52 protein-coding genes and 1 other RNA gene are annotated in these 55,862 nt (G+C 60.4%); 29 read left to right on the top strand and 24 right to left on the bottom strand.

The window, feature by feature from the left end; translation table 11 throughout:
- The first annotated feature begins 188 nt into the window (after positions 1 to 188).
- Both HX790_RS24745 and HX790_RS24740 read left to right on the top strand, forming a co-directional pair.
- Positions 189 to 2,084 (top strand): FTR1 family protein, encoded by a 1,896-nt coding sequence (locus HX790_RS24745; protein WP_017135237.1) that lies wholly within the window; start codon positions 189 to 191, stop codon positions 2,082 to 2,084.
- A 2-nt stretch (positions 2,085 to 2,086) separates the two neighbouring features.
- On the top strand, positions 2,087 to 2,542 hold the full coding sequence (locus tag HX790_RS24740) for a YaiI/YqxD family protein (protein WP_017135238.1): 456 nt from the start codon (positions 2,087 to 2,089) through the stop codon (positions 2,540 to 2,542).
- Positions 2,543 to 2,729: 187 nt separating this feature from the next.
- On the opposite strand, the gene elbB is transcribed toward HX790_RS24740, so the two are convergent.
- Positions 2,730 to 3,395 carry an isoprenoid biosynthesis glyoxalase ElbB gene (gene elbB / locus HX790_RS24735; RefSeq protein ID WP_017135239.1) on the bottom strand — a complete coding sequence of 222 codons (666 nt, stop codon included), beginning with the start codon at positions 3,393 to 3,395 and terminating at the stop codon, positions 2,730 to 2,732.
- Positions 3,396 to 3,511: 116 nt separating this feature from the next.
- On the opposite strand from elbB, the gene HX790_RS24730 reads away from it, so the two are divergent.
- Positions 3,512 to 4,747: a sterol desaturase family protein gene (locus HX790_RS24730; protein WP_017135240.1), complete on the top strand. Its 1,236-nt coding sequence runs from the start codon at positions 3,512 to 3,514 to the stop codon at positions 4,745 to 4,747.
- Here HX790_RS24730 and HX790_RS24725 read toward each other — a convergent pair.
- A complete protein-coding gene (locus HX790_RS24725; protein ID WP_026013544.1) occupies positions 4,728 to 5,363 on the bottom strand; it encodes a DedA family protein in 636 nt (211 codons plus the stop codon). The genes HX790_RS24730 and HX790_RS24725 overlap by 20 nt on opposite strands.
- A 208-nt stretch (positions 5,364 to 5,571) precedes the next feature.
- Here HX790_RS24725 and hemB point away from each other — a divergent pair, with 208 nt between their 5' ends.
- Both hemB and ppk1 read left to right on the top strand, forming a co-directional pair.
- Positions 5,572 to 6,585 carry a porphobilinogen synthase gene (hemB, locus tag HX790_RS24720; protein ID WP_099550285.1) on the top strand — a complete coding sequence of 338 codons (1,014 nt, stop codon included), beginning with the start codon at positions 5,572 to 5,574 and terminating at the stop codon, positions 6,583 to 6,585.
- Positions 6,586 to 6,603: 18 nt separating this feature from the next.
- Complete coding sequence (ppk1, locus tag HX790_RS24715) at positions 6,604 to 8,826, top strand: polyphosphate kinase 1 (protein ID WP_017135242.1); 2,223 nt, start codon at positions 6,604 to 6,606, stop codon at positions 8,824 to 8,826.
- Between the two features lie 174 nt (positions 8,827 to 9,000).
- Here the strand turns inward: ppk1 and ppx are convergent, their stop codons facing one another.
- Entirely contained in the window at positions 9,001 to 10,503 is a 1,503-nt protein-coding gene (gene ppx, locus HX790_RS24710; protein ID WP_017135243.1) for an exopolyphosphatase, read from the bottom strand.
- Between the two features lie 477 nt (positions 10,504 to 10,980).
- Here ppx and HX790_RS24705 point away from each other — a divergent pair, with 477 nt between their 5' ends.
- The 4 genes from HX790_RS24705 (at position 10,981) to HX790_RS24690 (ending at position 15,519) form a co-directional block, all read left to right on the top strand.
- A complete protein-coding gene (locus HX790_RS24705; RefSeq protein WP_017135244.1) occupies positions 10,981 to 11,637 on the top strand; it encodes a DUF1120 domain-containing protein in 657 nt (218 codons plus the stop codon).
- A 169-nt stretch (positions 11,638 to 11,806) separates the two neighbouring features.
- A complete protein-coding gene (locus HX790_RS24700) occupies positions 11,807 to 12,475 on the top strand; it encodes a fimbria/pilus chaperone family protein (RefSeq protein ID WP_017135245.1) in 669 nt (222 codons plus the stop codon).
- A gap of 43 nt (positions 12,476 to 12,518) precedes the next feature.
- Positions 12,519 to 14,957 carry a fimbria/pilus outer membrane usher protein gene (locus HX790_RS24695; protein WP_256349231.1) on the top strand — a complete coding sequence of 813 codons (2,439 nt, stop codon included), beginning with the start codon at positions 12,519 to 12,521 and terminating at the stop codon, positions 14,955 to 14,957.
- Entirely contained in the window at positions 14,923 to 15,519 is a 597-nt protein-coding gene (locus HX790_RS24690; RefSeq protein WP_169988009.1) for a hypothetical protein, read from the top strand. Before HX790_RS24695 ends, HX790_RS24690 begins: the two co-directional genes overlap by 35 nt.
- Positions 15,520 to 15,523: 4 nt before the next feature.
- Here the strand turns inward: HX790_RS24690 and HX790_RS24685 are convergent, their stop codons facing one another.
- From HX790_RS24685 to HX790_RS24670, 4 genes are read right to left on the bottom strand one after another with little or no spacing between them, the layout of a single operon-like run.
- Complete coding sequence (locus HX790_RS24685) at positions 15,524 to 16,261, bottom strand: amino acid ABC transporter ATP-binding protein (RefSeq protein ID WP_017135248.1); 738 nt, start codon at positions 16,259 to 16,261, stop codon at positions 15,524 to 15,526.
- A complete protein-coding gene (locus HX790_RS24680) occupies positions 16,248 to 16,898 on the bottom strand; it encodes an amino acid ABC transporter permease (RefSeq protein ID WP_017135249.1) in 651 nt (216 codons plus the stop codon). Before HX790_RS24680 ends, HX790_RS24685 begins: the two co-directional genes overlap by 14 nt.
- Positions 16,895 to 17,563, bottom strand: coding sequence for an amino acid ABC transporter permease (locus HX790_RS24675; protein ID WP_017135250.1), 669 nt, complete (start codon positions 17,561 to 17,563; stop codon positions 16,895 to 16,897). The genes HX790_RS24680 and HX790_RS24675 overlap by 4 nt, the downstream gene beginning before the upstream one ends.
- A gap of 14 nt (positions 17,564 to 17,577) precedes the next feature.
- Complete coding sequence (locus HX790_RS24670; protein ID WP_017135251.1) at positions 17,578 to 18,363, bottom strand: transporter substrate-binding domain-containing protein; 786 nt, start codon at positions 18,361 to 18,363, stop codon at positions 17,578 to 17,580.
- Positions 18,364 to 18,619: 256 nt separating this feature from the next.
- Between HX790_RS24670 and HX790_RS24665 the strand changes: the two genes are divergently transcribed.
- The 6 genes from HX790_RS24665 to HX790_RS24640 all read left to right on the top strand — a co-directional run bounded on the left by HX790_RS24665 (position 18,620) and on the right by HX790_RS24640 (position 25,913).
- A complete protein-coding gene (locus HX790_RS24665) occupies positions 18,620 to 19,315 on the top strand; it encodes a FadR/GntR family transcriptional regulator (RefSeq protein ID WP_017135252.1) in 696 nt (231 codons plus the stop codon).
- A 120-nt stretch (positions 19,316 to 19,435) separates the two neighbouring features.
- A complete protein-coding gene (trxA, locus tag HX790_RS24660; RefSeq protein ID WP_003213989.1) occupies positions 19,436 to 19,765 on the top strand; it encodes a thioredoxin TrxA in 330 nt (109 codons plus the stop codon).
- A gap of 235 nt (positions 19,766 to 20,000) precedes the next feature.
- The gene (gene rho, locus HX790_RS24655) at positions 20,001 to 21,260 is read left to right on the top strand and encodes a transcription termination factor Rho (protein ID WP_003176825.1); all 1,260 of its coding nucleotides are present in this window, start codon (positions 20,001 to 20,003) and stop codon (positions 21,258 to 21,260) included.
- A 155-nt stretch (positions 21,261 to 21,415) separates the two neighbouring features.
- Positions 21,416 to 23,419, top strand: coding sequence for an acyltransferase family protein (locus HX790_RS24650; RefSeq protein ID WP_017135253.1), 2,004 nt, complete (start codon positions 21,416 to 21,418; stop codon positions 23,417 to 23,419).
- Between the two features lie 59 nt (positions 23,420 to 23,478).
- Positions 23,479 to 24,945 carry a 4-hydroxy-3-polyprenylbenzoate decarboxylase gene (gene ubiD / locus HX790_RS24645; RefSeq protein WP_176992324.1) on the top strand — a complete coding sequence of 489 codons (1,467 nt, stop codon included), beginning with the start codon at positions 23,479 to 23,481 and terminating at the stop codon, positions 24,943 to 24,945.
- On the top strand, positions 24,945 to 25,913 hold the full coding sequence (locus HX790_RS24640; protein ID WP_056860765.1) for a CDP-6-deoxy-delta-3,4-glucoseen reductase: 969 nt from the start codon (positions 24,945 to 24,947) through the stop codon (positions 25,911 to 25,913). The genes ubiD and HX790_RS24640 overlap by 1 nt, the downstream gene beginning before the upstream one ends.
- Positions 25,914 to 25,975: 62 nt before the next feature.
- Here the strand turns inward: HX790_RS24640 and HX790_RS24635 are convergent, their stop codons facing one another.
- Positions 25,976 to 26,452, bottom strand: coding sequence for a hypothetical protein (locus HX790_RS24635; protein ID WP_017135256.1), 477 nt, complete (start codon positions 26,450 to 26,452; stop codon positions 25,976 to 25,978).
- Positions 26,453 to 26,753: 301 nt separating this feature from the next.
- Here HX790_RS24635 and HX790_RS24630 point away from each other — a divergent pair, with 301 nt between their 5' ends.
- Together HX790_RS24630 and HX790_RS24625 are read left to right on the top strand one after the other, a co-directional pair.
- Positions 26,754 to 29,135: a TonB-dependent siderophore receptor gene (locus HX790_RS24630; RefSeq protein ID WP_176992323.1), complete on the top strand. Its 2,382-nt coding sequence runs from the start codon at positions 26,754 to 26,756 to the stop codon at positions 29,133 to 29,135.
- Positions 29,136 to 29,161: 26 nt separating this feature from the next.
- Positions 29,162 to 29,815, top strand: coding sequence for a gamma-glutamylcyclotransferase (locus tag HX790_RS24625; RefSeq protein WP_017135258.1), 654 nt, complete (start codon positions 29,162 to 29,164; stop codon positions 29,813 to 29,815).
- On the opposite strand, the gene glpT is transcribed toward HX790_RS24625, so the two are convergent.
- Positions 29,812 to 31,149 (bottom strand): glycerol-3-phosphate transporter, encoded by a 1,338-nt coding sequence (gene glpT / locus HX790_RS24620; RefSeq protein WP_017135259.1) that lies wholly within the window; start codon positions 31,147 to 31,149, stop codon positions 29,812 to 29,814. The genes HX790_RS24625 and glpT overlap by 4 nt on opposite strands.
- Before the next feature lie 281 nt (positions 31,150 to 31,430).
- The gene (locus HX790_RS24615) at positions 31,431 to 32,408 is read right to left on the bottom strand and encodes an NADPH:quinone oxidoreductase family protein (protein ID WP_017135260.1); all 978 of its coding nucleotides are present in this window, start codon (positions 32,406 to 32,408) and stop codon (positions 31,431 to 31,433) included.
- A 150-nt stretch (positions 32,409 to 32,558) separates the two neighbouring features.
- Between HX790_RS24615 and HX790_RS24610 the strand changes: the two genes are divergently transcribed.
- A complete protein-coding gene (locus tag HX790_RS24610; RefSeq protein WP_017135261.1) occupies positions 32,559 to 32,966 on the top strand; it encodes a flagellar basal body-associated protein FliL in 408 nt (135 codons plus the stop codon).
- Between the two features lie 97 nt (positions 32,967 to 33,063).
- Here HX790_RS24610 and HX790_RS24605 read toward each other — a convergent pair whose 3' ends face one another.
- The 4 genes from HX790_RS24605 to HX790_RS24590 all read right to left on the bottom strand — a co-directional run bounded on the left by HX790_RS24605 (position 33,064) and on the right by HX790_RS24590 (position 38,451).
- Positions 33,064 to 34,182 (bottom strand): ABC transporter permease, encoded by a 1,119-nt coding sequence (locus HX790_RS24605; protein ID WP_017135262.1) that lies wholly within the window; start codon positions 34,180 to 34,182, stop codon positions 33,064 to 33,066.
- The gene (gene rbbA, locus HX790_RS24600; protein WP_176992322.1) at positions 34,182 to 36,899 is read right to left on the bottom strand and encodes a ribosome-associated ATPase/putative transporter RbbA; all 2,718 of its coding nucleotides are present in this window, start codon (positions 36,897 to 36,899) and stop codon (positions 34,182 to 34,184) included. The genes HX790_RS24605 and rbbA overlap by 1 nt, the downstream gene beginning before the upstream one ends.
- The gene (locus HX790_RS24595) at positions 36,896 to 37,861 is read right to left on the bottom strand and encodes an HlyD family secretion protein (protein WP_099550436.1); all 966 of its coding nucleotides are present in this window, start codon (positions 37,859 to 37,861) and stop codon (positions 36,896 to 36,898) included. Before HX790_RS24595 ends, rbbA begins: the two co-directional genes overlap by 4 nt.
- A 140-nt stretch (positions 37,862 to 38,001) precedes the next feature.
- Positions 38,002 to 38,451: an EVE domain-containing protein gene (locus HX790_RS24590; protein ID WP_099550293.1), complete on the bottom strand. Its 450-nt coding sequence runs from the start codon at positions 38,449 to 38,451 to the stop codon at positions 38,002 to 38,004.
- Between the two features lie 194 nt (positions 38,452 to 38,645).
- Between HX790_RS24590 and HX790_RS24585 the strand changes: the two genes are divergently transcribed.
- Positions 38,646 to 38,795, top strand: coding sequence for a hypothetical protein (locus HX790_RS24585; protein ID WP_010207387.1), 150 nt, complete (start codon positions 38,646 to 38,648; stop codon positions 38,793 to 38,795).
- Between the two features lie 9 nt (positions 38,796 to 38,804).
- Here the strand turns inward: HX790_RS24585 and HX790_RS24580 are convergent, their stop codons facing one another.
- From HX790_RS24580 to HX790_RS24565, 4 genes are all read right to left on the bottom strand, one after another.
- Positions 38,805 to 39,434 carry a 5-formyltetrahydrofolate cyclo-ligase gene (locus HX790_RS24580; protein WP_099550294.1) on the bottom strand — a complete coding sequence of 210 codons (630 nt, stop codon included), beginning with the start codon at positions 39,432 to 39,434 and terminating at the stop codon, positions 38,805 to 38,807.
- A 58-nt stretch (positions 39,435 to 39,492) separates the two neighbouring features.
- Positions 39,493 to 39,671, bottom strand: a non-coding RNA gene (ssrS, locus tag HX790_RS24575) — 6S RNA.
- Between the two features lie 30 nt (positions 39,672 to 39,701).
- Positions 39,702 to 40,019 (bottom strand): cell division protein ZapA, encoded by a 318-nt coding sequence (locus HX790_RS24570; RefSeq protein WP_017135267.1) that lies wholly within the window; start codon positions 40,017 to 40,019, stop codon positions 39,702 to 39,704.
- Positions 40,016 to 40,225, bottom strand: a complete 210-nt coding sequence (locus HX790_RS24565) for a TIGR02449 family protein (RefSeq protein WP_003177365.1) — start codon at positions 40,223 to 40,225, stop codon at positions 40,016 to 40,018. Before HX790_RS24565 ends, HX790_RS24570 begins: the two co-directional genes overlap by 4 nt.
- 138 nt (positions 40,226 to 40,363) lie before the next feature.
- Between HX790_RS24565 and HX790_RS24560 the strand changes: the two genes are divergently transcribed.
- The 9 genes from HX790_RS24560 (at position 40,364) to gcvH (ending at position 49,790) form a co-directional block, all read left to right on the top strand.
- On the top strand, positions 40,364 to 40,921 hold the full coding sequence (locus HX790_RS24560) for a YecA family protein (RefSeq protein WP_017135268.1): 558 nt from the start codon (positions 40,364 to 40,366) through the stop codon (positions 40,919 to 40,921).
- Between the two features lie 20 nt (positions 40,922 to 40,941).
- Entirely contained in the window at positions 40,942 to 42,264 is a 1,323-nt protein-coding gene (pepP, locus tag HX790_RS24555; RefSeq protein WP_017135269.1) for a Xaa-Pro aminopeptidase, read from the top strand.
- Positions 42,261 to 43,448 carry a 2-octaprenyl-6-methoxyphenyl hydroxylase gene (gene ubiH, locus HX790_RS24550; protein ID WP_099550295.1) on the top strand — a complete coding sequence of 396 codons (1,188 nt, stop codon included), beginning with the start codon at positions 42,261 to 42,263 and terminating at the stop codon, positions 43,446 to 43,448. The genes pepP and ubiH overlap by 4 nt, the downstream gene beginning before the upstream one ends.
- Positions 43,441 to 43,926, top strand: a complete 486-nt coding sequence (locus HX790_RS24545) for a DUF4442 domain-containing protein (protein WP_017135271.1) — start codon at positions 43,441 to 43,443, stop codon at positions 43,924 to 43,926. The genes ubiH and HX790_RS24545 overlap by 8 nt, the downstream gene beginning before the upstream one ends.
- Before the next feature lie 9 nt (positions 43,927 to 43,935).
- A complete protein-coding gene (locus tag HX790_RS24540; protein ID WP_171045819.1) occupies positions 43,936 to 45,153 on the top strand; it encodes a 2-octaprenyl-3-methyl-6-methoxy-1,4-benzoquinol hydroxylase in 1,218 nt (405 codons plus the stop codon).
- Positions 45,154 to 45,313: 160 nt separating this feature from the next.
- Positions 45,314 to 46,318, top strand: coding sequence for an extracellular solute-binding protein (locus HX790_RS24535; RefSeq protein WP_017135273.1), 1,005 nt, complete (start codon positions 45,314 to 45,316; stop codon positions 46,316 to 46,318).
- Positions 46,319 to 46,498: 180 nt separating this feature from the next.
- Entirely contained in the window at positions 46,499 to 48,115 is a 1,617-nt protein-coding gene (locus HX790_RS24530; RefSeq protein ID WP_176992321.1) for an iron ABC transporter permease, read from the top strand.
- 156 nt (positions 48,116 to 48,271) lie between these two features.
- Positions 48,272 to 49,354: a glycine cleavage system aminomethyltransferase GcvT gene (gene gcvT, locus HX790_RS24525; RefSeq protein WP_017135275.1), complete on the top strand. Its 1,083-nt coding sequence runs from the start codon at positions 48,272 to 48,274 to the stop codon at positions 49,352 to 49,354.
- Positions 49,355 to 49,406: 52 nt separating this feature from the next.
- Complete coding sequence (gcvH, locus tag HX790_RS24520; protein ID WP_017135276.1) at positions 49,407 to 49,790, top strand: glycine cleavage system protein GcvH; 384 nt, start codon at positions 49,407 to 49,409, stop codon at positions 49,788 to 49,790.
- Positions 49,791 to 49,934: 144 nt separating this feature from the next.
- On the opposite strand, the gene HX790_RS24515 is transcribed toward gcvH, so the two are convergent.
- The 6 genes from HX790_RS24515 to HX790_RS24490 form a co-directional block, all read right to left on the bottom strand.
- Positions 49,935 to 51,077, bottom strand: a complete 1,143-nt coding sequence (locus HX790_RS24515; protein WP_056860748.1) for a DegT/DnrJ/EryC1/StrS aminotransferase family protein — start codon at positions 51,075 to 51,077, stop codon at positions 49,935 to 49,937.
- A gap of 161 nt (positions 51,078 to 51,238) precedes the next feature.
- A complete protein-coding gene (locus HX790_RS24510) occupies positions 51,239 to 51,553 on the bottom strand; it encodes a DUF2388 domain-containing protein (RefSeq protein WP_017135278.1) in 315 nt (104 codons plus the stop codon).
- Positions 51,554 to 51,622: 69 nt separating this feature from the next.
- A complete protein-coding gene (locus HX790_RS24505) occupies positions 51,623 to 52,069 on the bottom strand; it encodes an NfeD family protein (protein ID WP_017135279.1) in 447 nt (148 codons plus the stop codon).
- Between the two features lie 10 nt (positions 52,070 to 52,079).
- The gene (locus tag HX790_RS24500) at positions 52,080 to 53,000 is read right to left on the bottom strand and encodes an SPFH domain-containing protein (RefSeq protein ID WP_017135280.1); all 921 of its coding nucleotides are present in this window, start codon (positions 52,998 to 53,000) and stop codon (positions 52,080 to 52,082) included.
- Positions 53,001 to 53,077: 77 nt separating this feature from the next.
- On the bottom strand, positions 53,078 to 54,772 hold the full coding sequence (locus HX790_RS24495) for a GspE/PulE family protein (RefSeq protein ID WP_176992320.1): 1,695 nt from the start codon (positions 54,770 to 54,772) through the stop codon (positions 53,078 to 53,080).
- 82 nt (positions 54,773 to 54,854) lie between these two features.
- Positions 54,855 to 55,193 carry a hypothetical protein gene (locus HX790_RS24490; protein ID WP_017135282.1) on the bottom strand — a complete coding sequence of 113 codons (339 nt, stop codon included), beginning with the start codon at positions 55,191 to 55,193 and terminating at the stop codon, positions 54,855 to 54,857.
- A gap of 127 nt (positions 55,194 to 55,320) precedes the next feature.
- Here HX790_RS24490 and HX790_RS24485 point away from each other — a divergent pair, with 127 nt between their 5' ends.
- Complete coding sequence (locus tag HX790_RS24485) at positions 55,321 to 55,791, top strand: Lrp/AsnC family transcriptional regulator (protein WP_138451844.1); 471 nt, start codon at positions 55,321 to 55,323, stop codon at positions 55,789 to 55,791.
- Positions 55,792 to 55,862: the final 71 nt, after the last annotated feature.

The raw sequence follows: 55,862 nt of genomic DNA, 5'->3' as shown, positions 1-55,862 counted from the left end.
CAGGGCGCGGCATTATAGGCGTCATTGCTGGCAAAACAATGGCTTTTTGCCGCTGCAAGTGGCGCTGAGATGCCATTGCTTGTCTCTTGATTGCACGGGGCTCACAGGCGCCAAATCACGAACGCCTTGAGTCAAACGCTTTAAAATTCAACAATGTGTTACTTCGTATTTCCCTTTGAGATTCATTCATGATTGCCCCCATCCGTTTTCTCGCCTGGTTGCTGCTGCCAGCCTTGATGTCATGCAGCTTCAACCTGCTGGCCGCGACTGCCGAGGGCGCCCCACAAGCCCTGCATTTGTTGGACTACATTGGCGCTGACTACCCTCCGACGGTGGAGGCGGGCAAGGTTATCGATGAATCCGAATATCGCGAACAAGTAGAGTTTCTCGGGGTGTTGCAGGGGCTGGTGGCCGAGCTGCCGCAAAGGCCGGAGCGCGCCGAGTTGGTCAAGGGCGTCGACGAATTGTTAGCGGCTGTATCCGCTCACCAGGACGGCGCGACCGTCGCCCGCCAAGCCCGTCAGCTGGGCGCCAAGTTGGCGGTGGCCTATGAAGTCAGCCAGGCACCGGCTATCACGCCAGACCCTGCGCGGGGTGCGCCGCTGTACGCCCAGCACTGCTCGGTGTGCCACGGTACTGCCGGTGCGGGTGATGGCCCGGCGTCCACGGGCATGACGCCGCCGCCAGCGAACCTGCGCGATGCGGTACGTCTGGACCGCCTGAGTCTCTACGCGATTTACAACACGTTGGGCCTGGGTGTTGAAGGCACCGACATGCCGTCCTTCGCCGACCAACTGGATGACCGTCAGCGCTGGGACCTGGCCACCTACATTGCAGGCTTCACCGCCGACCCGGCTGCCGCCAAAAGCGAACAGCCTTTCAACCTTGCCGACCTCGCTCGCCAAACCCCCAACGAGGTGCTGGCAGCCAGTGGCCCAGCCGCTGCCGCGACGTTCCGCGCCCAGCGTGCGCAGCCGCCACAGGTTAAGCGTGGCCCGGCGCAGTTGCTCGACTACACCGCGACCACGTTGGACAAGAGCCTCGCCGCGTTCCGCAACGGCGATCACGAACAGGCCTATGACCTTTCGGTCGCAGCGTACCTGGAAGGCTTTGAGCTGGTAGAAAGCTCCCTGGATAACGTCGACGCCAACGTGCGTAAAGACACCGAGAAAGCCTTGATGGCCTACCGGCAGTCGTTGCAGGACGGCCTGCCGGTCGAGCAGGTGCAACAGCGCCTGGACGTGGCCAAAGGCAAACTCACCGAATCCGCCGGATTGTTGGGCAGTGATGGCCTGAGCTGGTCGCTGAGCTACATCTCTGGTTTGCTGATTCTGCTGCGCGAAGGCCTTGAGGCGATCCTGGTACTGGCGGCGATCCTGGCGTTCCTGCGTAACACCGGCCAGCAATCGGCGGTGCGCAGTGTCAACGTCGGCTGGGGTTTGGCGCTGCTGGCTGGCTTGGCGACCTGGGCACTGGCGGCATATGTGATCGACGTGAGCGGCGCCCAGCGCGAATTGCTCGAAGGCTGCACGGCGTTGTTCGCCAGTGTGATGGTGTTGTGGCTGGGCGTATGGATGCATGACCGACGCCACGCGGCGGCCTGGCAGGATTACATCAAGAGCAGCCTGGTCGGCGGAGGGGGGCGTTTCGGTTTTGCGATGCTGGCGTTTTTCTCGGTCTATCGCGAGCTGTTCGAGGTGATCCTGTTCTACGAAACCCTGTGGCTGCAAGCGGGCCCTGCCGGGCACAACGCGGTACTGGCGGGCGGCGCCACGGCGCTGGTGCTACTGGTAGGGTTGGCGTGGGTGATCCTGCGCGGCTCGGCGAAACTGCCGCTGGCGTTGTTCTTCGGTATCAACGCGGCGCTGCTGTGCGCGCTGTCGGTGGTGTTCGCCGGGCACGGCGTCAAGGCCTTGCAGGAAGCGGGCATCTTCGGCACACGGCCGGTGGCGTTCTTTGATTTCGACTGGCTGGGCATTCACGCCGATGCGTACTCGTTGAGTGCGCAGGCTGTGGCGATCCTGGCGATTGTGGTGCTGTACGGCCGCAGTCGCCTGGCCGAGAAGCGTCGAGTGGTGGCATAAGCATGCGGGTGTGGATCGATGCAGACGCCTGCCCGCGAGCAGCCAAGGACCAAGTGGTGAAGTTCGCGCTCAAGCGCCAGTTCGAAGTGGTGCTGGTGGCGGGTCAGAGCCAGATCAAGCCGAGCTTTGCCTGTGTGAAGCTGATCGTGGTGCCCAGCGGCCCGGACGCGGCGGATGACTATCTGGTGGAGCACGCCGTGCCCGGTGAGTTGGTGATCTGCAGCGACGTGCCGTTGGCCGACCGCCTGGTGAAGAAGGGCGTCACAGCCCTCGACCCCCGCGGCAAGGAGTTCAGCCCGGCGAACATGAGTGAACGGCTGGCGGTGCGCAACCTGTTCACCGACCTGCGTGAGCAGGGCCAGATGGGCGGCGGCCCACCGCCCCATGGTGAAAAGGACAAGCAGGCGTTTGCCAATGCGCTGGACCGTATCCTCACCCGATTAATGCGCCAGGCCTGACCTTGCAGTGAATGGGTTTGTTGTAGCAGTTGGGCTTGTTGTGGCGAGCAGGCTTGCCCTGCGTTGGGCTGCGCAGCAGCCCAAGACCCCACAACCTCGCACAGCCTGACACACCGCGCTGCCTGAATTGGGGCGGCTTCGCCACCCAGCGCAGGGCAAGCCTGCTCGCCACCCCATTTATCGCGGGTTAATCATTCTCGTGGGTCAGTTCCAGCACGCGATCCACCAACTTGTTGATGCCTGACGCCACCTCGCTGATGCGCTTGCCGAGCATGTAGGCCGGCGTGGTCACCAGCTTGCGGGCCTTGTCCTCGACGATATCCTCGACAGCGCACTCCTGATGAGTGGCGCCCATCTTGTCCAGGGCCGCCGCCGTGTCGGGGCAGTTGCCGATGGTGCAGGTCACGCCGGGGCCGTAGATTTTTGCGGCCAGGGCTGGCGAGATGCAGATCAGTCCCACAGGCTTGCCGGCTTCGGCAAAGGCTTCGGCCAGCTCCAGCACTTGCGGGTTGACGCTGCAACCGGCGCCCTCCACGGCAAAGTTCGAGAGATTCTTCGCTGCGCCAAACCCGCCAGGCACGATCAGTGCGTCGAACTCGTCGGCGTTGGCTTCACGAATGTCTTTCACCTCACCTCGAGCGATGCGCGCCGACTCCACCAGCACATTGCGCGACTCGGGCATCTCTTCACCGGTAAGGTGGTTGATCACGTGCAGCTGCGCAATGTCTGGCGCAAAACATTGGACCTGAGCGCCGCGCTGATCCAGGCGCAGCAGCGTGATCACACTTTCATGAATCTCTGCGCCGTCGTACACGCCGCAGCCGGAAAGGATCACTGCAATCTTTTTGCTCATGGGCATCTCTCCTGTTTTTGTGGCGTTAAATGTCTACTAATTTGTCACCTGTTGCCAATGGGATCTCCTGCGGCTACACCTAATCTTGATGTAACAAAAATACATCGGACTAGCCCATGGACTTCGTGCCTTACGCGGTACCGTTTTTTATTGCCTTGATCGTGGTCGAGCTGCTGGCCGATCGCTGGCGCGGTGAACGCAATTATCGGGTGGCGGACGCTATCAACAGCCTCAGCACTGGTGTGCTGTCCACCACCACCGGGTTGTTGACCAAAGGTGTGGGCCTGCTGACCTACGCGTTTGCCCTCAAGCACCTGGCGCTGATTGAGCTGCCTGCCCAAAGCGTGTGGACCTGGGTGTTCGCCTTTGTGTTTTACGACTTCTGTTACTACTGGCTGCACCGCTGCGGCCATGAGCGCAACATCCTCTGGGCTGCGCACTCGGTGCATCACCAGAGCGAGGACTACAACCTCACCACCGCGTTGCGCCAGACCAGTACCGGCTTCCTGCTGAGCTGGATCTTCTACTTGCCCCTGGCCGTCGTGGGCGTGCCGCTGGTGGTGTTTATCAGCGTGGCCTCGCTCAATCTCCTGTATCAATTCTGGGTACACACCCGTCACGTGCCCAAGCTCGGCTGGTTCGAGTGGTTTTTCGTCACGCCGTCCAATCATCGTGCCCACCATGCGCAAAACGCTCTCTACATGGATCGCAACTACGGCGGGGTGTTCATTATTTGGGACCGCCTGTTCGGCAGCTTCCAGGAAGAAGACGATAACGAGCCGGTGATCTTCGGCGTGACCACGCCGTTGGCCAGTTGGAACCCGCTATGGGCCAACCTGCAGTTTTATGCACAGTTGTGGAGTGATGCGCGGCGCACTGAGAGCTGGTGGGACAAGCTGCGTATCTGGTTCATGCGCACCGGCTGGCGCCCGGCGGACGTGAAAGCCAAGTACCCGATGGCCAAGCCCGATTTGAGCCAGTTCCGCAAATTCGAGGTGCCGCTGGACGCGCGCCAGCAGGTTTATATCGCCCTGCAATTTGCAGCGTATGTAGGGTTTGGCAGTTACCTGATGAATTTCGGCGAGGGGCTGCCCACGGCGGCGCTGGTGCTGGGCTGGAGTGCGATGGCGCTGGGGCTGTTCACCTTGGGCGTGGCCCTGGAGAATCGGCCGTGGGCGCTGAAAGCCGAGCTGGTGCGCCTGGGACTGAATGTGCCGTTGGTGTGGCTGGCGCCGCTGGTCGGCTTGTGGCCGGCCAGCAGCCTGGGCTGGCTGGGCCTGGTGAGTTACAGCTTGCTCAGTGCGATCGGCCTCTACTGTTGCAGAAGCCGGCTTACTCGACTGGCGTCTTAGGCGGTTGCTCCGGCGCCTGCTCGGCAGCCAGCCGGGCCTTGGCCTCAGCACAGGCTTCGCGGGCGATACGCGCGTTCTTGAAGCGCCGGCGCAGCCACAGGCCAAAGCCCAGCAATAGCAACGCGCCCAGCACCCACAGCTCGTATTTCTTGACGCTGCCGAGCATGCCTTCCAGCACCGCGCCGAAGTGGTAGGCCGCCGCGCCCAATGCCGCGGCCCAGATGGCGGCGCCGATGCCGTTGAGGATCAAGTAGCGGGCCGGCGGGTAGCCCGACAGGCCAATCGCCACCGGCATCACGGTGCGCAACCCATAAACGAAGCGGAAGCTCAGCACCCAGATATCCGGGTGCTTGCGGATATGTTCCAGGGCCTTGTCACCCATCAATTGCCAACGCGGCTTGCGCGCCAGCAGCTTGCGCCCGTGTTTGCGCCCCAGGAAATACCACAGCTGGTCGCCGGCATAGCTGCCAAAAAAGGCAACGACCACCACCAGGTTGATATCCATGTAGCCACGGAACGCCAGGAAGCCTGCGAGAACCAAAATGGTTTCGCCTTCAAAGAAGGTGCCCAGGAAGAGCGCAAAGTAGCCGAAGTCATGCAGAAATTGTTGAAGCATGGTCTGGGGTGCTGGCGAAATGAACGCGCAGCCTACGCCTTCGTGAACATTCATGAAAGTATCGAGATGTGTCACGAAGTGAACAATTCCTACATAAACGACGAATGCGACTACAGGTCGCATCGATAAGCACAACTGTCATTCCTTCGTCATAATGGCCGCTTATAACTGCAACGCTCGCCCGTAAACGCGGGCTCAGGAGTCTGTCGTGAGCTTTACCCCTGCCAATCGCCTGTTCCCCGCCACCCGTCTGCGACGCAATCGCCGTGATGATTTTTCTCGCCGCCTTGTACGTGAAAATGTACTGACGCCGAATGATCTGATCCTGCCGGTGTTTGTGCTGGACGGCGAAAATCGTCGGGAGGCTGTGGCGTCGATGCCGGGCGTGGAGCGCTTGACCATTGATTTGCTGCTTGAAGAGGCAGCCGGTTGGGTTGAACTGGGGATTCCGGCATTGGCGCTGTTCCCGGTGACACCGGCCGAGCTCAAGTCCCTCGACGCCGCCGAAGCCTGGAACCCGGAAGGCATCGCCCAGCGCGCCACCCGGGCTTTGCGTGAGCGTTTCCCGGAACTGGGTGTAATCACCGACGTGGCGCTGGACCCGTTCACCACCCACGGCCAGGATGGCATTCTCGACGAAGACGGCTATGTTCAGAACGACATCACCGTTGATGCGCTGGTCAAGCAGGCCTTGTCCCATGCAGCAGCAGGCGCCCAGGTGGTGGCACCGTCGGACATGATGGACGGCCGCATCCAGGCGATCCGCGAAGCCCTGGAACTGGCCGGCCACGTCAATGTGCGCATCATGGCCTACTCGGCCAAGTACGCCAGCGCCTATTACGGCCCGTTCCGCGATGCGGTGGGTTCGGCGTTGAACCTGGGCAAGGCCAACAAGGCCTCGTACCAGATGGACCCGGCCAACAGCCATGAAGCGCTGCACGAAGTGGCGGCCGACCTGGCCGAAGGCGCCGACATGGTGATGGTCAAGCCCGGGATGCCGTATCTGGACATCCTTTATCGGGTCAAAGAGGAATTCAAGGTGCCGACCTTTGTCTATCAGGTCAGCGGTGAATACGCCATGCACATGGCCGCGATCCAGAATGGTTGGTTGAGTGAAGGGGTGATCCTCGAATCCCTGACTGCCTTTAAACGTGCGGGTGCTGATGGCATTCTGACCTACTTCGCCGCCCGCGCTGCCCAATTGCTTAGAGAGCAACAATAGCCCTCACAGGAACACTCGATGAATACCGAAGGACTCTCCGAAGTTGCTGTAAAAGACGCTCACCCGGTGGTTGAACAAATCGCCGAAACCCCACCGGAGCTGGAGCCGGCTGCGCCTGCTGTGGTGGCTGAAGCGCCCGCGCCGGCCCCGGTGGCAGCGGTGACCAACCTGGATGACAGCAGCCTGTACATCCATCGTGAGCTGTCACAACTGCAATTCAACATCCGCGTGCTGGAGCAGGCGCTGGATGAGTCCTACCCACTGCTGGAGCGGCTTAAATTCCTGCTGATCTTCTCCAGCAACCTGGACGAGTTCTTCGAGATCCGCGTTGCCGGCCTCAAAAAGCAAATCACCTTTGCCCGCGAACAAGCCGGTGCCGACGGCCTGCAGCCGCATCAGGCCCTGGCGCGCATCAGCGAACTGGTGCACGGCCATGTGGACCGCCAATACGCGATCCTCAACGACATCCTGCTGCCGGAACTGGAAAAACATCAGGTCCGCTTCATCCGTCGTCGTCACTGGACCACCAAGATCAAGACCTGGGTGCGTCGCTACTTCCGTGACGAAATTTCACCGATCATCACCCCGATCGGCCTCGACCCGACGCACCCGTTCCCGTTGCTGGTGAACAAGAGCCTCAACTTTATCGTCGAGCTGGAAGGCATCGACGCCTTCGGTCGCGATTCGGGCCTGGCGATCATCCCGGCGCCGCGTCTGTTGCCACGGATCATCAAGGTACCGGAAGAAGTAGGGGGCGCTGGCGATAACTATGTATTCCTGTCTTCGATGATCCACGCGCACGCCGATGACCTGTTCCAGGGCATGAAGGTCAAGGGCTGCTACCAGTTCCGCCTGACCCGTAACGCCGACCTGGCGCTGGACTCCGAAGACGTCGAAGACTTGGCCCGTGCCCTGCGCGGCGAGCTGTTCTCGCGGCGCTACGGCGATGCGGTACGTCTGGAAGTGGCGGATACCTGCCCCAAACATCTGTCGGACTACCTGCTCAAGCAGTTCAACCTGGCCGAGTCCGAGTTGTATCAGGTCAATGGCCCGGTGAACCTGACACGTCTGTTCAGCATCACCGGCCTGGACAGCCACCCGGAGCTGCAATACACGCCGTTCACGCCACAGATCCCGAAACTGCTGCAAAACAGCGAGAACATTTTCAGCGTGGTGAGCAAGCAGGACATTCTGCTGTTGCACCCGTTCGAGTCGTTCACGCCAGTGGTCGACCTGCTGCGCCAGGCCGCCAAGGACCCGCATGTGTTGGCTGTGCGCCAGACCCTGTACCGCTCTGGCGCCAACTCGGAAATCGTCGATGCGCTGGTAGACGCTGCGCGTAACGGCAAGGAAGTCACGGCGGTGATCGAGCTGCGTGCGCGGTTTGACGAAGAGTCCAACCTGCAACTGGCCAGCCGCCTGCAAGCGGCCGGTGCGGTGGTGATCTACGGCGTGGTCGGCTTCAAGACCCACGCCAAGATGATGCTGATCCTGCGTCGCGAAGCTGGTGAGATCGTGCGTTATGCCCACTTGGGCACCGGTAACTATCACGCCGGCAACGCCAAGCTCTACACCGACTACAGCCTGCTCACCTCCGACGACGCTTTGTGTGAGGACGTCGGCAAGTTGTTCAGCCAGTTGATCGGCATGGGCAAGACCTTGCGCATGAAGAAGCTGTTGCACGCGCCGTTCACGCTCAAGAAGGGCATGCTCGACATGATTGCCCGCGAAACCCAGTTCGCCCTCGACGGCAAGCCGGCGCACATCATCGCCAAGTTCAACTCGCTGACCGATCCGAAGATCATCCGCGCGCTGTACAAGGCCAGCCAGTCCGGGGTGCGCATCGACCTGGTGGTGCGTGGCATGTGCTGCCTGCGCCCTGGCATTGTGGGTGTGTCACATAACATCCATGTGCGCTCGATCATCGGCCGCTTCCTGGAGCACACGCGGGTGTTCTACTTCCTCAATGGCGGCGAGGAACAGATGTTCCTCTCCAGTGCCGACTGGATGGAGCGCAACCTCGACAAGCGTGTGGAGACCTGCTTCCCGGTCGAAGGCAAGAAGCTGATCATGCGGGTCAAGAAAGAGCTGGAAAGCTACCTCACCGACAACACCCACAGCTGGAGCCTGCAATCGGACGGGCGCTACGTGCGCAACACCCCGACCGGCAACCAGAACCCGCGCAGTGCGCAGGCGACGTTGCTGGAGAAGCTGGGTAGCCCGATTCTTGCGGTGAACTAAAAGCCTGCACAGACCTAATGTGGGAGCGGGCTTGCTGTGGCGAGGGAGCTTGCTCCCGTTGACTGCGCAGCAGTCTCCGGCTTTTTGGGGGCGCTACGCACCCCAGCGCAAGCAAGCTTGCTCGCCACAGCAAGCGCGCTCCCACATTTGTTTTGTGGCGTTACATAGATCGTATCAGCGCAGGTTCAGCGCGAACCCCACCCGCGTCAACCACTCCGCTTCCTGGGCAAAGTCCGCCTGGGTCAGCTGGTTTTCATCCAGCCAGCCTTTGGGGAACACCACGTCGAGGCTGTCACCGTGGGCGCGCAGGGTGACTTGGGGCATTTCCTGGGTGCCACGGATGTGGTGGAACAGGATCGCAAAGCGCAGCAGCACGCACAGGCGGATCAGCTTGATGCCTTCGTCGCCGAACTCGGCAAATTTGTCCTTGGGAATGTTGCGGCGATGGCCACGCACCAGCAGGGCGAGCATCTGTTGGTCTTCGCGGGAGAAACCGGCGAGGTCCGAGTGCTCGATCAGGTAGGCGCCGTGCTTGTGGTAATGGTAGTGGGCGATGTCCAGGCCCACTTCATGCACCTTGGCGGCCCAGCCCAGCAGTTCGCGCCAGACGCCGTCTTCCAGGTCCCAGTCCTCGGCTACCTGGTCAAAGGCGTGCAGGGCTTTGCGTTCCACCCGGGCCGCTTGTTCCAGGTCGACGTGATAACGCTCCATCAACGAGGTGAGGGTGCGCTCACGCACGTCTTCGTGGTGATGGCGGCCCAGCAGGTCATACAGCACGCCTTCGCGCAGGGCGCCGTCGCAGTGGTCCATACGTTGCAGTTCGAGGGCGTCGAAAATCGCTTCGAGAATCGCAAGGCCAGCCGGGAAGATGGTACGACGGTCGGGCTTGATGCCGTCGAAGTCGATTTTCTCGGCATCGCCCAGCTTGAACAGTTTGCGCTTGAGCCATGCCAGGCCTTCGGCGTTGACCTCACCGGTGCCATGGCCGCCGGCTTTGAGGGCCAGGCCGATGGCGCGGATGGTGCCGGACGAGCCGATGGCTTCATCCCAGGTCAAGCGGTGCAGCGCATGCTCGATGCTCATGATCTCCAGCCGAGCCGCTGTGTAGGCCTGGGCATAGCGGGCCGGGGTGATCTTGCCGTCCTTGAAATAGCGCTGGGTAAAGCTCACGCAGCCCATTTGCAGGCTCTCGCGCAGCAATGGCTCGAATCTTTGCCCGATGATGAACTCGGTACTGCCGCCGCCGATATCCGCCACCAGGCGCTTGCCGGGCGTGTCGGCCAGGGTGTGGGACACGCCCAGGTAGATAAGGCGCGCCTCTTCCCGGCCGGAGATAACTTCTACCGGGTGCCCGAGGATTTCTTCGGCGCGGCGGATGAATTCGACACGGTTGCGCGCCTCACGCAGGGCGTTGGTGCCGACAATTCGCACGGCGCCCAATGGCATGCCGTTGATCAGTTGGGCAAAACGCTTGAGGCAGTCGAGGCCGCGCTGCATGGATTCTTCATTGAGCTGGCGCTGGTCGTCGATGCCGGCAGCCAGTTGAACTTTCTCGCCGAGCCGCTCAAGGATGCGGATTTCGCCGTTCTGGGCCTTGGCCACGACCATGTGAAAGCTGTTGGAGCCCAGGTCGATGGCGGCGATCAGGGACAAATTCTTGGCTTGGGATTGCGGCATGGTTTGGGGGTCTCGGTCGATAACCCGACCATCGTGCCACGATCGACCGCTGGCGCCAACGCGTTGTGCTTCAGGAATCTTCCTGTCGGTGCGGGAGGCAATGCCTGTTGGAGATGTAGGGCGATTCTCCTTTGCTCTAGCGAATAAACTTAAGGCTAGGTACGAGGTATTAAATTTATGCCTATAAAAACTCTCGGGACTTTCCTTACAAGGGTTTTGTATTTGTTCTGCTCGGTTTTTTAGTTATGACTACTGATGCAGTTGAAAAGGGTGGTCATATTTTTGTTGTATTCGGACAGCAGTTGACGTGCTCTCCTATTCTTTTTTAGGTCACTTACAAGCGAGACTGCCCGTCGGCAATGATGCCGTGGTGTTATTTGTTTATGGCGTTTTATGTCAGGGAATGTCGTGTTTTAGAAGCGGAGCTTTTCAGCCTTTAATAAGTAACGTCTGTTAACTTCTAATGACGGGTAAAAGATGAAAAAAGTATTTGGTTTGGCCGTGGGGATTGCGTGCCTGTTTGCCAGTGTAGGCGCCTATGCAACTACCAACCCGACCGGCAACCTGATCGTCAAGGGCACCATTATTCCGGCGGCTTGCAGTATGAGCGTTAGCGCCGGCGGGGTTATCGACTATGGCACGATTCGAGCCAATCAATTGTCCCAGACGAATTTCAACCCACTTGCGGAGCGTTCCACTTCGCTGGTCGTCAATTGCGGTACTACACCTGCCAGGTTTTTCTTGTCTGTCACTGACTTGCGGGCCTCCAGTAAAGTTACTGGCATATTGGGCGCTGGCTACACCGAAGCCCAAAACTATGGTCTCGGTACGTATGGTGGCAGGCGCACCGGCGGCTATTCGGTCACCCTCAGAAACCTGACGTCCAACGGTGTGGCGCTCAACCCGATTGTACGGTCGAGCAAGGACGCAGCCTGGCAAGCCAGCGACGGTAAGGTTTCCCAGACACCTAACCAGCATTCCTGGCGTAACGGCGCTGTCAATGCGCCAGCTTCGATCTCTCAGCTAACCGGTGTTATTGCCGTCAAAGCGGTGATCAATCGCGCAAGTGATCTGAACCTTACCGGCAATATTGCGTTGGATGGTCACGCGACGCTGGTTCTGGATTACATCTAAACGTTTGAGCAACAGTCGATAGCGAGGCAGAGTCAGTCAGGGGGACTCTTATTAGTTATCGGCTGTTTTCATGTGGCTGTGCAATTACACGTACTCATTTGTTTGTGAATGTTCCAGGGAGAACTCGGTGAACGGTCTTTCAAGAATAATTGGTTTCATATCGTGTTGTATGGCTTTGTTGCTGTATGGCGTAGCCCATGCCGACGGTATGTTGCCTGAAACAACGGTTGTCATTCTTTATGAAGAGAATGGCGAAGCCACGATCAATATAAAAAACACTGATCCAACCCCTGCGTTACTGCACTCCGTCATAGAAAATGTGCCCGAGGATCTTGAAACCCTGTTGATCGTCACCCCGCCCATTGCTCGCGTGGAGCCAGGGGAAACGCAACTGGTCCGGTTTATCAGCACCCTGAAGTCGCCGCTCAAGACTCAACGCCTCAAGCGCGTGTCCTTCGAGGGGATTCCCCAGGCGCGTGAGCCCGGTGGTGCGACCATTGGTATCACCCTGCGTCAAAACTTGCCGCTGATCCTGCACCCGGCAGGTTTGCCCCGGCACCAGGCACCTTGGGAACTGCTCAAGTGGAAGCGCCAGGGTGATCGCTTGAGCGTGCATAACGACAGTGCCTATGTGGTGCGCATGGGATTGGAAGTGCAGCTTAATCCGCTGAAACAGACCGGCTTGCTGCCCCGCACTTATATCCTGCCGGGTGAGGTGTTGACGCTCAATACCCAAGGGCCTGTGGCCGAGGTGTCCTCGGTGGTGCTGCAGCCGGCCACGACCTTCGGGTTTGCTGTCGATGACTACCAGGCAGATGTTCTGGGTCATGGGCGCTAAGCGTTCGATGACTGGACTGACGGTTCGCCGCCCGGGGCTTTTCATGGGGTTGGCAGCCTTGTGGGGTGCTCCCGGTTTTGCTTTGGCAGTCGAGTTGGGAGAGGGCTTTGATCTGGCTGTCCTGGCCAGCTATGGCATCGACCCGAAGGTCTCCGACTACTTTCGCAGTGCGGCGCGGTTTCGTGAGGGCAGGCAGATAGTGGGGCTGCGGGTCAACGGGAATTCCCTGGGGTTGGTTGAGGCCCGTTTCGATTATCAGGGGCAGCTGTGTTTTACCCAGGGTTTGCTGGAGAAAGCTGGCCTTAAAGTGCCCTTGGCGATCGTGCAATCGGGCATCTCGGCGGATCAGGCCTGTCACGATTTCGTGGGTGAGTTCCCCGCGACCATCGTCAGGTTGCAGCCGGGCAGCGAAGAAGTGGTGCTGGTTGTGCCTACCCAGTCCTTGCGTGAGCCTGAATGGGAAGTGGGAGGTTTTTCCGAGGGCGGTGCGGCGGCGTTGTTCAACTACGATGTGCTCGGGTTTCAGACCCAGTCGCGCAGTGGCCCCAGCCGGTTCGTTTCGGCTTATACCGAGGCGGGATTCAACCTGGGTAATTGGGTGGTCCGCAGCCGGCAGTTCTATATTTCTGATAACGGCAAAAGCAGCAGCGAGCATGTGCAGGCCTACGCCCAGCGTGATATCGCGGCGTTGCAGTCAACTTTCCAGGTGGGCCAGATCTCTACCCGAAGCCCGGTGTTCGGTGGGATTCAGCTATCGGGATTACAGCTGTTTCCTGATGGTGTCTCCCGCGCCGGCGCCAATCATGGTGTGGTGGTGGACGGTTTGGCCCACAGCCAGGCGCGTGTCGAGGTGCGCCAGTCCGGTGCGCTGATCCATACCACGTTAGTGCCCGAGGGGCCGTTCAGCCTGACAGGCTTGCCTTTGCTCAATGGCACCAGTGACCTGGAGGTCAGCGTTATCGGCACGCGGGGCGGCACCCGCAGTTTCGTGGTGCCGGCGGCTTCCTTTGGTGCGGCTATTGCCATAACCCCAGGCTTTGACTTCGCCCTTGGCAAGGTACGTGAACAGCTGAGCGAAGGCCGCGAGGCGCCGACTGTCGTCATGGGCAGCGGCACCTGGGGGCTTGGCCGGCAGTCATCCCTGGGGTTCGGTTTATTGAGTACAGATGAGTACCAGTCGGCCGGCGGCACTATGAGCAGTGTGTTTTTCCAGCGGGTTACCGTCAGTGCTCGGCAAAACATCTCGCGCGATGGTGAGGCGGGTGTGAACGGCAGCCGCCGTGCCGTATCCCTGAGCAGCCCGTTGGTGGCGGGTGTTGAGATGAGCCTGAGTGCGACGACCCAAAGCCCAGGTTATCGCGATGTCCTCGAGGCAGGCCCGGGTTTGAAAAAAAATGATCTGCAGACCCGCTTCCAGAATCAGTACACGGTGGGGTTCAACTGGGCAGAACCGACCTTGGGGGCTTTTTCAGTCAGCTACTCACGCAGTACGCAGTTTGATGGGCAGCTTGCCGAACATGTATTTGCCTCGTGGAACAAGGGGTTCAGGCAGGTGGATGTAGCGTTGATCGCCGACTCGCAGGTGGGCGCTTCGCGGCGGCGCAAGACCGCAAGCCGTGAGCGAGAAAAACGTGATGAGGTCACGCCAGAGGGGCTGTCCTTGCGCCTGCAGGTCACGGTGCCCTTTGGAGAAGATCGCCGCCTGACGTCCTACGCCAGTCGCCGCAATGGCCGTGCCGATATGGGCACGGCATTGTCCGAGCGGGTCAATGAGTATGTGAACTACGAAGTGGGGGTTGAGCGGGATCTGCAGGAGCGCCAGCAAGCGGTTCGCGCGAATGTGGACGTGATGCCGCGCTACACCCGTGTGGGCCTGGGTGTGAACCGCACGCCCACGAGCACCAGCTACAGCGGGCAACTGCAGGGTGCCGTGGTGGCTCACGCGCGCGGCCTGACCTTTTCCCCCTACGCAGTGCAGGACACCTTTGGTGTGCTTTCGGTGGGGGAAGTGTCAGCGGCCAAGGTTACGACCCCACAAGGCCCGGTGTGGACCGATTACCGTGGGCATGCGGTGATTCCCGGCTTGCCGGCCTATACCACCAGCCACCTGGAGGTGCAGACCCAGTCCTTGCCCAAGCGGGTCGATCTCAAGAACGGCACCAAAATCCTCGCCGTCGGGCGCGGATCATTCAATACCGTGGATTTCCAAGTGGTGAATGTTCGCCGGGTACTGCTTGAGGTGCGCGATGAGCAAGGTGCACCTCTGCCCCAGGGCTCTGCGGTGTTTGGCCCGGACAACACCTACCTGACCAATGTGGTGGGTGAGGGCCTGATCTTTTTGAACCACATGGATGACGGGCAAATCCTCAGCGTTTCGCCGCCGGGCTCTGCCCGCGCGTGCCTGCTGCATCTGAACCTTGAGTCGCAATCCACAGAGGACAAGCTCTATGAAACGGCTTCGGCGATCTGTCGTGCCCAATGAATCAGTGCAATACACCCTGCGTCGACTGTGCCTGGGCGTTAGCTTGTTGTTCATGCTCGCGATAGCGGCCCCGGAGGCTTCGGCGAATGACTGCCGCCTTTCCCTCAGCCAGCCAAGGGTCGACCACGGCGTGCTCCGGCGCGCGGAGTTGTTGGGCGAGCCGCTCGCAAGCCAGCCCATCATCCTGGGCAGGCGAACGCTGCAGCTGAGTGTCGTATGTGCCGAACCAGGGGCTGTCGCCTTGCGCTTTACGGGTGTTCCGGCGGGGACGCAAGGCTATCGATTCGGCCGACAGGGCAGCTTCACCCTGGCCCTCAAGCATGCCCAGGTCGATGGTCGCGCCGTTGAACTGAGTACGTCACAGCCCACAGAAACGGCTACCAGCGGGCACTTACTGCCCGGTCACGTGCTGATAGCCAAAGCCGGTGGTTTGCCGCTGACCGGCACACGCTTTTCAGCACAAGTGCAGATCGACACGTATTTACCGCCCGATGCCTTTTCAGTACGCCACGAGACCGTCTTCGAAGGCCAGGGGCACTTTGAATGGTTGCCCGGCGGTTAATCGATCAGCCCGGCTGCTCCACCGAGCCGATGAAATTGGCGAACTCCGGCGTCTTTGGGTTGGCGAACAAGGTCTTGGGGTCGCCCACTTCATGCACCTTGCCCTGGTGCATGAACACCAGCTTGTCCCCGACTTCCCGGGCAAAGCGCATTTCGTGGGTCACCATGATCAGGGTCATGCCGTCCTTGGCCAATTGGCGCACCACACTGAGCACTTCATTGACCAGCTCCGGGTCCAGTGCCGAGGTAATTTCATCGCACAGCAGCACCTTGGGCGACATGGCCAGCGCACGGGCTATGGCGACCCGTTGCTGCTGGCCGCCGGACAGACGATCAGGGAAGGCATCAAATTTTTCCCCCAGCCCCACCCGCTCCAGCATCTGCCGGGCAAGCTGGGCGGCTTTGGCCTTGGGCACTTTCTGCACCACTTGTGGCGCGAGCATGACGTTCTCGCCCACGGTCAGGTGTGGGAACAGGTTGAACTGCTGGAACACCATCCCGACTTTCTGCCGCAGGCTGCGCAGGTCGGCGCGGGCGGCGTCGAGGTATTCGCCGTCGACCTCAATTACGCCGTCGTTGATCGATTCAAGGCCATTGAGGGTACGCAGCAAGGTCGACTTGCCCGAGCCACTGCGGCCGATGATCGCCACCACCTGGCCTTCTTCAACCGTCAGGTCGATGCCCTTGAGTACGTGGTGATCGCCGTAATATTTATGCAGGGCGGAAATTCTAAGCAGAGGCATGCAGTCTCCTTTCCAGGTAGCGCGCACTGAGGGACAAGGGGTAGCAGAGCAGGAAGTAGCCGAGCGCCACCAGGCCGTAGACCATAAAGGGCTCGAAGGTAGCGTTGGCGAGCATGCCGCCGGTTTTGGTCAGTTCGGTAAAACCGATGATCGAGGTCACGGCGGTGCCTTTGACCACCTGCACCGAAAAGCCCACGGTGGGCGCCACGGCAATGCGCAGGGCTTGCGGCAGGATCACGTAGCGCAGTTGTTCAAGCGGGTTAAGCGCCAGGCTGGCCGAGGCTTCCCATTGCCCGTGGGCAATCGACTCGACGCAGCCGCGCCAGATCTCGGCCAGGTAAGCACTGGTAAACAGGGTCAAGGCAATCGCCGCCGCCAGCCAGGGCGAGATATCCACACCCAGCAGCGCGATGCCAAAAAACACCAGGAACAGCTGCATCAACAGCGGCGTGCCCTGGAACAGTTCGATATAGGTGCGCGCGAGATTGCGCGGGAAGGCTTTGCGGCTGATGCGCATCGTCATCACCAGTAAACCGATAACGCCGCCACCGACAAACGCCACCAGCGACAGCAGCAAGGTCCATTGCAAGCCGGTGGCGAGGTTGCGCACGATGTCCCAGAAGGAGAAATCACTCATCGGCTGTTCCTCATCACGTAGCGACGGCCGATCCAGTTGAGCAACTGGCGAATCATCAGCGCCATGCACAGGTACACCAGGGTGGTCAGTGCGTAGGTTTCAAACGCGCGGAAGTTGCGTGACTGGATAAAGTTGGCGGCAAAGCTCAGCTCTTCGGTGGCGATCTGCGAGCACACCGCCGAGCCGAGCATCACGATGATGATCTGGCTGCTCAGGGCCGGCCACACCTTGCCCAGTGCCGGCAACAGCACCACATGGCGAAACGCCTCGAAACGCGTCATCGCCAATGCCGCTGCGGCTTCCAGCTGCCCGCTTGGGACCGCCTGGATGCCGGCGCGAATGATCTCGGTGGAGTACGCCCCCAGGTTGATCACCATCGCCAGTACGGCGGCTTGCCACTCGGTGATTTTCAGCCCCAGGGATGGCAGGCCGAAGAAGATGAAAAACAACTGCACCAGAAACGGCGTGTTGCGGATCAACTCGACATACACCCCGAAGACCCAGGAAAACGGCTGGATCTTCCATGCCCGCACCACAGCGCCGACGGTGCCCAGGGCCACGCCGAGGATCGCGCCGATAGCCGTCAGCTCAAGGGTAAACAGCGCGCCGCGTAGCAGCAGGTCGGTATTGGCCAGCACCGGCACAAAGTCAAATTGATACGCCATGAATCAGCTCCGCATCAAAGATCGGCAGGCAGTGGCTCTTTAAGCCACTGCATCGCGTTCTTTTCCAGGCTGCCATCGGCTTTGGCCGCGACCAGGATCTGGTTGACCTTCTCCAGCAGCGCTGGCTCGTTCTTGTTAACTCCCACGTACACCGGCGAATCCTTGAGTTTCACTTTCAGCTCCAGCCCACGTTTATTACTGCGCTCGCTGATCGCCACCATCACCACGTTGCCGCTGGCGATCAGGTCGACCTGGCCGGCCAGGTAGGCGGCGATGGTTGAGTTGTTGTCTTCGAAACGCTTGATCGTGGCTTCCTTGGGCGCGACGGCGGTCAGCTCGATGTCTTCGATGGCGCCGCGCGTCACGCTGATGGTCTTGCCCTTGAGGTCATCGGTGGTGTGGATGGCCGCATCAGGCGGCCCGAACACGGCCAGGTAGAACGGCGCGTAGGCCTTGGAGAAGTCGATGACCTTTTCGCGCTCGGCGTTCTTGCCCAGGCTGGAAATCACCAGGTCGACCTTGCCGGTAGTGAGAAACGGGATACGGTTGGTGCTGTTCACCGGGGTCAGTTCCAGCTTGACCTTGAGCTGGTCGGCCAGCAGCTTGGCGGTGTCGACGTCCAGGCCACGGGGTTTCATGTCCGGGCCAACCGAGCCGAACGGCGGGAAGTCTTGGGGCACGGCAACCTTGAGGGTGCCACGGGCGACGATATCGTCCAGACCGTTGGCATGGGCGGGCGCCTGGCTCAGCATCAGGCTGGCAAACAGGGCAGTGAGCAGGGCGCTGTAGCGCTTGGTCATGGCAACTCTCCGGGGAAGGGCGCGGGAATATTCTGTTTCGAGCCATTGCACGGCCCATGCCATCACGGCGCCAATGGCCTGGAACGCTGGTATTTGTTGAGTTCTGGTGGTCTTACTGGTCTGAACAGTGAGCGAGTTTTTCGCACCTTTTTCGAGCGCCGATAAAACCTCGCGAGCCCCTTTGGGGCGCGGCTTGCCGCCGGCTGCGAATAGCTTTACAACTAGCCGCTCCGTTGACTGCAACCTTGAGTTTTCTATGAATTCCATCGCCCAAGCCGTACCGGAAGCGGCCCTGCAGGCCATCCGCAAACTGATCAAGGAACAGGGCTTTGCAGCGGGTGACGCGTTGCCGTCCCAGCGCGACCTGGCGGTACAGTTGGGCGTGAGTCGGGCATCGTTGCGCGAGGCGTTGTCGTCTTTAAGTGCATTGGGCGTGGTGAGTGTGCAGCCGGGTAAAGGCGTGTTTGTGCAAGAGGTGCAAGAAGCGCCGGGGTTCGCCTGGCCCTTCGCTGCCCAGGCCACGCCCCTGGATATCTTCCAGTTGCGCTACGCCCTGGAAGGGTTCGCCGCGGGGTTGGCGGCAGTGACGTTGACTCTCGATGAACTGGACAGCCTGCAAGACAATGTCGAGGCCATGCGCAAAGTGCTCAAGGCTGGCGACTTCGAAGCCGCTGCCCGGCTGGACTTCGAGTTCCATCAGCGGATCCTGCTGGCCAGCGGTAACCAGGCGATGGTGAGCATCCTGAGTGCCAGTGCCGAGGTGTTCCTGGAGAGCCAGAAGCTACCGTTCATCCGACCGGAACGGGCCATGGAGACTTGGCAAGAGCACCGCAAGATCCTGCGTGCCCTGGCCAGGCGCGCCAGTGCTGCGGCGCAGAAAACCATGCAGGAACACGTGCGCAATGCGGCATTGCGCACGGGCATCGCCTTCGTGACTCCCGTGACGCCGTGAGTGGGCTATACCCAAACTCATGCAACGCCATAGCAAGACTCAATCAGAGGCGGCTTCCTGAACGGGGGAAGGGCGGCTATGATGGGCCACGTTTTTTTTGCTTACAATCCGGAGACATCCATGAGCAACGATCTTATCAAGCACGTCACCGACGCGACCTTTGAGGCCGAAGTACTCAAGGCTCAAGGCCCGGTACTGGTTGACTACTGGGCTGAATGGTGTGGCCCTTGCAAAATGATCGCTCCTGTTCTGGACGACATTGCGACCACTTACGAAGGCAAGCTGACCATTGCCAAGCTGAACATCGACGACAATCAGGAAACCCCGGCCAAGCACGGCGTGCGTGGTATCCCGACCCTGATGCTGTTCAAGAACGGCAACGTCGAAGCCACTAAAGTGGGCGCGCTGTCGAAGTCCCAGCTGCAAGCTTTCCTCGACGCGAACATCTAAGCGTCGTCAAAAAAGCCCCGCAAAATAGCGGGGCTTTTTCGTGAAACAGGGCTAGACGCTCCGAAATTCAGGTGGTACATTCGGCCCCGCACTGGTTTCTCCACTGCCCCCTGCAAGCCGTCGCCGACGCATTCCTTTTCGATTAGTACGCGATCCTGTCGCCTTCTCTGCGGCGCGGCCTCATTAAGCCAAAAGCTTAATTTCCCCCCTCCATAAATGATTACGTCATTCCTATATGAATCTGACTGAACTCAAGCAAAAGCCGATTACCGACCTGCTCCAATTGGCCGAAGAAATGGGCATAGAAAATATGGCCCGTTCGCGCAAGCAGGACGTGATTTTCTCCCTGCTCAAAAAGCACGCGAAAAGCGGCGAGGAAATCTCCGGTGATGGCGTGCTGGAGATTCTCCAGGACGGCTTCGGCTTCCTCCGCTCTGCAGACGCTTCCTATCTCGCCGGCCCAGACGATATTTACGTCTCGCCGAGCCAGATCCGTCGCTTCAACTTGCGCACCGGTGACACCATCGTCGGCAAGATCCGTCCTCCGAAGGAAGGCGAGCGTTATTTCGCCCTGCTCAAGGTCGACACGATCAACTTCGATCGTCCTGAGAACGCGAAGAACAAGATTCTCTTCGAGAACCTGACGCCGCTGTTCCCGACCGTGCGCATGAAGATGGAAGCCGGTAACGGCTCCACCGAAGACTTGACCGGTCGTGTCATCGACCTGTGCGCCCCGATCGGCAAAGGCCAGCGCGGCCTGATCGTCGCACCGCCGAAAGCCGGTAAGACCATCATGCTGCAGAACATTGCAGCGAACATCGCGCGTAACAACCCGGAAGTTCACCTGATCGTATTGCTGATCGATGAGCGCCCGGAAGAAGTAACCGAAATGCAGCGCACCGTGCGCGGCGAAGTGGTTGCCTCGACGTTCGATGAGCCGCCAACCCGCCACGTGCAGGTTGCCGAAATGGTGATCGAGAAGGCCAAGCGCCTGGTCGAACACAAGAAGGACGTGGTGATCCTGCTCGACTCCATCACCCGTCTGGCGCGTGCCTACAACACCGTGATCCCAAGCTCCGGCAAGGTACTCACCGGTGGTGTCGATGCCCACGCCCTGGAGAAACCAAAGCGTTTCTTCGGTGCTGCGCGCAACATCGAAGAAGGCGGCTCGCTGACCATTATCGCCACCGCGCTGGTTGAAACCGGCTCGAAGATGGATGAAGTGATCTACGAAGAGTTTAAAGGTACCGGTAACATGGAACTGCCTTTGGACCGTCGTATCGCTGAAAAGCGTGTGTTCCCTGCGATCAACATCAACCGCTCCGGCACCCGCCGTGAAGAGTTGCTGACCGCCGACGACGAACTGCAGCGCATGTGGATCCTGCGCAAGCTGCTGCACCCGATGGACGAAGTAGCCGCCATCGAGTTCCTCATCGACAAGCTGAAAACCACCAAGACCAACGACGAGTTCTTCCTGTCTATGAAGCGTAAGTAATACTACGGTTCAGGTCTGAGAAAATGGTGCCCTTGAAGGGTGCCATTTTTTTTGCGCCAAACAGGGAGGTTTGTGTGCCGAGAGTGTCAGTAAAGAAACAAAAATGGCGAGTACGCCTACGCTCTCTTCAATTTGTATCAGGCTGATTACGATTTATGACCGCTCTTGCTTACCGAAGAGACATTGATGGCCTGCGCGCCATTGCTGTCCTGGCTGTGGTTTTGTTCCATTTTGGGGTTCCCGGCGTTACTGGCGGTTTCGTCGGCGTTGATGTGTTCTTCGTGATTTCAGGTTTCCTGATTACCTCGATCATCTGGCGCGAGCGTGAAGCGGGGCGTTTCAGCTTCGTCGATTTCTGGGCGCGACGGGCACGGCGTATCCTGCCGGCTTTGCTGGTCATGATGTTTACGTCATTGGTGGCTGGTTGGTTCTTAATGGCGCCCAAAGACTATTCGGAATTGGGACGCTCGATACACAACCAAGTGGTGTTCATCTCCAATCTGTTCTTCATGCGCCAGGACGGCTATTTCGACACGGCCTCCGACATGAAGCCGATGTTGCACACCTGGTCGCTGTCGGTTGAAGAGCAGTTCTACATTGCCTTCCCACTCTTGCTGGCGCTGTTGTCGAGCTGGCTGAAGCAGTGGCGCAGCGCCTTGTTTGTGTTGCTGCTGGTGTCGTTTGCGGCGAGCGTGTGGGCGGTGGCCAATGAGCCGGACAAAGCCTTCTTCCTGCTGCCCATGCGTGCCTGGGAATTGTTGGCCGGGTCCATGCTGGCTGTGATGCCAGTGCGGGCAGGGCGGGCAAGTCCCCTGTTGGCGCAAGCTGTGAGTCTGTTCAGCCTGGGCCTGATTCTGGTGGCGGTATTGGGCTACAACGCCAACACCGCGTTCCCTGGGGCGGCGGCTTTGTTGCCTGTATTGGGTGTGGTGGGGTTGATTTGGGCTAACGGCCAACACCCAACCTGGGTAGGGCGCTTGCTGGGCAGTCGCGTGCTGGTGGGCATCGGGCTGATTTCCTATTCGTGGTACCTGTGGCACTGGCCGGTGCTGGTGTTTGGCAAGTACGCGAGTATTTTTGGCCTGCCCTCCTGGGCGCTGGCGGGTCTGTTCGTCTTGAGCCTGGTGCTGGGTTATGTGTCCTGGCGGTTCGTCGAGGGGCCGTTTCGTGAGCGGCGCCTGCTGGCGGGTCGTCGGTCGATTCTGATCGCGGGCGTGGTCGGGCTCGCCGGGCTGGGTCTGATCGGCAAAGGCCTGGTGTGGTCGGATGGGTTTGCATCGCGGCTGTCGCCCCAGGCGTTGCAGTTCGCCCAAGCGTATACCTGGAGCCCCACGCTGATTAAGTGCCTGTCGGATGACAAGAAAGACCCGAACCGCAAACTTTGCCATTTTGGCCCGCAGGCGAGTGCTGCCCGCGCATTGGTCTGGGGCGACAGCCATGCCTCGGCACTCATCCCGGCGTTGAACGACGGCTCGCGCAAGTACGACTTCGGCATCACTCAGGCCGGTTACGCCGGGTGCCTGCCGTTCGACCGCAAAGAAAACACCCCAGGCTGCCGAGCGTTCAACGAGCGTGTCACCCAGTTGTTGAGCAAGGAACAGTTCAGTGATGTGGTGCTGGTAGCCCGCTGGAGCCTTTACGTTTATGGCCAGCGCTCCGGCGACACCGGCGCTTCCCTTCATGACCCGCAAACGGGCAAGTACGACCGCGCCGTCGCTGAACGGCTGTTTGCCGAGGGTGTGAGTGCGCTGGTGCAGCAACTGCGTGCCAGCGGGCACAGGGTGTGGCTGGTCAAGGAGGTACCGCTGCAGGCTTTCAACGTGCCTTACCGGCTCAGCCGCCTGGCGATGCTGGGACGCCCGACCGACCGCGAAGGCTTGCCCCTGGCCGAGCACGTCGAGCGCCAGGCCTATATCAGCAGCGTTTTTGAGCGCATCGCCGCGGCAGACCCCGGTGTGCAACTCATGGACCCCGCGCCCAAGCTGTGCGAGACGAATGGCTGGTGCCGGGTCGAGCGCGATGGCCAGTCGCTGTATACCGATGACAACCACCTCTCGGCCGTAGGCACGCGTTATGTGGAAGGGTTCCTTGAGCCCTTCTTCCACACCATGCGTAATGAGTCCGTTGAGTCGGGTGTGAGTCGCAATGACGTGCAATAAGCTGCCAGCGCTCTTAAGAGCAGGTAGGATGTACGCCTATTTTACGGGTGGCATGGTTAATGAAATTCAAGGATCTTCGGGATTTCGTGCAGCAACTTGAGCAGCGCGGAGAGTTGAAACGTATCCAGGTGCCGGTTTCCCCGGTGCTGGAAATGACTGAGATTTGCGACCGTACCTTGCGCAACAAGGGCCCGGCGCTGCTGTTCGAAAACCCGACCGGCTTTGATATTCCGGTGCTCGGCAACCTGTTCGGCACGCCCGACCGTGTTGCGTTTGGCATGGGCGCCGAGTCGGTCAGCGAGCTGCGCGAGATCGGCAAGTTGCTGGCCTTCCTCAAGGAGCCCGAGCCACCCAAGGGCCTCAAGGACGCCTGGTCGAAGCTGCCGATCTTTCGCAAGATCATTGCCATGGCGCCCAAAGTGGTCAAGGACGCGGTGTGCCAGGAAGTGGTCATCGAAGGCGATGACGTCGACCTGGCCATGTTGCCGGTGCAGACCTGCTGGCCGGGCGATGTCGGCCCGCTGATCACCTGGGGCCTGACCGTCACCAAAGGCCCGAACAAGGATCGCCAGAACCTGGGGATCTACCGTCAGCAAGTGATCGGCCGCAACAAGGTGATCATGCGTTGGCTGAGCCACCGTGGCGGCGCGCTGGACTTCCGTGAGTGGTGCGAAAAGCACCCAGGCAAGCCGTTTCCCGTGTCCGTGGCCCTGGGCGCCGACCCGGCGACCATCCTCGGCGCCGTGACGCCGGTGCCTGACAGCCTGTCCGAATATGCCTTCGCCGGCCTGCTGCGCGGCAACCGCACCGAGCTGGTGAAGTGCCGTGGCAATGACCTGCAAGTGCCGGCCACCGCCGAAATCATCCTCGAAGGCGTGATTCATCCGGGCGAAATGGCCGATGAAGGCCCTTACGGTGACCACACCGGCTACTACAACGAAGTCGACAGCTTCCCGGTGTTCACCATCGAGCGCATCACCCACCGCATCAAACCGATCTACCACAGCACCTACACCGGCCGCCCGCCGGATGAGCCGGCCATCCTTGGTGTGGCGCTCAACGAAGTGTTTGTGCCGATCCTGCAAAAGCAGTTCCCGGAAATTACCGACTTCTACCTGCCGCCCGAGGGCTGCTCGTACCGCATGGCCATCGTGACCATGAAGAAGTCGTACCCAGGCCATGCCAAGCGGGTAATGCTCGGTGTGTGGTCGTTTTTGCGACAGTTCATGTACACCAAGTTCGTTATCGTCACTGACGACGACATCAATGCCCGGGACTGGAACGACGTGATCTGGGCCATCACCACGCGCATGGACCCCAAGCGCGACACGGTGATGATCGATAACACGCCGATCGACTACCTCGACTTTGCTTCGCCGGTATCGGGCCTGGGCTCGAAGATGGGCCTGGATGCCACCCACAAATGGCCGGGTGAGACCACCCGCGAGTGGGGTCGGGTGATCGTCAAGGATGACGCTGTGACCGCACGTGTTGATGCGATCTGGAAAGAATTGGGAATAGATTGATGCGTGTAACCCTGCAACCTTCCGGCGCCGTACTGGAGCTGGTCCCTGGTGAGCGAATCCTTGAAGGCGCGCGTCGCCTGGGCTACGAATGCCCACAGGCGTGTCGCAATGGCGTGTGCCATGTGTGCGCCGCGCTGCTGGTGGAAGGCCGGGTGCAGCAAGCCGGTGAGGTGCGCGACCATGGTGAGTTCTACACCTGCATCGCCGAGCCGTTGGAAGATTGCATTGTGTTGTGGGATGGCGTGCTGGCGCCGGGAGAGTTGCCGTTGCGCAAGTTGTCGTGCCAATTGAGTGAGTGCGTGGACGTCGGTGGCGATGTATGGCGCGTGCGCTTGCGTGCGCCGGCCGGGAAGGCGGTGCGTTACCACGCCGGGCAATACCTGATGATCGAGCGTGACAACGGCGATAAATCGGCGTTTTCCCTGGCCTCGGCGCCCCATGCCGGGCGCGAGCTGGAACTGCATGTGCTGGTTCGCGAGGACAGTGCGCGCAATTTGATCGAGCAGTTGCAGCGTAACCAGATGGCCCGTGTTGAACTGCCGTTTGGTGATACGCACTTGGCCGAACTGCCGGACGGGCCGCTGGTGTTGATCGCTGCCGGCACCGGCATGGCGCAGATGCACAGCCTGATCGAACATTGCCGCGCCTCGGGCTTCAAGCACCCTGTGCACCTGTATTGGGGCGTACGCCGCCCGGAAGACTTCTACGAAATCGAACACTGGGAGCAATGGCAGCAACTGCCCAACCTGTTCCTGCACAAAGTGGTCAGCGACCTGTGCGGTTGGGAAGGGCGCTGCGGGCTGCTGCATGAGGCCGTGTGTGAAGACATCAGCGACCTCAAGGCGGTGCACGTTTACGCCAGTGGTTCGCCGGCGATGATCTACGGCACGCTGGACGCATTGGTCGACGCCGGCATGGATGCACACCAGATGCGCGCCGATGTGTTTGCCTACGCGCCACGCCCTTGAAGCCTTGAGCTGAACCAGTGTGGGAGCTGGCAAGCCAGCTCCCACATGGGTAGGCGGCGTTCCTAGAAACGCACGCCTGCCGTCAGCATCGCCGCATTGAACCCCAGTAACACCAACTCACTGGCCACCGGGCCGAAGTGAACCCCCACAGACGGAATGATCGCCGGTGCAACGCCATAACGGTTGAGCGGGATTTTGTCGCGGTACTTACCGCGATAGCCCTGTAGCGCGCCCGCGGTCACCTTCATATAAAACGGTGAGTCGCCAATATCGTAACGCTTGCCGGCGTAGACGTAATACGAGCGCTGGCTGAACGAGTTGCGAAACGTCGCCCCGCCATACACCAACCCCGACGCCTCGTTACGTTCCAGGTTGATCAAGTCCTGATTGTTGTTGTGCTTTGGGTCCGGCGAAAAATGCTTGGTGTAGACACTGGTCTGGGCGTACCAGAAACCTTTGTCGTCATTGGCGGCGGCCTCGGAAGCCAGAGCAGTGGTGGTTTGCAGCAAAAGCAGCAGACCGGAAAAAAGGTATTTCATGGTTCGACCTCGATAGTCGTTTGAAGAAGCGGCTAATGTGGGTCGCTAAACATCTGCAGTTTGGCGGCTTATGTTGGGCATGACCTGAACCAGCGCTGAAAACACGGCCGCCTATGCTTATGCAATTAAGGTATTTTAGATGTAGGAATAATCTCATTAAGCTATAAGGCAACGGACTACCGCCTTATCGTCAATAACCAGTAACTGACCGCTACCGCCCGCCAGCCGGACCGATCGTGTGAACTCAGAGCATTGAAGCTTTGATTTTTTGATTGCCGGGCTTGAATGGCAGGGGAGCGGTATGGGGAGTTACAAGAAACATGCGTACACAGCTATTTTGTCGGCCAATTTGCTGACTGCTGTGGGATTCAATCCGGTCTGGGCGGACGCAACAGCCGCCGATGCACCAAAACTCGACACCGTGATCGTCACCGGCACCCGTGCCCAAGAGCGCACCGCCAGTGCTTCGTTGTCGCCCATCGATGTCATTTCCGGTGACACATTGCGCAGCACCGGCTCCGATGAGCTGGGCGCGGTGTTGGCGCGCCTGATTCCTTCCATCAACTTCCCGCGCCCCAGTCTGGTGGACGGTGCCGAACTGGTACGCCCGGCGCAGTTGCGCGGTTTGTCGCCGGATCAGGTGTTGGTGCTGGTCAACGGTAAACGCCGCCACACCAGTGCTTTCGTCAACCTGGGCGGGGCCGTGGGGCGCGGTTCGGCGCCAGCGGATTTGAATGCGATCCCGCTGTCGGCGGTCGACCATATCGAAGTGCTACGCGACGGCGCGTCGGCGCGCTATGGCTCGGACGCGATTGCCGGGGTGATCAACGTGATCCTCAAGCACGACGACCACGGCGGCTCTGTCTCGACCAAATTTGGCGAGTACAAGAAGGGTGACGGCATCCAGCGCAACGTCAGCGGCAACACCGGGTTTGCCTTGGGCGAAAACGGCTTTATCAACGTTTCGGGCGAAGGCGCCGACAACGACTACACCAACCGCGCCGGCGACGATTTCCGCCCTGGCAGCGTGGGTTCCACCACCTATGGTCAGCGCGTGTTCCGTCAGGGCGAGCCGGCCACCAATGAAGGCAAATTCCAGTTCAACTCCGAATATTCCTTCAACGATGCAGCCGAGTTCTACACCTTCGGTGGGTATAGTAAGCGTCGTGGCGAAACGGCGGCGTTCTATCGGGCGAGCAACGCGTCCAACAACATCCCGGCGCTCAACCCCAATGGCTACCTGCCGCTGATCAAGGGCAATCTTGAAGACACGTCCTTGGTGGTCGGCCTGCGCGGCTTGCTGGCCTACGATTGGCATTACGACCTGTCGGCCAACTATGGCAAGAACCAGTACGAACTGGGCACCGAAACCATCAACACCTCACTCGGCCAGGCCACTCCGCGCAAATTTAACAACGGTACCCTGAGCAACGATCAGCGCCAGGTCAGCCTGGACCTGTCCCGTGAGTTCGACGTGGGCTTTTTGCCGTACCCGGTGTCGTTGGCTTTTGGCGGCGAATACCTGCGCCAGGGTTATCAAATTGAAGCGGGCGAGCCGGCGTCCTACTACCAGACCGGCAGTTCGGGCCTGGGTGGGTTCCGTGATGCCGACGCCGGTAGCACCTCGCGGCACAACTGGGCTCAGTATCTGGACCTGGAAACCAACTTCACCGAAAAACTCAGCGCCTCAGCCGCCGTACGTCATGAGGACTACAGCGACTTCGGCTCCAACGTCAGCGGCTCGCTGTCGGCGCGTTATGACTTCACCCCGCACGTCGCCTTGCGTGGCAGCATTTCCAATGGTTTCCGTGCGCCATCCCTAGCCCAGCAGAACTTTGCCTACACCTCGTCACAGCTGATCGGCAACACCATCCAGGAAGCTGGCACCTTCCCGGCCAACAGCCAGGTCGCCCGCCTGTTGGGCGCCGAAGACCTGAAGGCCGAGAAGTCGCGCAATTACAGTCTTGGCCTGGTGCTGGAGCCGGCCGATGACCTGACCGTGACGCTCGATGTGTACCGCATCGACATCCGCGACCGCATCAGCTTGTCATCCAACCTCAATCTCAACCCGGCGACTATCGCTTACCTGCAAGCCAATGGCGTCGGCAACATCAACTACACCAGCGCCCGCTACTTCACCAACGCCACCGACACCAGCACCGACGGTGTCGACCTGGTGGCCAACTATCGCTACCCGTTCGATAACGGCATCCGCTGGAACAGCACCGTGGGCTACAACTACAACCACACCAAAGTCACCGACGTGAAGCCCAACCCGGCGATTCTGGACAGCCTGGGCGCCAACCTGGTGCGGGTAGACCGCCGTGAGCGCATTGGTTTGCTGGGCGATACCACGCCGCAGCACAAGCTCAGCCTGGGCAACGACTTCACCTACGGTCGTTGGGCGCTGCACAGCAACCTGGTGCGCTATGGGGAATTCACCAGCTACCAGGCCGACAAGGTCAACGACCAGACCTTCAAGGCCGCCTGGGTGCTGGACCTGTCGGCAGACTATAAGTTGAAGAACTGGACCTTCACGTTGGGCGGCGACAACATCACCGATAAATACCCGGAGAAGGTCAATGCCTATGCCAGCAGCGGCGGCAACCTCGCCTACAGCACTTTTTCGCCGTACGGTTACAGCGGCGCGTTTTATTACGGTAAAGTTGCTTACAACTGGTAACACGCAGGGGACCTAAGCGATCCGCCATGACCGTTATTGAAACCGATCTGTTGCAATTGGCTTACCCTCCGCGGCTCGATCTGGGGCCGCAACTGACTCACGAGCAATTAATGAGTTCGATGCAGGCCACCATGGCCAGGCATAAGGGCGGGCCGGTCTGGCTATTCGCTTATGGTTCGCTGATCTGGCGTCCCGAATGCTCGTCGACCCAGCGCATGCGCGCACGGGTTCACGGTTATCACCGGGGTTTGTACCTGTGGTCACATGAGCATCGAGGCACGCCGGAGTCGCCAGGGTTGGTGTTCGGCCTGGATCGCGGCGGTTCTTGCAGCGGGTTTGCCTACCGCTTGCCGGAAGACCAGCTTGAGGCCTCGCTTTATGCCTTGTGGCAGCGCGAGATGCCTTACCCGTCGTACCGACCGCACTGGCTCAGCTGCCGCCTGGAAGATGGCAGCCAAGTGCAGGCGCTGGGGTTTGTGTTGGAGCGGCACTTGCCCAGCTATGCTGGCAACCTGCCCGATATCGTGCTTAACCACGTGTTGGAAAGTGCTTGCGGGCGTTACGGCACCACTCGCGATTATGTCGAGCAGACCGTGAACGCCCTGCGTAGCCACGCCATGCCAGATAAAAACCTGGAGGCGCGGCTCAAGCGTTGTGCCAAAGACTGCGGCGGGAATTAACGCGCCGCGCTGACGCTGTTGGTGTGCCACAGCGTCGGGATCAGGAACGCGATCGCCAACAGGCATGCGCCCACCAGCAACACAAACCCACCGTCCCAGCCGAAATGGTCCACGGTGTAGCCCATGGCCGCACTCGCTGCCACCGAACCACCCAGGTAGCCGAACAAGCCCGTGAAACCAGCAGCGGTGCCCGCGGCTTTCTTCGGCGCCAGTTCCAGCGCCTGCAGGCCGATCAGCATCACCGGGCCGTAGATCAGGAAGCCGATGGAGAACAGCGCAATCATGTCGACCATTGGGTTGCCTGGCGGGTTGAGCCAGTAAACCAGGGTCGCCACGGTGACCAACGCCATGAACACGATGCCGGTCAGTCCACGGTTGCCACGGAAGATCTTGTCCGACATCCAGCCGCACAGCAGCGTGCCTGGAATGCCCGCCCACTCGTAGAAGAAGTACGCCCACGAGGTTTTATCCACGTCGAAGTGCTTGGCTTCTTTGAGGTAGGTCGGTGCCCAGTCCAGTACGCCGTAGCGCAGCAGGTAGACGAACACGTTGGCGAAGGCGATGTACCACAGCATTTTGTTGCGCAGCACGTACTTGACGAAGATTTCCTTGGCGCTGAACTCGTCTTCGTGGCTGGCGTTGTAGCCTTCCGGGTAGTCGTTCTTGTACTGCTCGATGGGCGGCAGGCCGACCGATTGCGGGGTGTCGCGCATGGTGATGAAGGCAAATGCCGCCACGGCCAATGCCACGGTCGCCGGCACATAGAACGCTGCGTGCCAGTCGTTGAACCACGCCATACCCAGCAGGAACAGCGGGCCGATCAGGCCACCGCCGACGTTATGCGCCACGTTCCACACCGACACCACGCCGCCGCGTTCTTTCTGCGACCACCAGTGCACCATGGTGCGCCCACTCGGCGGCCAGCCCATGCCCTGGGCCCAGCCGTTGATGAACAGCAAAATGAACATCATGGTTACGCTGGACGTCGCCCAAGGTGCGAAACCGAAAATGAACATCACCCCGGCCGATATCAACAGGCCAAAGGGCAGGAAGTAGCGTGGGTTGGAGCGGTCGGACACCAGGCCCATCAAGAACTTGGACAAGCCGTAGGCAATCGCGATGGCTGACATTGCCAGGCCCAGCTCGCCACGGGTGTAACCCTCGTCGATCAGGTACGGCATGGCCAGCGAGAAGTTTTTGCGCAGCAGGTAGTAGCCCGCGTAACCGAAGAAAATACCGGCGAAGATCTGCCAGCGCAGCCGTCGATAGGTACTGTCTATTTTTTCTTCAGGCAGGGGCGCCTGGTGTGCGGCAGGACGAAAGAAAGCAAACATTCAAGAGCTCCAAATTTCTTGTTTTGACTGCGGATGCGAATGTTACAGTTTCGTTACCGAAAATAGCATCGCCTCTTATCTGCAAACACAGGAAATTGGAGCGATTGCATGTTCTCTTACGAACATGTCGCTAATAGATAAGTGTGGGTCGGTATCAGGTCTTAAGACCTAAAGAGATCAACTGTGGGAGCTGGCTTGCCTGCGATAGCGGTCTATCAATTGCAGCTGTGTGAGCTGACCCGCCGCCATCGCAGGCAAGCCAGCTCCCACATGAACCGCATTCAGCGGGTCTGGACGACAACCTTTCCCACAGCCCTGCGTTGCCCCAGGTCATTGATCGCCTGCGCAGCCTGCTCAAGCGGGTAAGTCTGCGACACCAACGGCTTCAACTTGCCCTCGCCATACCAGGTGAACAACTGCTGGAAGTTCGCCGCATTGTCCTGCGGCTGGCGCTGGGCGAACGAGCCCCAGAACACCCCGACTACCGACGCACCCTTGAGCAGCGCCAGGTTTACCGGCAGTTCGGGAATGCGCCCGCTGGCAAAGCCCACCACCAGCAGGCGTCCGTTCCAGGCAATGCCACGTACGGCCTGGTCAAACAGGTCGCCGCCGACGGGGTCGTAGATCACATCGACACCATTGCCGTCGGTCAGGCGCTTGATCTCGTCTTTGAGGCTGGCTTCGCTGTAGTTGATCAGCTCATCCGCACCGGCCGCCTTGGCCACGGCGAGTTTGTCGGCGCTGCTGGCGGCGGCAATCACCCGGGCGCCCATGGCTTTGCCGATTTCCACCGCCGCCAGGCCCACGCCGCCGGAAGCGCCGAGCACCAGCAGGGTTTCGCCAGGTTGCAGGTTGGCGCGTTGTTTCAGTGCATGCATCGAGGTGCCGTAGGTCATGCTGAAGGCGGCGGCAGTGGTGAAATCCATGCTCGGCGGGATCGGCAGCACGTTATAGCCCGGCACCGCGACCTGCTCGGCAAAGCTGCCCCAACCGGTCAGGGCCATGACCCGGTCGCCGACGTTGAGGTGGCTGACCTTTTCACCCACTTCGCTGACCACACCGGCCGCTTCGCCACCCGGCGAGAACGGGAAGGGCGGCTTGAACTGGTACTTGCCCTCGATGATCAAGGTGTCCGGGAAATTCACCCCGGCCGCGTGCACGTCCAGCAGGATTTCGTTCTTCTTGATCGCGGGGCTGGCGATCTCTTCCAGCACCAGGGTTTCGGCGGGGCCGAAGGCTTTGCACAGCACAGCTTTCATCGGACTATTCCTTTTGGCGTCGTGGCCGATAAGTGTAGGAGGGTACGCCCGTGGGTCAACGAGCATGCCTGGCCCTGATAAGTCGCCATAAGCTTGTACTCAGCCTTGCTAGCGTTATGCTACCCGGCAACCGAATTCGAGGAATGAACTGTGAAAGCGTGGATCCTGTTGATGCTCGCCCTGACCTTGCCGTTGGCAGCCCAGGCCGAAGAAGCGAAAGAAGGCGAGGCGCCGAAGGTCAGCTATATCAGCCTGACCCCACCCTTTGTGGGCAATTACGGCCTGGATGGCACGGCAAAACTGCGGGTCTACAAGGCCGACATCGCCCTGCGCGTGACCGGGCCTGAAGCGGCTGCGGCTGTCAAAGCCAACGACCCGTTGATTCGTAACCAACTGGTGGCGCTGTTTACCCAGCAGACCAACGAAGCCATGAGCACGGTCGAAGGCAAAGAAAAGCTGCGCCAGGAAGCCCTGAAGCAAACCCAGCAAGTCATGAATGACGAGACCGGCAAGCCGGTGGTGGAAGACCTGTTGTTCAACAACTTGATCATCCAGTAAGTCGCTGCGCGACTATCGCGGGCAAGCCCGCTCCCACAGGTGAATGCATTCCAAGGGTGGGAGCGGGCTTGCCCGCGATGGCGCCGGTACAGACGCTTCAGGAAGCCAGGCTTTTACGAAACCTGGCCAAGGCCACCGCAAAAAACACCAACCCAATCCCCACCAACGCCAGCAAATCCGGCCACACCACACCCACGCCCGCATCACGAAACAGTATGGCCGCGCTCAAACTCACAAAGTGCGTCGACGGCGAGCCCTGCATCACCCATTGCAACCACTCGGGCATGCTGTCCAATGGCGTACTGCCGCCAGACAGAAGCAGCATCGGAATAATCACCGGAATCGCCAGCAAGCCAAACTGAGGCGTCGAACGCGCAAGGGTGGCGAGGAAGATCCCCAGTGCCGTACTCGCAAACAGGTACAGCGCCGTCACCAGCAAAAACAGGCTCAAAGACCCGGCCAGCGGCACACCGAGCAAGCCTTTGACTACCAGCTCCAGCGACAGCCACGTACACAGCACCACCACCAGCATGTTGCTCCAGATTTTTGCCAGCATGATTTCCAGCGCGGTCAGCGGCAGCACCAGCAAATGGTCGAGCGTGCCGTGCTCACGCTCGCGCAGCAGCGCTGTGCCGGTGAGCACAATGGCCAGGATGGTGATGTTATTGACTATCTGGATCACCGCCAAAAACCAGCCGCCTTCCAGGTTGGTGTTGAACAACGCCCGTGTGGTCAGTCGCGCAGGCGTCTTGCCAGCCGCGTCGGTTTGCCCGCCGTAGCTTTGCAACTCACGCTGGAAAATCCGGCCGATATAGCCTGCGCCCATAAATGCCTGGCTCATCGCTGTGGCATCGACGTTCACCTGCACACCCGGCTGGCGCCCCGCCAACAGGTCGGCCTGGAAGTTGGCTGGCACATTGATCACGAAAGTGTACTCACCGCTGTCCATGACCTTGTCCAATTGGTCGTAGTCCAGTGGTGCAGGCGGTTGAAACTCGGGCGGCTGCAGCGCCTCGGCCATTTGCCGCGACAGCGCGCTGTGGTCCTCATCAACAAACGCCACGCTGGCGTTGTGCACACCAATGACCGAGCCAGCGGCGGGCATGTAGATCGCGACAGTGAAGGCGTAGAACAAAAACAGCAGCAATACGCTGTCGTGACGCAGGCTGGTCAATTCCTTGAAGCCCAGGCGCAGGATATGAGCGAGCTTGTGCATCAGGCCTCCTGCTTCTTGAGCATGATCAGGCTCAGCCCAGTGAACCCGACGAAAAACCCGAACAGCGCCAGGCATTGCGGCCACAACTGGCGCAGGTCCAGGGCCTTGGTGAAGGTGCCCACTGCGATATCCAGAAAGTGCCCGGCGGGGAATAACGTGCCCATCAGCGCGGCCGCGCCTTCCAGGGACGAGCGCGGTACGATAAGCCCGGAGAACTGGATGGTCGGCAGGCTGGTGATGATCATGGTGCCGAGGATCGCCGCGATCTGGGTGCGGGTGAACGCGGAAATCAGCAGACCCATGCTCGTCGTTGCGAGTACATACAACAGGCCGCCTACCGCCAGCGCCACGCCGCTGCCCTTGAATGGCACGCCGAACAGCCAGCGGTTCATCGCCACCAGCAGTGCCAGGTTCACCAGGCTAACGGCCAGATACGGCGCCTGTTTGCCCAACAGGAACTCCAGGCGCGTCAGCGGCGTGGCGTAGAAGTTGGTGATCGACCCCAGCTCCTTTTCACGCACGATGCCCAACGCGGTGAGCATTGCCGGGATAAACGCCAGGATCAGCGCCATCACGCCAGGGCCGATGGCGTTCACACTGACTACATCCTGGTTGTAGCGAAAGCGTGTTTCCAGCTTGGCGGCGGCTTGTGTGCTGCCGGGCAGGCTGCTCAGTTCGGCCAGTTGCTGGAGATTGCCTTGGTGCACCGCTTCGACGTAGTTACGGCTGGTTTCGGCGCGAAACGGCATGCCGCCATCGATCCACGCAGCCACGGTGGGTTGGCGGCCGGCGTACAGGTCGCGGCCAAAACCGGGTGGAATTTCCAGCGCCAGTTTGATTTCTGAACGTTGCAGGCGCCGGTGCAGTTCGTTGGCATCGCGGATGGGGGCTTGTTCGGCGAAGTAGCGCGAGCTGCGGAAGGCTTCCAGGTAGGCGCGACTTTGCGGAGTCTGGTCCTGGTCGTAGACGGCGAAGGCAAGGTTTTCCACGTCCAGGGAAATGCCGTAACCGAAGATCACCATCATGAACATCGCACCGAGCAGGGCGAAGGCCATGCGCACTTTGTCGCGCAACAGCTCTTTGCCTTCGCGGCTGGCCACGGCCAGCAGTCGGGCGATGCTGAAGCCGCGTTTGCTGACGGGCGGCGTGCTGCTTTCGCTGACGGTTTTGTTCGGCGCGGCAGGATCGGCTTCGCCTTGGGCCTGCTCCAGGCAGGTGACGAACGCGGCCTCCAATGTGTCGCCGTGGAATTGCTGTTGCAGTGCGTCGGGTGTGTCGCAAGCCAGCACTTTGCCCGCGTGCATCAGCGAGATGCGGTCGCAGCGCTGGGCCTCGTTCATAAAGTGGGTGGACAGAAAGATCGTCACGCCTTGCTCGCGGGACAACTCAACCAATAGCCGCCAGAAATCATCCCGCGCCGCGGGGTCTACGCCCGAGGTCGGCTCATCGAGAATCAGCACTTCGGGGCGATGCAGCACCGCCACCGCCAGTGACAAGCGCTGGCGCAGGCCCAGGGGCAACTCGCCGGAGGGTTGCTCGGCCACTTCACCGAGGTCGAAGCGCTGGATCAGCTCGTCGATACGCGGGCCGCTGTCGGCCTTGGGCAAGTCGAACAGTTGCGCATGCAGCACCAGGTTCTGGCGCACGCTGAGTTCGCCGTACAGCGAAAAGCTTTGCGACATAAAGCCCACGCGCTTGCGAGTGGCCAAATCCTTGGCATTCACCGGGTTACCCAGCAGCGTGGCGCTGCCTTCGGTGGCCGGCATCAGCCCGGTGAGGACTTTCATGGTGGTCGTCTTGCCGCAGCCGTTGGAGCCGAGGAAGCCAAATATCTCGCCGCGACCAATCGCAAAGCTGACCTTGTTCACCGCCGTAAAATCCCCAAAGCGCAGCGTCAGGTCGTGGGCTTCGATGGCGATATCAGTGTTGCCACTTTCGCGCGGCGGGATCACCAGCGGCTGGTTGTTGTGGGCGCTGTCACCCTGGAAATGAGTAAAGGCTTCATCGAGTTTGCCGCTGGGTGTAACGGCTGCCAGTTCGCGGCTCAGGCCGTCGGCGATCAGCTTGCCGCGATCGAGCATCAGGCAATGTTCGAACTGCTCGGCCTCTTCCATGTAGGCGGTGGCTACCAGCAGCGTCAGCTGTGGGCGCTCGCTGCGCACGGTGTCGACCAGCTCCCAGAAACGCCGCCGCGACAGTGGGTCGACGCCCGTGGTGGGTTCGTCGAGGATCAACAAATCAGGGTCGTGGATCAGCGCGCAGCACAGGCCGAGCTTCTGCTTCATGCCGCCGGACAATTTCCCGGCCGGGCGCTCGGCGAAGCGTGCGAGGTCGGTGGCCAGCAGCAGGTTGTGCATGCGTTGCTCGCAATCGGCTTTGGACAAACCGAACAGCGTGGCGAAGAAACGGATGTTCTCGCTGATGGACAACTCAGGGTAAAGGTTGCCGCCCAGGCCTTGGGGCATAAAGGCGATGCGCGGGTACAGGCTGTTGCGATGGCGGCGATCTTCGATGGAGCCGCCGAGCACCTCAAGCTGACCTGCCTGAAGTTTTTTGACCCCGGCGATCAGCCCCAGCAAACTCGACTTGCCCGCGCCATCCGGGCCGATCAACCCGCAACGGGTGCCCGCCGGCAGGCTGAAGGCAATGTCGATCAGCGCCTGTTGCTTGCCGTAACGGTGTTGGATGCCGGTGGCGTGCAGCGCCAGGCCGGTCATTGCAGGTTGGCCGGCCAGTCGATATCCGCCGTGCGCACATAACCCGCGCCAGGCATGCCCGGTTTGGCTTGTGGTACGGCGCTGGGTTGGGTCAGGCGCAGCTTGACGCGGAACACCAGTTTTTGGCGTTCGTCGCGGGTCTCAACCTCTTTTGGGGTGAATTGCGATTTGGCTGCAACAAAGCTGATTTTTGCCGGCAGCGGCTGCTGGGGCAGGGCGTCGAGCAGGATGCGTGCGTCGCTGCCAACGGTCAGGCGGCCGGTGACGGAGGCGGGCAGGTACAGGTTCATGTACTGATCATTCGGGTCAATCAGCAGTAACACTCTGCCGCCTGCGCCGAGCACTTCACCCGGTTCAGCCAGGCGCAATTGAATGATGCCGTCGATGGGCGCGCGCAGGCTGCTGTCGTCGATTTCGCTGGTGAGCTGGGCCACTTGGGCCTGCGCCGCGCCGATGGCCGCTTTCACTGCGTTGACTTGAGCCTGCGCTGCGATCACGGCCGCATTGCCGGTGTTCTGGCGTGCTTGCTGCTGGTCGATCAACTGGCTGCTGGCAAAGCCGCGCTTGTACAACTCCTGGGTGCGCTTGAGTTCCTGGTGGGCCAGCAATTGTTCGCTTTGGCGCAGTTGCACGTTGGCCTCGGCGGCGGCGAAGTTTTCCTTGGCGCGCAGCACTTCGGCTTCGGCCTGGGTGCGCTGAGCTTCAAGGGTGCGGGTGTCCATGCGTGCGAGCAATTGACCTTTGAGCACCTTGTCGCCTTCATCTACGCGCACTTCGGCCAGGCGCCCGGGGATCTTGGCGGCGATCTGCACTTCGGTGGATTCCAGGCGGCCATTGCCCATGCTCAGGCCTTCGGGCAGGCGGTCCTGAGTCGATCGCCAATAACCGAAGCCGCCGGCACCCAGCAACAAGGTGATGAGCGCAACGGCGAAAAGGCGCGACATAGTGTGATTCGTAGACATGACGGCATCCTGCGGCATTAGCATCCTAGTTTGACCGATACCGCCCGAAGGGTCTTGATACCGGTCAAATGAAGCGCAAGCCTAACCCGCTTGGCGTGCAGATGCATGCATCACAGGTGTGACCGCAGGGTTCTGCCTTTTCAGCGCAGGGCGAGTACCGCTGCCCATTGTTCGGCCGTCACCGGCATCACCGACAATCGACTGCCTTTTTGCACCAGCGGCAATTCGGCGAGGGCGGTTTGTTGTTTCAGGTAGCCAAGGCCCAGCACCTTTGCAAAGGTCTCGACGTGGGCCACGTTGAGTGCAGTCCACGGGTTTTTCTCAGGCGTGGCTTTGGCATCGAAGTAGTGGCTTTCGGGTTCCAGCGCAGTCGGGTCCGGATAGGCCGCCTCGACAATTTTGCCGATACCGGCAATGCCTGGCTCAGGGCAACTGGAGTGGTAGAAGAAAAACTCATCACCAACGGCCATGGCTCGCAAAAAGTTGCGTGCCTGATAGTTGCGCACCCCGTCCCAGCGCGTTTCACCGAGCTTTTCCAGGCCTTTGATGGAGAGTTCATCGGGCTCGGATTTCATCAGCCAGTAGGCCATTTTTGGGCTCCTGAAAAAGGCATTGGATAAGTTGTCAGGCAATTCCATGACAAACCGACAGTCGGTTGGCGTCAAGGTTTGCGTGTTGGGTCACGTTACCGCAGAATGCCCGCTTTTAAGCTTGACGCAGCTGCAACGGACTACTTTGGAACGTTGTTGTCATCGTGTACGAGGTGCCTGAAGGGGGGCAATCGATGCAACGTAAACCGGATTTACTATGGATTTTGGTTATTTTGTTTGGCCTGGGCGTCGTGACCACCGGATATGCCCAGAGCTTGTGGTCGAACAAGACCGATGCACCGGTTGAACTGGCTCAGCAGCAGCCACAACCGTTCAAGCGTTAACACTGCTTTTTAAGGCGTCGCTGGTTCCAGCGACGTTTCTGCGACATACCATTTTTTATCGGTGACCGTGCCAGCCAATGGCACATCCCAGCTTGCCTGTGCCAGGCGCTCGACCTTCTGACATTCATGGGCCAGGCCCAGCAGCGTGGGCTTGCGCCAGTTTTTGCGCCGAGCCAGGTAGGCCAGGCTGCGGTCATAAAACCCACCGCCCATGCCCAGTCGCCCACCCACATCATCGAAGCCCACCAGCGGCAACAGCACCAGGTCCAGCGCCCAAACTTGGCGCTGGCGGTTGGCATTTACGTGCGGCTCAAGGATGCGAAAGCGGTTGGGCAACAACTTATCTCCAGGCCGCACACGCTGGAACACCATCTTGGTGCGCGGCCAGGCACTGAGTACCGGCAGATAAGTGGCCTTGCCCCGGCGCTGCGCAGCGCGCAGCAGCAGACGCGGATCGATTTCACCGTCCGTGGGCAGATATAAAGAGATATGTTTGGCCCGGCGAAACAACGGGTGCTGTGCCAGTTGCCGATACAGGCCGTGAGCGGCCTTGCGCTGCTCGCTCGGCGTAAGCGCGCGGCGGGCTTTGCGCAACATGCGTCGAAGTTGCGGACGGGAAAGCGGCGCAGGTTCGGTCATGGATGTTCGGCTCATAAAACAATGCCAGTCCTGGGACTGGCATTGAGTTTGGGAATTCAGGCTCCCCGACAGAGCCGCTGTCGACTTAGCCCTTGAACCCGAAAGTTCAAGGTGGAAGATGCAGTAGGCTTTAAGGCTTTCCGTCTAGCGGACATGCACACCAGCCCAACGTGCAACTTCCAGGGTAGTGCGAATCGGCTCAGGGACATCGCCGACTGGCAAACACGCCAGGGAGTGGGGCGAGTATACCTTAAACAGACGCGTCAATCAGCCCTTGGGTGGCTCTGGCTCGGTAGAAAGTGCCAGATCCACGCGTTCGAGCAGGTCACGCACTTGCTCACGCGTCGAGCCGCTGGCCTGCACGTCAGGCCGTTCCTGCTTATGCAGCAGATCGTGGGTAATGTTCAGTGCGGCCATCACGGCGATACGGTCGGCGCCGATGACTTTGCCGCTGCTGCGGATTTCACGCATCTTGCCGTCCAGATAGCGGGCAGCACTCACCAGATTGCTGCGTTCTTCCTGGGGGCAGATGATCGAATATTCTTTGTCGAGGATCTGCACGGTAACGCTATTGCTTGAACTCATGAGTCTTGCTCCAGGGCCTTCAGGCGCGAAATCATCGATTCGACCTTACGCCGGGCGATTTCGTTTTTTTCAATGAGGTGAGCGCGTTCCTCGCGCCAGGTCTTTTCCTGAGCTAATAGGAGTCCGTTTTGACTCTTAAGTTGCTCGACCCGATCAATTAGCAGTTCGAGTCTGGCCATCAGCGCTTGCAGGTCGGTGTCTTCCATTGGGTTCCACTGGATTTGTCTGATGAATGGCAACTTCAGGATAAACGATCTGACGCCCTCGATAGTCTTGGTACGTCTGCCGGTGCTAGGATACAGCGCTTCATTCTAGACATTGCGCCGTCTGGCGCCTAGCTCACCATGCCTATTCAGAACTCCCCGTACGACGCTTTTTCCAAACTGCTGAGCTCCAGCGGTCATCCTTGCTCGCCTGCCGAACTGCACGGCGTGCTGTTGGGCCGCAGCTGCACGGGCGTTGGCTTCGATGCCGACAACTGGCTGGCCGATGTGGCCGAGCTGCTGGAAACCGAACCTACCGAGAACGTGCGTAACGCGCTGATCGGCCTGCAAGAGATGGTTAAAGGCGAGCTGACCGGTGATGACGTCACCGTCGTTCTGCTGCTGCCGACCGACGATGCACCGCTCACCGAACGCGCTGCAGCATTGGGCCAATGGTGCCAGGGTTTCCTGCACGGCTTCGGTGTGAATGCCGGCGGCCTGGAACTGAGCACTGATGCCAAAGAAGTGTTGCAAGACCTGGCGGCCATCTCCCAGGTGCAAGATGCCCTGGAAGAATCCGAAGACGGTGAAGGCGACTATATGGAGGTGATGGAATACCTGCGTGTCGCGCCGCTGCTGTTGTTCACCGAGACCAAAAAATCCGCTGAGCCCGCCGCACCCAAGCCGTCGCTGCACTAAGTAAGGAAGCCCATCTGCCCATGATCCATATCCCGAAAGCGGAATACACCCGTCGCCGCAAGGCGCTCATGGCGCAGATGGAACCCAACAGCATCGCGATCCTGCCGGCCGCCGCCGTGGCCATCCGCAACCGTGATGTCGAGCACGTCTACCGCCAGGACAGCGATTTCCAGTACCTGAGCGGCTTCCCTGAACCTGAAGCGGTGATCGTGCTGATGCCCGGTCGCCAGCATGGCGAGTACGTGCTGTTCTGCCGCGAGCGCAACGTCGAACGCGAACTGTGGGACGGCCTGCGCGCCGGCACCGAAGGCGCCATTCGCGACTTTGGTGCTGACGATGCGTTCCCCATCACCGATATCGACGACATCCTGCCCGGCCTGATCGAAGGCCGCGACCGGGTGTATTCGGCCATGGGCAGCAACGCCGAATTCGACCGGCATCTGATGGAGTGGATCAACGTGATCCGTTCCAAGGCGCACCTGGGCGCCCAGCCGCCGAACGAATTTGTTGCCCTGGATCATCTGCTTCACGACATGCGCCTGTATAAATCGGCGGCAGAAGTGAAGGTGATGCGCGAGGCTGCGCGAATTTCCTGTGCGGCCCACGTCAAGGCGATGCAGGCCAGCCGCGCCGGGCTGTATGAGTTCAGCCTCGAAGCCGAGCTGGATTACGAGTTCCGCAAGGGCGGCGCGAAGATGCCGGCCTATGGCTCCATCGTCGCCGCCGGGCGCAACAGCTGCATCCTGCACTACCAGCAGAATGACGCGCTGCTCAAGGACGGCGACCTGGTGTTGATCGACGCCGGTTGCGAGATCGACTGCTACGCCAGCGATATCACGCGCACGTGGCCGGTCAGCGGCAAGTTTTCGCCCGAACAAAAGGCGATCTATGAAATTGTGCTGGCCTCCCAGGAAGCCGCCTTCGCCCAGATTGCACCGAACAAACATTGGAACCAGGCCCACGAGGCGACCGTGCAGGTCATCACCGCCGGGCTGGTGAAGTTGGGGCTGTTGCAAGGTAACGTCGACGAGTTGATCGCCAGCGAAGCCTACCGTGCCTTTTATATGCACCGCGCCGGCCACTGGCTGGGCATGGATGTGCACGATGTGGGCGAATACAAAGTGGGCGGTGAATGGCGTGTGCTGGAAGTGGGCATGGCCTTGACCGTGGAGCCGGGGATTTATATTTCGCCGGACAACCAGAACGTGGCAAAGAAATGGCGTGGCATTGGCGTACGCATCGAGGATGACGTGGTAGTGACCAAGCAAGGCTGTGAAATTCTGACCGGTGGTGTGCCTAAAACTGTCGCTGAGATCGAAGCGCTGATGGCGGCTGCCCGATGAGCCGGGTCAACCTGGCGATTATCGGTGGTGGCCTGGTGGGCGCCAGCCTGGCGTTGGCCTTGCAGGCCGGTGCCAAGGCACGGGGTTGGAAGATCGTGCTGATCGAGCCATTTGCCCCAGGCGACACTTACCAACCGAGCTACGATGCACGTTCTTCGGCGTTGTCTTACGGTGCCCGTCAGATCTATCAGCGCCTGGGTGTGTGGCAGGACATCTCCCGCCGCGCCGAGCCGATCAAGCAGATCCACGTGTCTGACCGTGGGCGTTTCTCGACTGCGCGCTTGTCCGCCATGGAGGAGGGCGTGCCGGCCCTCGGCTATGTGGTGGAAAACGCCTGGCTCGGACAGTGCCTGTGGCAAGGCCTGGACAAAGAGGTGGTGAGTTGGCGTTGCCCGGCGGAAGTCACGCGTATGGAGCCGCTGCCCGACGGCTATCGCCTGACCCTCAACGATGAAACCGTGCTGGAATGCGACCTTGCGGTATTGGCCGACGGTGGTCGCTCCGGTTTGCGCGAGCAGTTAGGTATTGGCGTGAAAACCCGCCCGTACAACCAGAGCGCGCTGATCGCCAACATCACCCCCAGCGAAGCCCACAACGGCGAGGCCTTCGAGCGCTTTACCGATGAAGGCCCGATGGCCCTGTTGCCGTTGCCGGACAACCGCTGCGCGCTGGTATGGACGCGCATCGGCATGGACGCCCAGCGTTTGGCCAACCTCGACGAGCGCAGTTTCTTGAGCGAACTGCAGGGCGTGTTCGGCTATCGCCTGGGCACCCTCAAGCAAGTCGGCGCACGGCACCTGTACCCGCTGACGCTGGTGGAGGCCGAAGAACAAGTGCGCTCGCACCTGGCGATCCTCGGCAATGCCGCCCACAGCCTGCACCCGATTGCCGGGCAGGGGTTCAACCTGTCCCTGCGCGATGCCAATGCCTTGGCCGAAGCCTTGTTGGCCGGGCCGCAGGTGCCGGGCGACTTGGCGACCTTGCAGCGCTACCGCGAAAGCCAGCATCTGGACCAGAAGCTCACAGTGGGCTTCTCCGATCAAGTCACACGCCTGTTTGGCAGTGCCCAGCCGTTAGTGGCTTTGGGCCGCAACATGGGCCTGCTTGGCCTGGACCTGCTACCGCCGGCCAAACGCTGGTTCGCCCGTCAGGCCATGGGCTTGGGTACGCGCCCCGATGCGTAAGTGGTTGATCCAACGTTTGGGTAAAGCGCGGCTGTTGCGTTGGGTCATGACCCTTTATCCGCCTTATCTCGGGGCGGGGATAAGCGTGCAGCACATGAGCGCTGACTTTCGTCATGTCAAAGTGCGCATGGGCTTGGGCTGGTACAACCGTAATTACGTCGGCACGCAATTTGGCGGCAGCCTGTATTCGATGGTTGACCCGTTCTACATGTTGCTGTTGATGGAGAACCTGGGCCGCGACTACATCGTGTGGGACAAGGCCGCGAGCATCGACTTTGTGTCGCCGGGCAAAGGCCCGGTGTACGCCGAGTTCTCCATCGACGACGCCTTGCTGGACGAGATTCGCCGGCAAACCGAAGGTGGCGAGAAGTACCTGCCCCACCTCAAGGTCGAGATTCATGACGGCTCCGGCACCCTGGTGGCGCGGGTCGACAAAACCCTTTACGTGCGGCGCAAGCCGCCAGCAAAGCAGGCTTAAAGCATGGACATGCGCGCAGATGTGCTGATTGTCGGGGCCGGAATGGTCGGAAGCGCCCTGGCGCTCGCGTTGCAGGGCAGTGGCCTGCAGGTGCTGCTGCTCGACGGCAGCCCGCTGAGCGTCAAGCCATTTGACCGTGAGGCTGCCTTCGAGCCACGGGTGAGCGCCTTGTCGGCCGCGAGCCAGCGCATCCTTGAGCGCCTCGGCGTGTGGGACGGCATTGTGTCGCGGCGCGCCAGCCCTTATGGCGAGATGCAAGTGTGGGACGGCAGCGGCACCGGGCAGATCCACTTCTCGGCGGCCAGTGTGCACGCCGAAGTGCTTGGGCATATCGTCGAGAACCGCGTGGTTCAGGACGCGCTGCTCGACCGCCTGCATGACTGCGACCTGGGCCTGCTGGCCAACGCCCGCCTGGAACAGATGCGCCGCTCCGGCGATGACTGGCTGCTGACCCTTGCCGACGGCCGCACATTGCGTGCACCGCTGGTGGTCGCCGCCGATGGCGCCAACTCCGCCGTACGCCGCCTGACCGGCACTGCGACCCGCGAGTGGGATTATTTGCATAACGCCATTGTCACCAGCGTTCGCAGCAGCCAGCCCCACCAGCGCACGGCGTGGCAGCGCTTTACCGACACTGGCCCGCTGGCGTTTCTGCCATTGGTGCGCGAGGGGCAGGAAGACTGGTGCTCGATCGTCTGGTCCACCACACCGGCCGAATCCGAGCGCCTGATGGCGCTGGACGACGAAAACTTCTGCCGTGAGCTGGAGCGCGCCTTTGAAGGGCGGCTCGGCACGGTGCTCAGCGCCGATCCACGTGTGTGCGTGCCATTGCGCCAACGACATGCCAAACGCTACGTGGCAGAAGGCCTGGCGTTGATCGGCGACGCGGCCCACGTGATCCACCCGTTGGCGGGGCAGGGCGTAAACCTGGGTTTCCTCGATGCGGCGGTGCTGGCCGAGGTGCTGCTGGCAGCCACTGAACGTGGTGAGCGCCTGGCTGATGTGAAAGTTTTGAGCCGCTACGAACGTCGGCGCATGCCGCATAACCTTGCGCTGATGGCGGCTATGGAAGGGTTTGAGCGCCTGTTCCAGGCCGACCAGTTACCATTACGCTGGCTGCGCAACGCCGGGCTGAAAATGGTCGACCAGATGCCCGAAGCCAAGGCCATCTTCGTCCGCCAGGCCTTGGGCCTGACCGGCGACCTCCCGGAGCTGGCCAAACCCTGAGGGCGCCTGAGTACCCTGTGGGAGCCGGGCTTGCCCGCGATGGGGCCATTGGCCCCAGCACAAATCCCAGCCATGCAACATCTCGTAACGCCTCCACCAAGCGCTACCAAATGTGAGTCCTTATCATTTGCCCTCTTTTTGCAAATGAGAGACCGCACCCATGTTGGCACCCAAGCGCCTCCTGACTGCCCTGGCACTCACCCTTATCGGCAGCACCACCGTGCAGGCAGCCGACGAAGTCGTGGTCTACTCCTCGCGCATCGACGAACTGATCAAGCCGGTGTTCGACGCCTACACCAAAAAGACCGGCGTGCAGGTGAAGTTCATCACCGACAAGGAAGCCCCGCTGATGCAGCGCATCAAGGCCGAAGGCGAGAACGCCACGGCTGACCTGTTGCTCACCGTGGACGCCGGCAACCTTTGGCAGGCTGAGCAAATGGGCATCCTGCAGCCGTTCACCTCGGCGGTGATCGACAAGAATATTCCGCTGCAATATCGCTCCTCTAACCACGCCTGGACCGGCTTGAGCCTGCGTGCGCGGACCATCGCCTATTCCACCGACCGGGTAAAACCCGGTGACCTGACCACTTACGAAGCCCTGGCCGACAAGCAATGGGAAGGCCGCTTGTGCCTGCGCACGGCGAAGAAGGTCTACAACCAGTCGCTGACCGCCACCCTGATCGAAACCCATGGCGCGGCCAAAACCGAGGAAATCGTCAAAGGCTGGGTCAACAACCTCTCCACCGACGTGTTCTCCGACGACATCGCCGTGCTGGAGGCGATCAACGCCGGGCAATGCGACGTGGGCATCGTCAACACCTACTACTACGGCCGCCTGCACAAGCAGAAGCCGGATTTGGCGGTAAAACTGTTCTGGCCGAACCAGGGCGACCGTGGCGTGCATGTGAACCTGTCGGGCATTGGCCTGACTAAGCACGCACCGCACCCGGAAGCCGCCAAGGCATTGGTGGAGTGGATGACCACGCCTGAGGCGCAGCAGATCTTTGCCGACGTGAACCAGGAGTTCCCGGCCAACCCGGCGGTGCCGCCATCGGCGGAAGTGGCGACCTGGGGCAAGTTCGTGGCTGACACCTTGCCGGTGGAAGTGGCAGGCAAGCGCCAGGCTGAGGCTATCCGCCTGATGGATCGCGCCGGCTGGAACTAACTACAATTTGCAGGCAAGCGCCGAACTAAATGTGGGAGCGGGCTTGTGTGGGAGCTGGCTTGCCTGCGATAGCATCACCCAGGTGTAACTGACACACCGAGGTGCTGCTATCGCAGGCAAGCCAGCTCCCACATTGCTTTGTGTTCACCTTGAATTTTTTACCAACCTGAGAGCTAGCCCTTGGCCCACCCCGCCCAACGCCGCTGGTACCTGCCGGTCTTCAGCGTCGCCGCCCTGGTGCTGTTGCCGCTGAGTGTGCTGTTGCTGTCCTGGCAGAGTATCGACGCGCAAATCTGGTCGCACCTGTGGGACACCCAGATGCCACGCCTGCTGGGCAATACCCTCACCCTGGTGCTGGGCGTGGGAGTGGGGGTGACGCTGCTGGGCGTGAGCCTGGCCTGGTTGACCAGCCTCTGCGAGTTTCCTGGGCGGCGCTGGCTCGATTGGGCCTTGATGCTGCCTTTTGCCATTCCCGCCTACGTACTGGCCTTTGTGTTTGTCGGCCTGCTGGATTTCGCTGGCCCGGTGCAAAGCCTGCTGCGTGATTGGTTCGGCACCGGCCTGCGGCTGCCGCGGGTGCGCTCCACCGGCGGCGTGATTATCGTGTTGGTGCTGGTGTTCTACCCCTACGTCTACCTGCTGGCGCGCACGGCGTTTATTGCCCAGGGCAAAGGGCTGATGGAGGCGGCACGTGTGCTCGGGCAATCGCCCTGGCAAGCGTTCTGGCGCGTCGCGCTGCCCATGGCACGGCCGGCGATTGGTGCCGGCGTGGCCCTGGCCTTGATGGAAACCCTGGCGGATTTCGGCGCGGTCTCGGTGTTCAATTTCGACACCTTCACCACCGCCATCTACAAGACCTGGTACGGCTTTTTCAGCCTTTCCAGCGCTGCCCAACTGGCCAGCCTGTTGCTGCTGGTGGTGATGCTGGTGCTGTACGGCGAACGGCGAGCCCGCGGTGCCAGCCGCCCAAGCAACGAGCGGCCACGGGGCCAGGCGTTGTATCACTTGCGAGGGTTCAAGGCGGCAGCGGCCAGCACGTGGTGCGGGTTGGTGTTCGCCTGCGCCTTTGTCATCCCCATGCTGCAACTGGTCGCCTGGTTCTGGCAGCGCGGCCGCTTCGACCTGGATGAGCGCTACACCGGCCTGATCGTTCACACCCTTTACTTAGGCGGTATCGCGGCGCTGATCACGGTCAGCGTGGCGTTGATACTCGCCTTCGCCAACCGGCTGGCGCCGACACGGGCGATTCGCTCTGGTATCAGCCTGGCTAACGTCGGCTATGCCTTGCCGGGTTCGGTGCTGGCGGTGTCGATCATGTTGGCATTCAGCTACCTGGACCGAGAGCTGGTGGTACCGCTCTCGGGGTGGCTCGGCGGCGCGGGCAAACCCTTGCTGCTTGGCAGCCTGTCGGCACTGGTGCTGGCCTATCTGGTGCGCTTTCTGGCGGTGGCCTACGGGCCGTTGGAAAACAGCCTGGCGCGAATCCGCCCGTCGTTGCCCGAAGCGGCACGCAGTCTCGGGGTGAGCGGGCCACGACTGTTTTGCAAAGTGTATCTGCCGTTATTGCTGCCGGGCACGTTGAGCGCGGCGTTGCTGGTGTTCGTCGATGTGCTCAAGGAAATGCCCGCAACCTTGCTGATGCGCCCATTTGGCTGGGACACCCTGGCAGTTCGCATCTTTGAAATGACCAGTGAAGGAGAATGGGCGCGAGCCTCGTTGCCGGCGCTGACCCTTGTGCTGGTGGGGCTGCTGCCGGTCATCGGCTTGATCCGACGCTCTGCGCGGCAAATCGGTTAGGTGCCAGTCCTACGGCTTGCGGCTACAATGCGCGGCATTCGGTGCGCTTCGTCTTTCGGAGCGAGTCGCTGGGCGTGGCTGCAGGCCTTGTAATTCAAGGTGTTCAGCGCAAACAGCAGCTCCGCGCACCTTCGCCAAGCCCGGAAGGAGAAACCCATGGGACAGCGTACGCCTCTGTATGACCTGCATCTCGCCCTCGGCGCGAAAATGGTCGATTTTGGCGGTTGGGATATGCCTCTGCACTACGGCTCGCAAGTTGAAGAACACCATCAGGTGCGACGCGACTGCGGGGTGTTCGATGTATCTCATATGACCGTGATCGATGTCACCGGCCCTCAGGCCAAGGACTGGCTCCAGCACCTGCTGGCCAATGATGTCGATCGTTTGCATGGCTGCGGCCGTGCGCTCTACAGCGCCATGCTCAATGAGCAGGGCGGCGTGGTGGACGACATGATCGTCTACCGCACCGAAGCCGGTTACCGGTTGGTGGTCAACGCAGCCACCCGCGACCAGGATATGGCCTGGATGCAGGCGCAACTGGGCAACTATTCGGTGCAACTGCAGGAGCGGCCCGAGTTGGCCATGCTCGCCATTCAGGGTCCCCATGCCCGGCAGAAAATCGCCGAACTGGTCACCCAGTCGCGCAGCAACCTGATTCATCAACTCAAGCCCTTTGAAGGCCAGGCGGACGGTGACTGGTTTATCGCCCGTACCGGATATACCGGTGAAGACGGCCTGGAAATAGTCCTGCCTGCCGATCAGGCGCCAGGCTTTTTCAACGACCTGGTCGGCGCGGGTATTTCACCCATTGGTCTTGGCGCCCGCGATACCCTGCGCCTGGAAGCCGGCATGAACCTGTATGGTCAGGATATCCACCAGGATGTTTCGCCCTTGGCGGCTAACATGGCCTGGAGCATTGCCTGGGAACCTGCCGGTCGCAACTTCATTGGTCGCAGCGCGCTGCAAGCAGAGCTGGCGGCGGGTGTGCAGTACAAATTGGTCGGGCTGGTACTGGAGGAGCGTGGGGTTTTGCGCGCTCACCAAGTGGTTCGTATCGCCAATGTTGGCGAAGGAGAGATCACCAGTGGTAGTTTCTCTCCTACGCTGAGCAAATCCATTGCCCTGGCGCGCGTACCGACGGCCACCGCCGATCGGGCCGAAGTGGAAATCCGCGGCAAGTGGTACCCGGTTCGAGTGGTCAAACCGACCTTCGTACGCCATGGCAAAACCTTGATCTAACTATTTCCGGCAGGCCAAAGGCCGCTGACATTTCTTCTTGAGGACACAGATTATGAGCGATATCCCAGCTGACCTGCGTTTTGCCGAAAGTCACGAATGGGCCCGTCTGGAAGCCGACGGCACTGTGACCGTCGGGATTTCCGACCATGCACAGGAAGCGTTGGGTGATGTGGTGTTTGTTGAGCTGGCGGAAGTTGGCGCCCAGTTTGAAGCTGAAGGCCAGGCTGGCGTGGTTGAGTCGGTGAAGGCTGCTTCGGATATCTACGCCCCGATTGCTGGCGAAGTGATTGCCGTCAACGAGGAACTGAGTGGCAGCCCTGAGCTGTTGAACACCGACCCTTACGGCGCCTGGATCTTCAAGCTCAAGCCAAGCAACCCGGCCGATCTGGAAAAACTGCTGGATGCTGCGGGTTACAAAGCTGCCATCGGCGAGTAAACACCGGGCGTTGCGCTGCACAAATCAATGTGGGAGCTGGCTTGCCTGCGATGCAGACGCCTCGGTGAATCAGTCACACCGAGGCGTCTGCATCGCAGGCAAGCCAGCTCCCACACTTGATTGTGGCAAGCCAGGATTCTGTACTTAACCCGCTTTCAATACCGCTTTAACCGCCGCAACCGACCGCTCTACGTCCGCCTCTGTCATCGCCGTGAACATCGGCAACGACACGATCAAACGCCCAACACGCTCCGACACCGGGAACATGCCTTCCTTGAAACCCTGCGCCCGATACAGGCTCAGCAGGTGGATCGGCGGGTAGTGATAGCCAATGCCGACGCCATGCGCCTGCATCTGTTCCATGAAGGTGGCGCGTGCCGGCTTGCCATCCTGACGCTCCGGCAATACCAGTTGGAACAGGTGCCAGTTGCTGTTTTCGAAGTCTGCCGGTGGCAGTTGTGCGCCGTATTGCGCTTCGAAATCACTGCCGAAGCATTTGAAGTAGTGGCGCGCCAGGTTCTGGCGATGGGCAGTGATCTTCTCGATATGAGCGAACTGGCCCAGGCCGATGGCTGCGGCAATGTCGGTCATGTTGAACTTGCCGCCCAACACATCTACGTCCAGGCCATCGAAACCCGTGCGGGTAACGCCCTGCAAGCGATATTTCTCGGCCAGGCGGGCTTCTTCGGCATTGTTTAATACCAGGCAACCGCCCTCGGAAGAGGTGATGTTCTTGTTGGCCTGGAAGCTGAAGGATACAAAGTCGCCGGTTGCGCCAATGCGTTCGCCATCCCAGCTGGAACCCAGTGCCTGGGCGGCGTCTTCGACGATACGCAGGTTGTACTTGTTGGCCAGTGCATACAGCATCGGCATGTCCAGGGGCAGGCCCGCCAGGTACACCGGAATGATCGCCTTGGTACGTGGGGTGATTGCAGCTTCTACTTGGGCCAGGTCGATATTGCGGGTTACCGGGTCGATATCGGCAAATACCGGCGTGGCACCGACTTCCAGGATCACGTTGGCAGTGGCGACCCAGGAGATCGGCGTGGTGATGACTTCGTCCCCTGGGCCAATCCCGGCGATGCGCAAAGCAATTTCCATGGTGCAGGTGCCGGAGTTGAACGTCCGCACCGGCCGGCCGCCAAAGTATTCCGACAGCTGTGCTTCGAACGCCTGCACTTTTGGCCCGCTGGTGATCCAGCCCGAGCGCAGTACATCGCCGACCGCCGAGATGGTGGCTTCATCAATGGTAGGTTTGGAAAACGGCAGAAAGGGCTGTTGGCTCATAACGACGAAGGCATCCGTTTCAGATAGGCGATGAGTAATAAACGTATCAGTACCGCATGGTTGCACGGTTCGACTGAATATAGCCTGTCACACGTGAATGAATCGTCATGTTACGAGCAAAAAAATGCCGCTCCCAAAGAGCGGCATTTTTTATGGGCGCTTTACTCGGTCACAGCGTTTTTCGCGAGGATAGCGTTGGCCAATTCCATATCGGTGGCCTTGAGGCCTGGGTTGTCAGCGCGGACTTTCTGCATGGCGGCTTCCAGGTATGGACCGCGGATGCCGCCGTCGCTGGCAACAAAGCTGCCTGCGTCGTCTTGGGCGGCGACCACCAGCTTGTGGTCCTTGAAGGTCAGGTACGTCGAGCCGGTAGTAGCGCCCGATGAAATGACATTACGCCAAAAGCTGTCGGCCATGGCTGAACCGACAGGAAGGGAAAGCACAGCGAGGGTTGCGACAGCATATTTGAAACGCATGATGGGTGACTCCGACTGGGTTATCTGAACAGTTTGATTGTAGTTAGCTCAGTCGAGTTCCATCACTGACTAAACAGTTTCGACCTGTAAAACCACGCCGTCCTGACCAATGACACGTACTTGAGCGCCTATCGGGGTATCCGGGCCAGTGGCCATCCACACGCCATCACCGACTTTTATCTTGCCCCGGCCATCGACGATGGCCTGGTGCACCACAAACGTGCGGCCAACCAGCTCCGAGCCACGCATGTTCAGCCCCGGCTGGTCGCTGACCTTGGCGCTGCTGCGTTGGCGTTTCCACCAATAGACGGCGGTCAAAATCGACAGCACGGCGAACAGCAGCAGTTGCCATTCCAACCCCAGCGGCGGCACCACGAACTTGATCACGCCTACAGCGGCAGCGGCGATGCCCATCCACAGCAGGTAACCGCCGGCGCCGAACACTTCAAGAATCAACAGCACCGTGCCCAGTGCCAGCCAATCCCAGAACGACAGATGCTGCAGGAATTCCCACATGGCAGTTGCCTCAGCCTTTCTTGTTGTCGAAGGTTGCCTTGACGATTTCGCCGATGCCACCGACGGCGCCAATTACCTGGCTGGCTTCCAGCGGCATCAGGATGACTTTGCTGTTGTTGGCCGATGCCAGCTTGCCCAGGGCATCGATGTATTTTTGCGCGACGAAGTAGTTAACCGCCTGCACGTTGCCCGACGCGATGGCCTCGGAGACCACTTGTGTGGCACGGGCTTCGGCCTCGGCCTGACGCTCACGGGCTTCGGACTCCAGGAAAGCCGCCTGGCGACTGCCCTCGGCCTCAAGGATTTGCGCCTGTTTTTTACCTTCGGCCGTCAGGATCGCCGATGCCCGCAGGCCTTCGGCTTCCAGGATCTGCGCACGCTTGATCCGCTCGGCTTTCATCTGGCCGGACATGGCGGCCATCAGGTCGGCAGGCGGGCTGATGTCCTTGATCTCGATGCGGGTGATCTTGATGCCCCACGGCGCTGTGGCTTCATCCACGGTACGCAGCAGCTTTTCGTTGATGCCGTCACGCTGGCTCAGCATGGCATCCAGCTCCATGGAGCCAAGCACGGTGCGGATGTTGGTTTGCAGCAGGTTGCGGATGGCGTGCTCGAGGTTATTGACTTCGTAGGCGGCCTGGGCGGTGTTGACCACCTGGAAGAAGCACACGGCGTCGATCTGCACGGTGGCGTTGTCGGCGGTGATCACTTCCTGCGGTGGAATATCCAGCACGCTTTCCATCACGTTTATCTTGCGACCGATGCGGTCCATGATCGGAATAATGATGTTGAGGCCGGGCTTGAGTGTGTTGGTGTAGCGGCCGAAACGCTCGACAGTCCACTGGTAGCCCTGGGGCACCACTTTAAAGCCCATGAACAGGATGGCAACGGCCAAACCCACGAAAAGAAGCAGTACGGTTCCGATCTGCATAGCGATTCCCTATCTGATGGTGTCAGTGATGCGACGTGTGGCCGATTGTAACGGCCCAGTCACGGATAAGGACGGTTTCACGGGCCAACAATCAAATCATTTGTTTCTGAATCCCCAGGCGTTACCCGTAATACCTCTGCCAGGGTGGTCAGCCCGGCGTTCACTTTGTCGATACCAGCCATGCGCAGGCTGCGCATGCCTTGCTCCACTGAGGCCCGGCGTAGAGCCTGCACGTCGGCACCTGGGGTGATCAGCGCCTTGAACGCCTCGCTCATCGGCATGATTTCGTAGAGCCCGGCGCGGCCTCGATAACCACTTTCGCGGCATTCTGCACAGCCGACAGCTTCATGCGCGGTGCCCGGCGCGCCCACCGCGCGTTTGCAGTGAGGGCATAAAAGCCGCACCAAACGCTGCGCCATCACCCCTATAAGGGTAGCCTTGATCAAATAATGAGCAATGCCAAGCTCCTGCAACCGGCTGATGGCGCTGGGCGCATCATTGGTGTGCAGCGTCGACAGCACCAGATGCCCGGTCAATGCGGCCTGAATCGCCATTTCTGCGGTTTCCCGGTCACGGATCTCACCGATCATGATGATGTCCGGGTCCTGGCGCAGCAGGGCGCGGACGCCGCTGGCGAAGGTCAGGTCGATGTTGTGCTGCACCTGCATCTGGTTGAAGGCCGGTTCAATCATTTCGATCGGGTCCTCTACCGTGCACAGGTTGACCTCGCGGGTTGCCAGTTGCTTGAGCGTGGCGTAGAGAGTGCTGGTCTTGCCGGAGCCGGTTGGCCCGGTGACGAGGATGATGCCGTTGGCCTGGCCGGTCATGGCGTGCCAGCGTTGTTGGTCGTCATCTGACAAACCAAGCTGGTCAAAATCTTTCAGCAGCACCTGTGGGTCGAAAATCCGCATCACCAGTTTTTCACCAAACGCTGTTGGCAAAGTCGAAAGGCGCAGTTCCACCTCTATGCCCGCCGGGCTTTTGGTCTTGACCCGGCCGTCCTGGGGTTTGCGTTTTTCCGCGACGTTCATCCGACCCAGGCTCTTGAGGCGGCTGACCACCGCCATCGTGACCTGAGGCGGAAACTGATACACATCGTGCAGCAGCCCGTCGATGCGAAAACGCACGCGGCCTTGGTCGCGACAGGGTTCGACATGGATATCACTGGCCCGCTGCCCAAAGGCGTACTGCAACAGCCAGTCGACGATAGTGACGATATGCGCGTCATTGGCATCCGGCTCCTGATCGCTGGCGCCGAGGCTGAGCAGTTCGACATTGCCGGCCACCGTCGCCTTTTGATCGGCGCCGCTGACGGATTTGGCCAAGCGGTAGAACTCGCCGATGCAGCGCTCAATAGCCTTGGGGTTGGCGACCACGCGCTTGATTGAGCGCTTGAGCACCTGTGCCAACCCGGCTTCCCAGTCGCGGACATGGGGCTGGGCGCTGGCGACGGTGACGGTCTGCGCATCCACGGCCACCGCCAGGATCCCGTGGCGCTGTGCAAAGGCGTGGGACATCAATGGCACTACCGTTGCCACGTCTATCTTGAGCGGGTCGATACGCAGATAAGGCTGCCCGACCTGCGTGGCCAGCCATTGCGTCAAGGTTTCCAGGCACAGCCCGTGGGCTGCGATGCATGCCAGAGGGTGTTGCTGGGTAGCGGGCGCCGTCGCCAGTGAATGTGCCACCTCTGCGGTTATCAGCCCTTGCTCGAGCAGCGTCGGCAGCAACTGATGCAGTTCCAGGCGGTGAGTGTGCAAGGCGGTAGGCATGGGCATTTCCTGGCAGGCGTCGGGTGTAAACCCAGGCTAGCCTGCCTCCGAACATCCACCTCCCCATGAGTATTGCCGGCTTTTACAGGCTGGCCGCCGTCATCGCTGCAGGCCGCAGAGAGTCAGCTCGCCACACTTCCAGCGAGCAGACGCTGATCAGGTTTCTAATCTTTTCACCGATCACCTGGGCGCGGTGCCAGCTCAAACCGTCCATGACGATATCAATGTTCAACAGGTCGTCTTCACGGCTCACATTGACCTGTTGCGGGGTCAGGAACTGCAAAGCGAAATAGTTGAGCACCCGGCACAGCACGTCCGGCTCGGCCTCGGCGACGATCTGATAATGCGCCTGGCAATGGGCGCTGTTGACAGCCCAGGCGTCGACGCGTGCGGGAGTGTGGGTGGTTTCGACGGCGTGCATGCTGACTCTCCAAATTCGACTGGAGAAATTTTTACATTCGCGGGCGGAGATTTCTTATCTAAGATGGGCTCTATCTGCGATTTATTGAATAGAACAATTCAGGATAAGCACATTCAAAGGTATTTTTATGCACAGTGAGTTGGACGCCTACGACCGCCGTATCCTGGCGCTGCTGCAAGAGGATGCTTCGCTGTCCAGTGCTCAGATCGCCGAACAGGTGGGCCTGTCCCAGTCGCCGTGCTGGCGGCGTATCCAGCGGCTCAAGGAGGAAGGGGTGATTCGCGGCCAGGTCACATTGCTGGACCGCAAGAAGATCGGCCTTAACACGCAGATTTTTGCCGAGGTCAAACTCAACGCCCACGGCCGTTCCAACTTCACCGAGTTCACCGAAGCGATTCGCGGGTTTCCGGAAGTGCTGGAGTGTTATGTGCTGATGGGTGCGGTGGATTTTCTGCTGCGCATCGTCACCTCGGACATCGAGGCGTATGAGCGGTTTTTCTTCGAGAAGCTGTCGATGGTGCCGGGGATTCAGGAGGTGAACTCGATCGTGGCTTTATCGGAGATCAAGTCCACCACCAGCCTGCCAGTCTTGTGCTGATAAGGCCTGCCTCATCGCGGCATAGGTATCTACACAACCGGTTAGTGGCCAGTGGGCTGTTGTGGCGAGCA

It is taken from the genome of Pseudomonas sp. IPO3747, assembly GCF_013385245.1.
Classification (GTDB): domain Bacteria; phylum Pseudomonadota; class Gammaproteobacteria; order Pseudomonadales; family Pseudomonadaceae; genus Aquipseudomonas; species Aquipseudomonas edaphica.
Note: the sequence above shows the minus strand (reverse complement) of the source record. Positions and strands in the feature narration are given on the sequence as shown.

Excerpts from the sequence above, each read along its gene's own strand:
- HX790_RS24515 (WP_056860748.1), bottom strand. The coding sequence starts at position 51,077 with ATGAGCCAACAGCCCTTTCTGCCGTTTTCCAAACCTACCATTGATGAA.
- HX790_RS24510 (WP_017135278.1), bottom strand. The coding sequence starts at position 51,553 with ATGCGTTTCAAATATGCTGTCGCAACCCTCGCTGTGCTTTCCCTTCCT.
- HX790_RS24680 (WP_017135249.1), bottom strand. The coding sequence starts at position 16,898 with ATGAGTGATTTCTCCTTCTGGGACATCGTGCGCAACCTCGCCACCGGC.
- ubiH (WP_099550295.1), top strand. The coding sequence starts at position 42,261 with ATGAGCCGGGTCAACCTGGCGATTATCGGTGGTGGCCTGGTGGGCGCC.
- HX790_RS24745 (WP_017135237.1), top strand. The coding sequence starts at position 189 with ATGATTGCCCCCATCCGTTTTCTCGCCTGGTTGCTGCTGCCAGCCTTG.
- pepP (WP_017135269.1), top strand. The coding sequence starts at position 40,942 with ATGATCCATATCCCGAAAGCGGAATACACCCGTCGCCGCAAGGCGCTC.
- HX790_RS24670 (WP_017135251.1), bottom strand. The coding sequence starts at position 18,363 with ATGACCAAGCGCTACAGCGCCCTGCTCACTGCCCTGTTTGCCAGCCTG.
- HX790_RS24725 (WP_026013544.1), bottom strand. The coding sequence starts at position 5,363 with ATGCTTCAACAATTTCTGCATGACTTCGGCTACTTTGCGCTCTTCCTG.
- ppk1 (WP_017135242.1), top strand. The coding sequence starts at position 6,604 with ATGAATACCGAAGGACTCTCCGAAGTTGCTGTAAAAGACGCTCACCCG.
- ppx (WP_017135243.1), bottom strand. The coding sequence starts at position 10,503 with ATGCCGCAATCCCAAGCCAAGAATTTGTCCCTGATCGCCGCCATCGAC.
- HX790_RS24675 (WP_017135250.1), bottom strand. The coding sequence starts at position 17,563 with ATGGCGTATCAATTTGACTTTGTGCCGGTGCTGGCCAATACCGACCTG.
- HX790_RS24500 (WP_017135280.1), bottom strand. The coding sequence starts at position 53,000 with ATGCAGATCGGAACCGTACTGCTTCTTTTCGTGGGTTTGGCCGTTGCC.
- HX790_RS24640 (WP_056860765.1), top strand. The coding sequence starts at position 24,945 with ATGCGTGTAACCCTGCAACCTTCCGGCGCCGTACTGGAGCTGGTCCCT.
- gcvH (WP_017135276.1), top strand. The coding sequence starts at position 49,407 with ATGAGCGATATCCCAGCTGACCTGCGTTTTGCCGAAAGTCACGAATGG.
- HX790_RS24605 (WP_017135262.1), bottom strand. The coding sequence starts at position 34,182 with ATGCACAAGCTCGCTCATATCCTGCGCCTGGGCTTCAAGGAATTGACC.
- trxA (WP_003213989.1), top strand. The coding sequence starts at position 19,436 with ATGAGCAACGATCTTATCAAGCACGTCACCGACGCGACCTTTGAGGCC.
- HX790_RS24740 (WP_017135238.1), top strand. The coding sequence starts at position 2,087 with ATGCGGGTGTGGATCGATGCAGACGCCTGCCCGCGAGCAGCCAAGGAC.
- HX790_RS24485 (WP_138451844.1), top strand. The coding sequence starts at position 55,321 with ATGCACAGTGAGTTGGACGCCTACGACCGCCGTATCCTGGCGCTGCTG.
- HX790_RS24695 (WP_256349231.1), top strand. The coding sequence starts at position 12,519 with ATGGGGTTGGCAGCCTTGTGGGGTGCTCCCGGTTTTGCTTTGGCAGTC.
- HX790_RS24630 (WP_176992323.1), top strand. The coding sequence starts at position 26,754 with ATGGGGAGTTACAAGAAACATGCGTACACAGCTATTTTGTCGGCCAAT.
- HX790_RS24565 (WP_003177365.1), bottom strand. The coding sequence starts at position 40,225 with ATGGAAGACACCGACCTGCAAGCGCTGATGGCCAGACTCGAACTGCTA.
- HX790_RS24590 (WP_099550293.1), bottom strand. The coding sequence starts at position 38,451 with ATGGCCTACTGGCTGATGAAATCCGAGCCCGATGAACTCTCCATCAAA.
- HX790_RS24705 (WP_017135244.1), top strand. The coding sequence starts at position 10,981 with ATGAAAAAAGTATTTGGTTTGGCCGTGGGGATTGCGTGCCTGTTTGCC.
- HX790_RS24700 (WP_017135245.1), top strand. The coding sequence starts at position 11,807 with ATGGCTTTGTTGCTGTATGGCGTAGCCCATGCCGACGGTATGTTGCCT.
- HX790_RS24560 (WP_017135268.1), top strand. The coding sequence starts at position 40,364 with ATGCCTATTCAGAACTCCCCGTACGACGCTTTTTCCAAACTGCTGAGC.
- HX790_RS24505 (WP_017135279.1), bottom strand. The coding sequence starts at position 52,069 with ATGTGGGAATTCCTGCAGCATCTGTCGTTCTGGGATTGGCTGGCACTG.
- ubiD (WP_176992324.1), top strand. The coding sequence starts at position 23,479 with ATGAAATTCAAGGATCTTCGGGATTTCGTGCAGCAACTTGAGCAGCGC.
- rbbA (WP_176992322.1), bottom strand. The coding sequence starts at position 36,899 with ATGACCGGCCTGGCGCTGCACGCCACCGGCATCCAACACCGTTACGGC.
- elbB (WP_017135239.1), bottom strand. The coding sequence starts at position 3,395 with ATGAGCAAAAAGATTGCAGTGATCCTTTCCGGCTGCGGCGTGTACGAC.
- HX790_RS24570 (WP_017135267.1), bottom strand. The coding sequence starts at position 40,019 with ATGAGTTCAAGCAATAGCGTTACCGTGCAGATCCTCGACAAAGAATAT.
- HX790_RS24650 (WP_017135253.1), top strand. The coding sequence starts at position 21,416 with ATGACCGCTCTTGCTTACCGAAGAGACATTGATGGCCTGCGCGCCATT.
- HX790_RS24625 (WP_017135258.1), top strand. The coding sequence starts at position 29,162 with ATGACCGTTATTGAAACCGATCTGTTGCAATTGGCTTACCCTCCGCGG.
- HX790_RS24535 (WP_017135273.1), top strand. The coding sequence starts at position 45,314 with ATGTTGGCACCCAAGCGCCTCCTGACTGCCCTGGCACTCACCCTTATC.
- HX790_RS24490 (WP_017135282.1), bottom strand. The coding sequence starts at position 55,193 with ATGCACGCCGTCGAAACCACCCACACTCCCGCACGCGTCGACGCCTGG.
- HX790_RS24730 (WP_017135240.1), top strand. The coding sequence starts at position 3,512 with ATGGACTTCGTGCCTTACGCGGTACCGTTTTTTATTGCCTTGATCGTG.
- HX790_RS24665 (WP_017135252.1), top strand. The coding sequence starts at position 18,620 with ATGAATTCCATCGCCCAAGCCGTACCGGAAGCGGCCCTGCAGGCCATC.
- HX790_RS24595 (WP_099550436.1), bottom strand. The coding sequence starts at position 37,861 with ATGTCTACGAATCACACTATGTCGCGCCTTTTCGCCGTTGCGCTCATC.
- glpT (WP_017135259.1), bottom strand. The coding sequence starts at position 31,149 with ATGTTTGCTTTCTTTCGTCCTGCCGCACACCAGGCGCCCCTGCCTGAA.
- HX790_RS24495 (WP_176992320.1), bottom strand. The coding sequence starts at position 54,772 with ATGCCTACCGCCTTGCACACTCACCGCCTGGAACTGCATCAGTTGCTG.
- rho (WP_003176825.1), top strand. The coding sequence starts at position 20,001 with ATGAATCTGACTGAACTCAAGCAAAAGCCGATTACCGACCTGCTCCAA.
- HX790_RS24615 (WP_017135260.1), bottom strand. The coding sequence starts at position 32,408 with ATGAAAGCTGTGCTGTGCAAAGCCTTCGGCCCCGCCGAAACCCTGGTG.
- HX790_RS24585 (WP_010207387.1), top strand. The coding sequence starts at position 38,646 with ATGCAACGTAAACCGGATTTACTATGGATTTTGGTTATTTTGTTTGGC.
- HX790_RS24540 (WP_171045819.1), top strand. The coding sequence starts at position 43,936 with ATGCGCGCAGATGTGCTGATTGTCGGGGCCGGAATGGTCGGAAGCGCC.
- gcvT (WP_017135275.1), top strand. The coding sequence starts at position 48,272 with ATGGGACAGCGTACGCCTCTGTATGACCTGCATCTCGCCCTCGGCGCG.
- HX790_RS24635 (WP_017135256.1), bottom strand. The coding sequence starts at position 26,452 with ATGAAATACCTTTTTTCCGGTCTGCTGCTTTTGCTGCAAACCACCACT.
- HX790_RS24690 (WP_169988009.1), top strand. The coding sequence starts at position 14,923 with ATGAAACGGCTTCGGCGATCTGTCGTGCCCAATGAATCAGTGCAATAC.
- HX790_RS24580 (WP_099550294.1), bottom strand. The coding sequence starts at position 39,434 with ATGACCGAACCTGCGCCGCTTTCCCGTCCGCAACTTCGACGCATGTTG.
- HX790_RS24685 (WP_017135248.1), bottom strand. The coding sequence starts at position 16,261 with ATGCCTCTGCTTAGAATTTCCGCCCTGCATAAATATTACGGCGATCAC.
- HX790_RS24545 (WP_017135271.1), top strand. The coding sequence starts at position 43,441 with ATGCGTAAGTGGTTGATCCAACGTTTGGGTAAAGCGCGGCTGTTGCGT.